General features: G+C 62.2%; 48 protein-coding genes and 1 pseudogene. 24 read left to right on the top strand and 25 right to left on the bottom strand.

Annotated features, from left to right (window positions below; translation table 11 throughout):
* Positions 1–177: pseudogene (locus GE253_RS26380) on the top strand (ISNCY family transposase); the annotation flags it as partial.
* A gap of 334 nt (positions 178–511) precedes the next feature.
* Here the strand turns inward: GE253_RS26380 and GE253_RS23585 are convergent.
* The 8 genes from GE253_RS23585 to GE253_RS23620 all read right to left on the bottom strand — a co-directional run bounded on the left by GE253_RS23585 (position 512) and on the right by GE253_RS23620 (position 9,400).
* Positions 512–1,402 (bottom strand): crotonase/enoyl-CoA hydratase family protein, encoded by an 891-nt coding sequence (locus GE253_RS23585; protein ID WP_153206614.1) that lies wholly within the window; start codon positions 1,400–1,402, stop codon positions 512–514.
* A 216-nt stretch (positions 1,403–1,618) separates the two neighbouring features.
* Positions 1,619–2,410 (bottom strand): enoyl-CoA hydratase/isomerase family protein, encoded by a 792-nt coding sequence (locus tag GE253_RS23590; RefSeq protein WP_153206615.1) that lies wholly within the window; start codon positions 2,408–2,410, stop codon positions 1,619–1,621.
* Between the two features lie 281 nt (positions 2,411–2,691).
* Positions 2,692–3,765 carry a MaoC family dehydratase N-terminal domain-containing protein gene (locus tag GE253_RS23595; protein ID WP_153206616.1) on the bottom strand — a complete coding sequence of 358 codons (1,074 nt, stop codon included), beginning with the start codon at positions 3,763–3,765 and terminating at the stop codon, positions 2,692–2,694.
* A gap of 23 nt (positions 3,766–3,788) precedes the next feature.
* Entirely contained in the window at positions 3,789–4,763 is a 975-nt protein-coding gene (locus GE253_RS23600) for an acyl-CoA dehydrogenase family protein (protein WP_153206617.1), read from the bottom strand.
* Complete coding sequence (locus GE253_RS23605; RefSeq protein ID WP_153206618.1) at positions 4,760–5,911, bottom strand: acyl-CoA dehydrogenase family protein; 1,152 nt, start codon at positions 5,909–5,911, stop codon at positions 4,760–4,762. Before GE253_RS23605 ends, GE253_RS23600 begins: the two co-directional genes overlap by 4 nt.
* Before the next feature lie 154 nt (positions 5,912–6,065).
* Complete coding sequence (locus GE253_RS23610; RefSeq protein ID WP_173012803.1) at positions 6,066–6,974, bottom strand: DUF2889 domain-containing protein; 909 nt, start codon at positions 6,972–6,974, stop codon at positions 6,066–6,068.
* A 180-nt stretch (positions 6,975–7,154) separates the two neighbouring features.
* On the bottom strand, positions 7,155–8,396 hold the full coding sequence (locus tag GE253_RS23615; RefSeq protein ID WP_153206620.1) for an amidohydrolase family protein: 1,242 nt from the start codon (positions 8,394–8,396) through the stop codon (positions 7,155–7,157).
* Positions 8,397–8,464: 68 nt separating this feature from the next.
* The gene (locus tag GE253_RS23620; RefSeq protein ID WP_153206621.1) at positions 8,465–9,400 is read right to left on the bottom strand and encodes a LysR substrate-binding domain-containing protein; all 936 of its coding nucleotides are present in this window, start codon (positions 9,398–9,400) and stop codon (positions 8,465–8,467) included.
* A 146-nt stretch (positions 9,401–9,546) separates the two neighbouring features.
* Here GE253_RS23620 and GE253_RS23625 point away from each other — a divergent pair, with 146 nt between their 5' ends.
* A complete protein-coding gene (locus GE253_RS23625; RefSeq protein WP_153206622.1) occupies positions 9,547–10,023 on the top strand; it encodes a nuclear transport factor 2 family protein in 477 nt (158 codons plus the stop codon).
* A gap of 33 nt (positions 10,024–10,056) precedes the next feature.
* On the opposite strand, the gene GE253_RS23630 is transcribed toward GE253_RS23625, so the two are convergent.
* Complete coding sequence (locus GE253_RS23630; protein ID WP_153206623.1) at positions 10,057–10,857, bottom strand: enoyl-CoA hydratase; 801 nt, start codon at positions 10,855–10,857, stop codon at positions 10,057–10,059.
* A 257-nt stretch (positions 10,858–11,114) separates the two neighbouring features.
* On the opposite strand from GE253_RS23630, the gene GE253_RS23635 reads away from it, so the two are divergent.
* The 6 genes from GE253_RS23635 to GE253_RS23660 all read left to right on the top strand — a co-directional run bounded on the left by GE253_RS23635 (position 11,115) and on the right by GE253_RS23660 (position 16,605).
* Positions 11,115–12,536 carry an aromatic ring-hydroxylating dioxygenase subunit alpha gene (locus tag GE253_RS23635; RefSeq protein ID WP_173012804.1) on the top strand — a complete coding sequence of 474 codons (1,422 nt, stop codon included), beginning with the start codon at positions 11,115–11,117 and terminating at the stop codon, positions 12,534–12,536.
* Between the two features lie 30 nt (positions 12,537–12,566).
* Positions 12,567–12,905: a Rieske 2Fe-2S domain-containing protein gene (locus tag GE253_RS23640; RefSeq protein WP_153206625.1), complete on the top strand. Its 339-nt coding sequence runs from the start codon at positions 12,567–12,569 to the stop codon at positions 12,903–12,905.
* 216 nt (positions 12,906–13,121) lie between these two features.
* Entirely contained in the window at positions 13,122–13,523 is a 402-nt protein-coding gene (locus tag GE253_RS23645; protein ID WP_153206626.1) for a nuclear transport factor 2 family protein, read from the top strand.
* A 38-nt stretch (positions 13,524–13,561) separates the two neighbouring features.
* Positions 13,562–13,948 carry an EthD domain-containing protein gene (locus tag GE253_RS23650; RefSeq protein ID WP_153206627.1) on the top strand — a complete coding sequence of 129 codons (387 nt, stop codon included), beginning with the start codon at positions 13,562–13,564 and terminating at the stop codon, positions 13,946–13,948.
* 3 nt (positions 13,949–13,951) lie between these two features.
* A complete protein-coding gene (locus GE253_RS23655; protein WP_153206628.1) occupies positions 13,952–15,577 on the top strand; it encodes an AMP-binding protein in 1,626 nt (541 codons plus the stop codon).
* Between the two features lie 41 nt (positions 15,578–15,618).
* Positions 15,619–16,605 carry a zinc-binding alcohol dehydrogenase family protein gene (locus GE253_RS23660; protein ID WP_153206629.1) on the top strand — a complete coding sequence of 329 codons (987 nt, stop codon included), beginning with the start codon at positions 15,619–15,621 and terminating at the stop codon, positions 16,603–16,605.
* Positions 16,606–16,777: 172 nt separating this feature from the next.
* Here GE253_RS23660 and GE253_RS23665 read toward each other — a convergent pair whose 3' ends face one another.
* The 9 genes from GE253_RS23665 to GE253_RS23705 form a co-directional block, all read right to left on the bottom strand.
* The gene (locus GE253_RS23665) at positions 16,778–17,842 is read right to left on the bottom strand and encodes an acyl-CoA dehydrogenase family protein (protein ID WP_153206630.1); all 1,065 of its coding nucleotides are present in this window, start codon (positions 17,840–17,842) and stop codon (positions 16,778–16,780) included.
* Entirely contained in the window at positions 17,839–19,029 is a 1,191-nt protein-coding gene (locus GE253_RS23670) for an acyl-CoA dehydrogenase family protein (protein WP_153206631.1), read from the bottom strand. The genes GE253_RS23665 and GE253_RS23670 overlap by 4 nt, the downstream gene beginning before the upstream one ends.
* A gap of 17 nt (positions 19,030–19,046) precedes the next feature.
* Positions 19,047–19,847, bottom strand: a complete 801-nt coding sequence (locus tag GE253_RS23675; protein WP_153206632.1) for a crotonase/enoyl-CoA hydratase family protein — start codon at positions 19,845–19,847, stop codon at positions 19,047–19,049.
* Complete coding sequence (locus GE253_RS23680; protein WP_153206633.1) at positions 19,844–20,608, bottom strand: SDR family NAD(P)-dependent oxidoreductase; 765 nt, start codon at positions 20,606–20,608, stop codon at positions 19,844–19,846. The genes GE253_RS23675 and GE253_RS23680 overlap by 4 nt, the downstream gene beginning before the upstream one ends.
* 14 nt (positions 20,609–20,622) lie before the next feature.
* The gene (locus GE253_RS23685) at positions 20,623–21,801 is read right to left on the bottom strand and encodes a thiolase family protein (protein ID WP_153206634.1); all 1,179 of its coding nucleotides are present in this window, start codon (positions 21,799–21,801) and stop codon (positions 20,623–20,625) included.
* Between the two features lie 58 nt (positions 21,802–21,859).
* A complete protein-coding gene (locus tag GE253_RS23690; RefSeq protein WP_153206635.1) occupies positions 21,860–23,020 on the bottom strand; it encodes an NADH:flavin oxidoreductase in 1,161 nt (386 codons plus the stop codon).
* Positions 23,021–23,192: 172 nt separating this feature from the next.
* Positions 23,193–24,746 (bottom strand): long-chain-fatty-acid--CoA ligase, encoded by a 1,554-nt coding sequence (locus GE253_RS23695; RefSeq protein ID WP_153206636.1) that lies wholly within the window; start codon positions 24,744–24,746, stop codon positions 23,193–23,195.
* Positions 24,747–24,749: 3 nt separating this feature from the next.
* On the bottom strand, positions 24,750–25,508 hold the full coding sequence (locus tag GE253_RS23700) for a crotonase/enoyl-CoA hydratase family protein (RefSeq protein ID WP_153206637.1): 759 nt from the start codon (positions 25,506–25,508) through the stop codon (positions 24,750–24,752).
* Positions 25,509–25,539: 31 nt separating this feature from the next.
* Positions 25,540–26,703: an acyl-CoA dehydrogenase family protein gene (locus GE253_RS23705; protein ID WP_348770940.1), complete on the bottom strand. Its 1,164-nt coding sequence runs from the start codon at positions 26,701–26,703 to the stop codon at positions 25,540–25,542.
* 245 nt (positions 26,704–26,948) lie between these two features.
* Here GE253_RS23705 and GE253_RS23710 point away from each other — a divergent pair, with 245 nt between their 5' ends.
* On the top strand, positions 26,949–28,661 hold the full coding sequence (locus tag GE253_RS23710; RefSeq protein WP_211101565.1) for an FAD-dependent oxidoreductase: 1,713 nt from the start codon (positions 26,949–26,951) through the stop codon (positions 28,659–28,661).
* A gap of 78 nt (positions 28,662–28,739) precedes the next feature.
* Here the strand turns inward: GE253_RS23710 and GE253_RS23715 are convergent, their stop codons facing one another.
* Positions 28,740–29,489 (bottom strand): SDR family oxidoreductase, encoded by a 750-nt coding sequence (locus GE253_RS23715; protein ID WP_153206639.1) that lies wholly within the window; start codon positions 29,487–29,489, stop codon positions 28,740–28,742.
* Positions 29,490–29,506: 17 nt separating this feature from the next.
* Positions 29,507–30,403: an SDR family NAD(P)-dependent oxidoreductase gene (locus GE253_RS23720; RefSeq protein ID WP_211101566.1), complete on the bottom strand. Its 897-nt coding sequence runs from the start codon at positions 30,401–30,403 to the stop codon at positions 29,507–29,509.
* A 69-nt stretch (positions 30,404–30,472) separates the two neighbouring features.
* On the opposite strand from GE253_RS23720, the gene GE253_RS23725 reads away from it, so the two are divergent.
* Genes GE253_RS23725 through GE253_RS23740 form a run of 4 tightly spaced genes read left to right on the top strand, consistent with a single transcriptional unit; the run spans position 30,473 to position 34,849 of the window.
* Positions 30,473–31,246 carry an enoyl-CoA hydratase/isomerase family protein gene (locus GE253_RS23725; protein WP_153206641.1) on the top strand — a complete coding sequence of 258 codons (774 nt, stop codon included), beginning with the start codon at positions 30,473–30,475 and terminating at the stop codon, positions 31,244–31,246.
* A 49-nt stretch (positions 31,247–31,295) separates the two neighbouring features.
* Positions 31,296–33,269, top strand: a complete 1,974-nt coding sequence (locus GE253_RS26705; RefSeq protein ID WP_153206642.1) for an FAD-dependent oxidoreductase — start codon at positions 31,296–31,298, stop codon at positions 33,267–33,269.
* Between the two features lie 14 nt (positions 33,270–33,283).
* Positions 33,284–34,075, top strand: coding sequence for an SDR family oxidoreductase (locus GE253_RS23735; protein ID WP_153206643.1), 792 nt, complete (start codon positions 33,284–33,286; stop codon positions 34,073–34,075).
* A gap of 12 nt (positions 34,076–34,087) precedes the next feature.
* The gene (locus tag GE253_RS23740) at positions 34,088–34,849 is read left to right on the top strand and encodes an SDR family oxidoreductase (protein WP_211101567.1); all 762 of its coding nucleotides are present in this window, start codon (positions 34,088–34,090) and stop codon (positions 34,847–34,849) included.
* A 76-nt stretch (positions 34,850–34,925) separates the two neighbouring features.
* On the opposite strand, the gene GE253_RS23745 is transcribed toward GE253_RS23740, so the two are convergent.
* Positions 34,926–35,720 (bottom strand): enoyl-CoA hydratase-related protein, encoded by a 795-nt coding sequence (locus tag GE253_RS23745; protein WP_153206644.1) that lies wholly within the window; start codon positions 35,718–35,720, stop codon positions 34,926–34,928.
* A gap of 285 nt (positions 35,721–36,005) precedes the next feature.
* On the opposite strand from GE253_RS23745, the gene GE253_RS23750 reads away from it, so the two are divergent.
* Positions 36,006–38,438: a TonB-dependent receptor gene (locus GE253_RS23750; protein WP_153206645.1), complete on the top strand. Its 2,433-nt coding sequence runs from the start codon at positions 36,006–36,008 to the stop codon at positions 38,436–38,438.
* Between the two features lie 57 nt (positions 38,439–38,495).
* Here the strand turns inward: GE253_RS23750 and GE253_RS23755 are convergent, their stop codons facing one another.
* Together GE253_RS23755 and GE253_RS23760 are read right to left on the bottom strand one after the other, a co-directional pair.
* Complete coding sequence (locus GE253_RS23755; protein ID WP_153206646.1) at positions 38,496–39,716, bottom strand: acyl-CoA dehydrogenase family protein; 1,221 nt, start codon at positions 39,714–39,716, stop codon at positions 38,496–38,498.
* A gap of 17 nt (positions 39,717–39,733) precedes the next feature.
* Complete coding sequence (locus tag GE253_RS23760) at positions 39,734–40,651, bottom strand: phosphotransferase family protein (RefSeq protein WP_211101568.1); 918 nt, start codon at positions 40,649–40,651, stop codon at positions 39,734–39,736.
* A gap of 728 nt (positions 40,652–41,379) precedes the next feature.
* Between GE253_RS23760 and GE253_RS23765 the strand changes: the two genes are divergently transcribed.
* The 4 genes from GE253_RS23765 (at position 41,380) to GE253_RS23780 (ending at position 45,039) form a co-directional block, all read left to right on the top strand.
* Entirely contained in the window at positions 41,380–42,597 is a 1,218-nt protein-coding gene (locus GE253_RS23765; RefSeq protein ID WP_173012805.1) for an MFS transporter, read from the top strand.
* 91 nt (positions 42,598–42,688) lie between these two features.
* A complete protein-coding gene (locus GE253_RS23770; RefSeq protein ID WP_153206649.1) occupies positions 42,689–43,102 on the top strand; it encodes an OB-fold domain-containing protein in 414 nt (137 codons plus the stop codon).
* A 33-nt stretch (positions 43,103–43,135) separates the two neighbouring features.
* Complete coding sequence (locus tag GE253_RS23775) at positions 43,136–44,302, top strand: lipid-transfer protein (RefSeq protein ID WP_211101569.1); 1,167 nt, start codon at positions 43,136–43,138, stop codon at positions 44,300–44,302.
* Positions 44,299–45,039, top strand: a complete 741-nt coding sequence (locus tag GE253_RS23780; RefSeq protein WP_211101570.1) for a nitroreductase — start codon at positions 44,299–44,301, stop codon at positions 45,037–45,039. The genes GE253_RS23775 and GE253_RS23780 overlap by 4 nt, the downstream gene beginning before the upstream one ends.
* 64 nt (positions 45,040–45,103) lie before the next feature.
* Here GE253_RS23780 and GE253_RS23785 read toward each other — a convergent pair whose 3' ends face one another.
* A complete protein-coding gene (locus GE253_RS23785) occupies positions 45,104–48,595 on the bottom strand; it encodes an indolepyruvate ferredoxin oxidoreductase family protein (RefSeq protein ID WP_153206651.1) in 3,492 nt (1,163 codons plus the stop codon).
* A 250-nt stretch (positions 48,596–48,845) separates the two neighbouring features.
* Between GE253_RS23785 and GE253_RS23790 the strand changes: the two genes are divergently transcribed.
* Complete coding sequence (locus GE253_RS23790; protein WP_153206652.1) at positions 48,846–49,613, top strand: glucose 1-dehydrogenase; 768 nt, start codon at positions 48,846–48,848, stop codon at positions 49,611–49,613.
* Positions 49,614–49,635: 22 nt separating this feature from the next.
* Positions 49,636–50,718: a CaiB/BaiF CoA-transferase family protein gene (locus GE253_RS23795; protein WP_153206653.1), complete on the top strand. Its 1,083-nt coding sequence runs from the start codon at positions 49,636–49,638 to the stop codon at positions 50,716–50,718.
* 82 nt (positions 50,719–50,800) lie between these two features.
* Here GE253_RS23795 and GE253_RS23800 read toward each other — a convergent pair whose 3' ends face one another.
* Positions 50,801–51,619, bottom strand: a complete 819-nt coding sequence (locus GE253_RS23800; RefSeq protein WP_153206654.1) for an IclR family transcriptional regulator C-terminal domain-containing protein — start codon at positions 51,617–51,619, stop codon at positions 50,801–50,803.
* Positions 51,620–52,129: 510 nt separating this feature from the next.
* On the opposite strand from GE253_RS23800, the gene gloB reads away from it, so the two are divergent.
* From gloB to GE253_RS23820, 4 genes are all read left to right on the top strand, one after another.
* Complete coding sequence (gene gloB, locus GE253_RS23805) at positions 52,130–52,885, top strand: hydroxyacylglutathione hydrolase (protein WP_153206655.1); 756 nt, start codon at positions 52,130–52,132, stop codon at positions 52,883–52,885.
* A 311-nt stretch (positions 52,886–53,196) separates the two neighbouring features.
* Positions 53,197–54,219 carry an AraC family transcriptional regulator gene (locus GE253_RS23810; RefSeq protein ID WP_153206656.1) on the top strand — a complete coding sequence of 341 codons (1,023 nt, stop codon included), beginning with the start codon at positions 53,197–53,199 and terminating at the stop codon, positions 54,217–54,219.
* Between the two features lie 123 nt (positions 54,220–54,342).
* Positions 54,343–54,807 (top strand): VOC family protein, encoded by a 465-nt coding sequence (locus tag GE253_RS23815; protein WP_153206657.1) that lies wholly within the window; start codon positions 54,343–54,345, stop codon positions 54,805–54,807.
* On the top strand, positions 54,807–56,189 hold the full coding sequence (locus GE253_RS23820) for an FAD-binding oxidoreductase (protein WP_153206658.1): 1,383 nt from the start codon (positions 54,807–54,809) through the stop codon (positions 56,187–56,189). The genes GE253_RS23815 and GE253_RS23820 overlap by 1 nt, the downstream gene beginning before the upstream one ends.
* The last annotated feature ends 161 nt before the right edge of the window (positions 56,190–56,350 follow it).

Here is a 56,350-nt window from a genome sequence, read left to right on the forward strand (position 1 = left end):
TGTGCCCTGCCCTACACGATTTTTGACAAGAACCAGCGCGTGACGCAGGCCGAGATCGTGGAGAACAAGCGGTTGTCGGAGGTCCTGGCTTATGTGAAGCAGATGCAGGACGCGATGCCGGCACCGACGGTCAAGAGCATCAGCGAACGCAACCACTACGAAAAGCGCGGAGGCAAGCGGCGCGGTCGGCCCGGAGCGGCGGACAAACATGCTTCGGCCAAGGCAAAACCGGCAAATGTTGGGGTGGGCCGGTCCACTGCGCCCACGGCTCCGTTACCCGGTCCACCCCAACACTGACATTTCTACTTTGTTCAGAACACCGACAATTCAATTCTGTTGAAACAGTGAATCTGCCCCCTTGTCATCCAAGGCGCCGTAAACCTGCTTGAGCGCTACCGCCGCTCTCCACCTCGGCTTTCTTGACCCACTCGTTCAGCGTATGTGCTGAACAGCCGATCCTCGTCCAACAGTCGCCAAATCGGTCCATTATAAACGACCCACCGGCCGGGCCCTACTCAGCTTGAAAACCCGGCTCCGTCCACCATGGAAACGGGTCAGGCATGTCGGTCGATACGCGGCCCCCGAAGGCCGGCAAGCGCTTTTCGAGAAAGGCCGCCACCCCCTCGTGTGCATCCGGACCCGGTCCCATTGATTGCACAAGCCAGCTATCAAGGCGATGCGCTTCCATTGGATGCGATGCACCCAACATGCGCCACAGCATCTGGCGGGTCAGCGCAACGGAAACAGGCGCGGCATTCTCCACGATCTCCCGGGCGATCTCCCGTGCTGCGGCCAGAAGCTCCCCAGGCGGGTGGACCGACCGCACCAGCCCGCGCTCCAGTGCCTCTGTGGCTGGAACCAACCTGCCGGACAGACACCATTCCAAGGCGGTGGAGATGCCTACAATCCGTGGCAGGAACCAGCCCGACGCCGATTCCGGCACGATCCCGCGACGAGCGAATACATAGCCAAAACGCGCCGTCGTGGCCGCCAGCCGGAGATCGGCGGCAAGCGGAATAGTCGCCCCTGCCCCCACCGCCGCACCGTTGATGGCCGCAATTACCGGTTTCAGGGAATTGAAGATGCGCAGGGCAACCAGCCCTCCCGCATCGCGGACATTTCCATCCGGCTCGACATCGGGGCGCAACGCACCTTCCCGCTGCGCGTAATCAAACGTGGCCGCACCGGCTGTGATATCGGCTCCGGCACAGAAAGCGCGCTCCCCGGTACCCGTGAGGATCACGACCCTGACCGTATCATCGGCGTCAGTCGCGTCGAATGCCTGCAACAACTCCCGCACCATGATGGGGTTGATGCTGTTCATGCTCTGGGGGCGGTTCAGCGTTACAGTGGCTATCCCGCAACCAACTTCATAACAGATGGTTTGGTACTCACCGGTCATGACTCGCCTCCCCGTTGCTGACCAACACTCAGACCTCGTAGCAGAACAGGCTCATGGTGACGGATTTCACCAGTTCGACCCGCTGATTGAACGAACCGGGTATTCTCCGACGTCAGGAAATGGCCCTCACCCAGCGTCGTCTTGCGGCGGGGAAAACAGGTCAACAGCTTCTGCTCGGTGCGCAAGCTGTCAGCAACACGCACGGGCACTGGTGGTTCAACAGCCCTTGAAACTGGGCTTGCGTTTGGCATTGAAGGCGGCGACGCCTTCGTGCATGTCATGGCTGTGACTGTGCAGGGTGCTGGCCAGCAGTTCCAGCCTCAAGGCGGTATCCAGAGGCTGTTCCAGCCCATCATCCACCAGCATTTTGACCTGCTTCAGGGCAAGCGGACTTTTGGACGACAGCTTGTCTACAAGCCCATCGACAGCCGCTTCCAGAGCACCATCTTCCACAACCTCGTTCACGAGGCCACATGTGACGAGTTCCGCTGCCGACCGTAGTTCCCCAGTGAACAGGAGGTACTTGGCCCGTGTCGGTCCGATCTTTCGGGGAAGGCGTATCGAAGCGCCGCCACCCGGCAGAAGCCCGTAATTGGCGTGGCCATCGCCAATTTTCGCGCTTGCCACGGCGATCACCAGATCGCAACAAAGCAGCAGTTCGGTGCCACCACCGGTCGAAACACCGTTCACCGCACAGATGACCGGCTTGGGGAACTTCTCCAGCCGCGCCATCAGCGCCATCAACTGGTTCTGAAAATTGGCGCTCTCGTGTTCGCTATTTTCTTGCAGCAGGTCGCCTAGAAATTTGAGGTCGGCACCAGCGCAAAACGCGCGGCCGGTGCCGGTTACGGCAACTGTGACTATCTCAGGATTCTCTTCGGCGAGATCCAGCGCTGCATCAAATTCGCGGGCCAGCCCGGGATTGATTGTATTCAACGCGTCCGGGCGGTTCAGGCGAATCCATGCCCCCCGACCGCGTTGTTCGTAGACAATATCTACAAATTCCATCGCGTATCCCTCCGGTTCGTTTCCTATGAATGACTTGATGTTTTGTTATATTCGGTCCCGACACAGACGGCGTGCTCCCCAGTCCCCCCTGAGGATGACGCCCCTGCCCCGTATCATCGGCGTCAGCCGCGTCGAACGCCTGCAACAACTCCCGCACCCTGACGGGGTTGTGCTGCTCATGCTCTGGGACGGTTCAGTGTCACAGTGGCTATCCCGCAACCAACCTCATAGCGGATGGTCCGGTAATTGCCAGCCATGTCCTCCCCGTTCTCCCTCGAGGCTCAAACCTTGTAGCAGAACAGGCTCATGGTGACGGATTTCACCAATTCACCCCGCTGATTGAACAGGGTGTTCTCCGACGTCAGGAAATGGCCCTCGCCCAGCTTCGTCTTGCGGCGGGGAGAGCAAGTCAGCAGCTTCTGCTCCGTGCGCAAACTGTCGCCGACGCGAAGGGGTGCATAGAATTCGAAACCGGCTTGGGTGACAACCGCCTCGGGACAATCGGGCGGCGGGAAGGGGCAGCCACCGATAATGATGCCTTCGCGCAACGCCTGCAATAACGGCATCCCGGTCAGGCCTTGCTTGACGGCCTCCGGCGCCACGGCTCCTGGCTTGCGATGGCCCAATCCGACATTGAGCGAGGAGTCTGCACCATAGAACATGCCAACGGGTGGGGAGACGATACCGCCATAAGGTGACGCCGCAGCGAAATCGGCATCCCAATAAAGCGGATTCCAGTCCTCCAGCGCCTCGCACCACAGATGGATATCGCCGCTGGTCAGGGGCAGCTTCGGTTCCCGGTTGCCTTCCCGCACGATGCCGAGCATGGCGCGGGCGAAGTCCGGCATATCATCATTGGGTGGGACCAGATCCGCCACCGGCCGCTGGCGGGAAATGGCCGGCAGCACACCAGTGCGCGACGGCATCTCCAGGACCGCCGTGGCAGCCGCCGCACTGGGGCTGTTGGCGTGCGCCACGTTGATCCCTTCCAGGTCGACCAGATAGGCCCCGTCTGCCCCGCGATATTTACGCGCCACCTTACCGGTCACCAGCAGGATGTCGTCGCGCAGGGATTGCGCCGTCATCCGGAAGGTCAGGCGGCGCAGGACGCTGCCCGGCCCAGACCAGTCAGTGATCAGGCGGCTGAACAGGCCCGCCAGATGTGTCGTGGAGATGAACGCATCCTTGGCGCCCACCGCCCGGGCGTACCGGCTGTCGTGATGGACGAAATCATAAAGCCCCGTCGCCCGGACAAAGGCGACCAGACGCAGAAGGCTCAGTTCATAGGTGAAGGATGGCAGTTCCTGGCCTTCCTCAACATCTTCCCAGCATAGCGAATGATACGCGTCACTCATGTCACACCCCGTATAGATGGCCTTCAGGCGGCGCCGTCGCAAAGATGGTCACGAATGAAATCGGCGCTGGTCGCACTGCCGGCCAGGATACGCAGACGACCAAGCTGGCCCGCCCAGAAACTTTCCGATCCGAATGCCAACTGCCACTGCTTCAAGCGGCGGGAGTAGAGCTGCAGGTCGAATTCCTCCGTGGCGCCGATGGCACCATGAACAGCATGGGCGATGCCATTGACAAGATGCGTCGCCTCATTGGCGCGGGCCTTGGCTGCCGCGACACCGGCCACATTGAAACCATGGCCGGACATGGCCGTGCGGGCGGCGACCTGAACGGAAATGACCTGCTCCGCCATCACCGACAATTGCTGCTGGATGGCCTGGAACTTGCCCAGGGGGCGGCCGAACTGCTGCCGTTCATTGGCATAGCGCAGGGACATGGAAAGTAGACGGGACATGGCCCCTGCCATCTGTGCCGCCGCCAGTCCGGCGGCGGCCAGCCCAAGATCGAACCCGTCGGCCGGCAGATCGCAAAGCCGGTCACCGATCTGGATGCCTGTCGCCCCACCAGCCCGAAAAGGATCCTCCCCCACGCCAACCAGCCGGACCAGCGCGATCCGTTCGCCGTCATTCACCAGGGCGTGCGTCGCCGCCGCTCCATTGGGCAGAATGGGCGACGGCGGCGCCAGAATGATGGCGGCATCGTCAGGCGCCTGTTGGCCGTTGGCGGCCAGCAGGGCCCGGGCCACCATGGTCTCCGCATAGGGCACCGAAACGGCATGTTCGCCCAGGATCATGACCAGGGGAAACACGCTGGCAAGGGACAGCCCTGCCCCACCGCAATCCTCCGGCACAAGTGCATCCAGGAAGCCGGATGCGGCCAGCGCCGACCATACCGGTTCAAGCGCCGGTGCCGCCTCGAAGGTCCGCGTCCGCTCGGGCGTGGCGATGTCGGCCACCAGCCGGCGGAAGCTGTCGGTCAGGACGCTGTTATCATCATTCATCGCAGACCCAGCCCCCGGGCGATCATGCCCCGCAGAATTTCACGCGTGCCGCCGCGCAGAGAGAAGACATGATTGAGTTGCATGAGATAGGCCAGCGTCCGCATCAGCTCCGGATCACAGGCGGTATCCAGGCGCGTCGCCACGGCATCGGCAATTTCGCCGGGGATGGCCTGCTCCAGCTCCGTTCCCATATCCTTAAACAAGGCCGCTTCCGTCAGCGGTGATTGGCCTTGCGCCAACAGGCCGGTCATGGAAACCGACATGGCGCGAAGTGGGGCCAGCCGTGCCAGCAGCTTGCCCAGCCGCTCCTCATCGGCGCGCGACGGCGAGGCCCGCAAGGTGGCCGCCCACAGGTCAAGAAGAACAAGGCTTGAATAGATGCGCTCCGGCCCGCTGCGCTCAAATGCCAGCTCGGCATTGACCTGCGCCCAGCCATTGCCTTCCTGTCCGACCAAGGCATCGTCGGGCAGCAGCACATTGTCGAAGAACACTTCGTTGAAATCCGTGTCACCGGTCCCCAGCCGGATGGGGCGGACAGTCACACCGGGCAGTGACAGGTCAATCAGGAACTGGGACAAGCCCTTCTGCCGGTCCTCCGGCGTGCCGCTGGTCCGCACCAGTCCGATCATGTAATGGGATTTATGGGCATAGGTGGTCCAGATCTTCTGGCCATTGAGGCGCCAACCATCCGCTTCCCGCACAGCGCGGGTCCGCACACTGGCCAGGTCGGAACCGGCATTGGGCTCGCTCATGCCGATGCAGAAGAAGATTTCCGCGCGGCAGATGCGGGGCAGAAACGCCTGACGCTGCGCCTCGGTACCATAATGCAGCAGCAACGGCGCACTTTGCCGGTCGCCGATCCAATGGGCGGCGATGGGGGCCCCTGCGGCCAGCAGTTCCTCCACCAGGACAAAGCGCGCAAAGGCGTCCAGTCCAGCCCCGCCATAGTGTTTCGGCATGGTCAGGCCGACCCAACCGCGTTCGGCCAACGCGCGGCTGAAATCCGCATCGAAGCCAGACCATGTCCGCGCCCGTCGGCTGGCCGGCATCCCCGCCAGCCGATCGGCCAGGAAAGCCTTGATCTGGGGGCGAAGGGCTTCCGCCGCTTCGGGAATGCGGGTCGCCGGAAAGGAATCAACGGTCAGCAAAGTCGAACGTCCTCTTTTCGCAGCAGATCATCCAACCATGGCCGCCGGACTTGGACGATCCGCCGCCGACAGGTTGCTGTACAGTGATAGTAGCGGGTGGTTTGTCCTTGAGCTGCAACGCCCCCAGCCTGGAACGGCAGGATGGAAGCGCAGGTCAGGCGGCCGTCTGCTGCGCCCGCAGGCTTCCGGCCAAGGTGTCGACATCCTGCAGGGCACGCAGCATGTCGTTCAGGTGCGTACATCCCCTGGTCCCCGGCAGCGTGACGGGAACCAGCTTGCGGAAGGTGGAAACCGGCTGTCCGATCAGATGACGGGCGGTGGCTGGCGCCGCCAGACAGCTTGTGAATGGCAGCACGGCCGCTTGCACATCAATGGACAGCAATATCAGCGTCTCCGGGTCGATGGTGGCCCGCAGACCATATTCATGGAACAGGATGCGCGTATCCGTGCTGCCCCGCTTCACAGCACTGTCCTGAAACCAGGAATCCACCTGCAGCAGGCCGTCCTGCTGCCAGAGATCAAGGCGACGGACCCGCCATTGATTGGGACCGCGCACATCCGCCAGCCGATGCCACCCCCACGGATCGGCCCCTTCGAAGGCGATGGGGGCGACCGGATGGTTGGCAATTGCCTCATTGGTCCGCCCGTCGGCTGTCAGCGCCGGCGAGCCGGCCTGGAAGCTGATGCAGACCCCCTCCACACTGCGGTCCATGACGGGTGACTGGCCCAAGGCCCTGTCATAATAGGCCGGACCACCCGGCACCCAGTCATACCAGCCGGCGGGGGCCATGAATACGGCCCCCGCCATGTCATCCAGCAACCGATACAGCCGCGTCGAGCCGGCACCTTCCTCCGGCATCGCCGCTGCCATCGCCCGGCGCATCTCGCCACCCGGCCGCAAGCCGACCAAGCCGGCCATGGCGTCCTGCCGCCGGCTCGCCTCAATCGAGAGAAGGCGGCGATCCGGCGACAGCGTGGACAAAAGCCGATCCTGCCCCAGTAGCTGTGGCGTCGCGGCCGCATCATCGGTGAGCAGGTCGCGGGCGATACTGATCACGGTCATGGGACCATCCAGTTCGTCCGGCCAGAAAGACTGGGTCGACACGGTGCGACGCAGGGAACCGGGGCGCCTTGGCGGTGGCGCACCCAGTGTCTGATTGTGAAGGGCCATCCCGACGGTTTCCCCTGCCATGGTCTGCCTCATCATGTCGTCGGTCGTTCCCTCGTGCCTTCCAGCCAATGCTCAGGCCCCCGGATAGTCGCGCGGCACGTCAAACTTGAACATGCGGGCGGCGTTGAGGCCGAGAACCTTACGGCGCGCCCGTTCATCCAGCGGCCCGAAGCTCCGCTCGATCGTCTCGGGGGAGTGGGGCCAGCAGCCTTCGTGATGCGGATAATCGTTGGAGAACATCAGGTTGTTCTCAAGGCCATATTCCATGCAGAGCAGCATGGCCGACCGGTCCTCACCCACCGACGCGGCCCCGGCTAGCCGGAAATAGTCGCTGGGCAGCGCCTTCAGCTTGGGGTGCACCCACATGTGATGGGCACGATAGCCTTCGTCCATGCGATCGAGCAGCCAGGGCAACCAGCCGCCGCCGGCTTCCATGGTCGCAAAGCGCAGGCCGGGGAAGCGTTCGATCACACCGGATGCGCACAGGGCCACGACAGGTTCCAGCGTGGGGGCGATGGAATGGATACAGTAATTGATGACGGCACCCCCATTACCGCGTGCCGTGCGCGGGTCTTGCCCTGTGGAGACATGGAAAGCGATGGCCAGATTGGCGTCCTGGATCGCCGCCCATAACGGATCAAAGACGGGAAGATTGTAATTGATGTCGCCGTACCGGGGTGGCCCGAAGATGGGCTTGTTCGGCAACATGATCACATCATATCCCATCTTCGCCAGCCGCTTCACCTCGGCAACGGCGAGATCGATATCAGCGGTAGAAAGCGCACCGATGGGCTTTGACCGCGCCTTGAAGTCCCGGCAGGTTTCCCAGGCCCAGTCATTCCAGATCCGGCATTGCGCCATGACAAATTCCGGGTCCGACGACGCGAACATCAGCAATGCCGCCCCGTTGGGGAAGATCAGCTCGCCATCGACGCCATCCCTGTCGAGGTCGGCCAGACGGTCGGTCATGGTCCGGGTCTCGTGGATCAGGTAGGCGCCCGCCTTGGTGCGCAGCTCATCCTCGCCCATCACGGCGATCTCGGAAATCGGCGCCGGCGCGGCGCCTTCCTGAATGAGCCAGCGGCGACCATCGCGGTTTTCGATACGCGGCAACCGGTCGACAAACCGCTTGTCGATGCGTTCGCGCATCAAGGTGGGCGGCGGGCTCATATGCGCATCGATCGAGATGATGAAATATTTTCCACGCGCATCCTGGGGGCGCGGGCTTCGTTCCCATCCCGCCGAGCCCGGCGTAACCAGTCGCCAATGATTCTCTTCATTGACATCGGTGAAATCGACAGCGGCGTTCGACATGATCTTCCTCCCATCCTGACGATATCATTGGCACCGGGCCCGATCGGACGCGGGTTGCTGCGACTAAGCTATGGCGCGGCATCATGAGGAGGAATCTCGATTTCTTGCCCCACCGTTGAAGAAAATTGAACGGACGCCGCCATCTCCGCCCGTAGCCATCTGACAAAGGCCCGGGCCATCGACCGGGCATCCCACTCCCGCGCGACCAGACCAAAGGCCGTCGGCACGACACAACCAATGTCGAACGGCCGCATCAGCAAGCCCTGGCGCAGATGGGCGTCGACAAGAACGTTTGCCGCCAGCGCCACACCCAGTCCATTCAGGGCCATTTGACAGAGCGTGACAGGACTGTCGGCAGCATAGGCGGGTTCCGGCACCTCCGCCTCCAGGCCCGCCGCCAGGAATAGCAGGGACCAGGCGTTGCTGGAGGGCACGATGTCGATCAGCGGAACGGTCAGCAAATCCCGAATCTGGCGCAGCTCGTACCGGCTGGCGAATGCCGGTGTGCAGACCGGCGTTACCAGCAGCTCAAACAAAGGTTCAGCACCGTCATGAATAGCTGACGGGCTCATGGGAAGAATGGTGACATCGGTACCCGTCGCGCGCTTGCGCCCCAGGGTCAGCAGTTCGATCCGGATCTTCGGCCAGTCCTTGCGGAAGTTATCAAGGCGCGGCAACAGCCACTGATCAAAAAAAAACGACGGGCCGGCGATGCGCAGTACCGGCGAATGCACATCGTCCCTGGCCGCATGGGTCGCCGCCCGCAGGGCCTGCAAGCCGGGCTTCAACCGCTCAAGATAATCAGAGCCGGCGGGAGACAGTTGCAACGCCCGCTTCCCGCGCACGAACAACTTGACGCCAAGTTCCTCCTCAAGTGCCTGAATGCGGTGGCTGACCGCCGATATCGAGACATTGAGCCGCTCCGACGCCACGCGCAGATTCAGCACCTCAGCCACGCAGACGAATGCCTCTATGCCGCGCAGCGACGGAAGACGCCCGGTCATGCCAAATCCTCCCGGTCATGGCCACTCAGATCATGGATGACGCGGCACCCGGCAAGCGGCTGTGCCGCTTTGGAACAAGGTACCGGCATAGCAAGGATGCAATCGGACCACATGGCCGTCACGGGAAAGGCTTCAGGAGAATGCCGATGATCACCCACCCCTCCCCCCTTACCCACTTGCTGTCGATCGAAGCCATCAAATGCGTCAAGGCCCGCTATTTCCGTGCCATGGATACCAAGGACTGGCCCCTTCTGGCGGATGTCTTCACCCATGATGCCCGATGCGATTATCGGGAGGCGTTCCAATCCCCCGGAGCCACCACCCCGGCAGGCACCGATGATGATATTCTGAATGGCCGCGACATGATCATCGCCTATATCAGAAAGGGCCTGCTGCCCCTCATCTCCGTCCATCATGGGCATATGCCGGAAATCGAAATCCTGGCGGATGGCACGGCCACCGCTATCTGGCCGATGAATGACCTGTTGCGCTTCCATGCCGGACCTTATCGTGAGATGCGGGGATATGGCCACTATCACGAGACCTATCGTCAAGAGGACGGCCGCTGGCGGATCGCCACTTTGAAACTGACGCGTCTCCTGATCGAGATGACACCGGCCTGAAGCTTTCCGGTTCGGGCCAGACGGGAAGCAGGATCATCCCGTCTGGCCGCGCCCCCGCCCGACGATACCCGCCGCCCCGGCCGCCAGCCGCTCCTGGGCGTCCGCCCCCATATGCGAGAGCTGATGCGTGTCGAAATGCGCATCGATGGCCGCGCGAAACCCCTGTATTTCGGCCGTCCGGTTGAGTGATCGTTTCATCAATCGCAGTGCGAAGGGGGAAGATTGGGCGATGCGCTCCGCCAGTGCCAGGGACGCCGCAGCCAGATCTTCCTTGGGCACAACGCGGTTGACCATGCCCATGGCCAAGGCTTCGGTCGCACTCACCCGCCCGCCGCCATAAAGGAATTCCTTGGCGCGGCGCAACCCCATGACCCAGGGATGAACAAGAACCTCGCTCGCGGCGACAGCCGCCGTTCCGACCACGGGATCAGCGAAAAAGGTGTCCTCGGCCGCGACGATCAGATCGCACATGTTGGCGACCATGAAACCGCCGCCGACGCAGGCACCCTGGACCTGCGCGATAACGGGCTTCGGCATATCCCATAGCCGCAAACAATAGTCGCGGTAACGCTGCGCCTCGAACATGTCCCGTGTTTCGGGCGTACCCTGCGGCTGCATGGTATCAGCATCCTTCAGGTCATGCCCGGCGCAGAAATGGTCGCCCGTACCGGCAAGGATGACAACCCGCACCGCCAGGTCGGCCGCCGCCGCATCCAGCGCGCCATTCAAAGCGTCCAGGAAAGCGGCGCTCTGGGCATTGCGCCGCTCCGGTCGGTCATGCGACAGCCGGAGGATGGGGCCAAAACGCTCCACAAGCAGTCCCACCGAGGTCATGCATATCCCCTAAGGCTGAGTGATTAATAGTAACGCCGGCTCCTGTCGGTGACCTGTCCGGGCCGCCGATAATTCCTGTGTGGTAGTCCGTTCCCGGAAGGGGCGCCAGCGAAGCAGCAGCCGGTCAATAGCCTATGCGACGCCAGACAATTCTGGAGCGCAGGCTTGGTGATATTAAGAAACATGGCAAAGACGGCAAGTCGCTCATCCACGAGATGGGACACGATAAGTCTACATGGAGGATGTCTATGGACGGCGTGGCGAATACTGCGGACGGCAGCTATTGGATCAACTACGGCAAGGCGGAACCGGGTAGCAAGCTGATCGATCCGCCGACACTGGACAAGATCGTCGCGGCGGACGGCGAGACGCGCGACGTGCCCTTCCTGACCCCCGGTGATCTGCATCCCGAACCGCGGCTCATCCCCTATGACCGCTATTTCGACCCCAAATATGTCGCCCTGGAGGTTGAGCATATTTGGGACAAGGAATGGCAGATCGCCTGCCGGGAGGAAGATCTTCCAAATATCGGCGACCGCCTCAGCTATGATATCGTCAACAAATCCTATCTGGTGGTGCGTACCGGGGAGAATCAGTTCCGGGCCTTCCACAATAGCTGCCCCCACCGTGCGCGCAAACTCTGCGACCATAAGGGCAGCGGCACCGGCATCCAGTGCGGTTTTCACGGCTGGATGTTCGGCCTGGACGGTAAGCTGGAATGGGTACCGTTCGAGCAGGAATTTCCCCATGTGACGGCAAAGGACAGCAGCCTCAAGGAGATCAAGGTCGAAAGCTGGGGCGGTAATGTCTTCATCAACCCCGATCCCAATGCCGCACCGCTGAAGGAAGCGCTCGGCCCCCTGCTCAGCCATTTCGAGAAATGGCCGCAGGAGGAGCGCTACACCGCGATGCGGGTTCTGGTGAAGGTCCGCTGCAACTGGAAAGCCGCCCAGGAAGCCTTCATGGAGGGCTACCATGTGGTGGAGACCCATGCCGACGGGATGCCGATGTTTGGTTCCGTGGCCACCCGCATCGACATCTGGAGCGAAGGTAAGGGCTATGTCAGCCGGCTTTGCACCCCCGGCATGACCACAGATCCCTATGTTTCCCACAAGGTATCACCGCACCAGGGGCTGATCCTGTACTGCAACGCCCAGGAATTGCCGCTGCCCCCGGATGACCGTGGTCAGACGCCGGAAGATGCGCGCAAATACGCGGCCCAGGCCAAGCGTGACCAGCTACAGAAATTGACGGGCCGCGACTATTCGAACGAAACCGTCAGCTATATGATCGACATGGCCAAGTACTTCATGTTTCCCAACCACCATCCGTGGTGGGGTGAGGGCTTGCCGTGGTGGTACAATTTCAAGCCGCTGGGCGACGATCCAAACCATTCCGAGATGGAGATCCGCATCCTGCTGCCCATCCCTGCCGATGGCAAGCGTCCGCCGGTGCCGGAGCCGATCCGCGTCGATTTCGACGAGAAGGCAGCAGACAACCCGGCGCTGGGCGCCACCGGTCACATTATCGACCAGGATCTGGCCAACATGAATGCCGTGCAACTCGGCTTCAAGGCGGCGCCGCCTGAACAGGCTTTCCTGACAACCTCTGTCTATCAGGAGGCCAAGATCAGACGCTTCCATGAAATTTACGATGCGAAACTCGGCCTGAATCTCTGAGGCAGCCAACGGCAGCAGGTGCACGACACAATGGTTTATGTTCCGGTCATTCCCGGTGACGACGCACCTGAGGGAAAACTTGTTCCGATTGAAATTGATGGCCGTGCGATCGTCATCTATCGTGAAGACGGAAACCTCTTTGCGATAGATGACCGTTGCAGCCATGCCGGCGCCAGGCTGTCAGGTGGCAAAGCGCGCAATGGCACGATCATGTGCCCGCTGCACGGCGCCCGCTTCAATCTCGCCACTGGCCATTGCTTAAGCAAGGTCCAGGGCTTCGCGCCGGTGGCTGTCCATGCCATCCGGGAACGGGATGGCATGATTGAGGTTTGCCTGAACGGTGGAAATATGGGTGCGGAATCCAATTGACCTGTCTGCTTGCCTGTACCGGCAGCAATCCTTTACCGCGCTCATCTTTGCCTTGCACACATTTGTCGCCAAGTGATGCACTGGCTGTTGATCGGTTCAAACAGAGCCCTTTGCAGCGCGGAACACACAACAAATTATAAATACTTCGAACAATTCTGATGCCCCAGTGAGCACCAGAATATCTCTAAAGACGAAGATCCAGGAGAGGAAAGCAACATGACGAAGACCCTGACGCCCCGCCAGATCGTCGATCAGGCCTATGAAGCGCTGCTGAAGAATGGGGATGTGGATGGTTTCCTCGCCCATTTTGACGAGAACTCGGTCTTGGTCGAGGCTCCATCCCTGCCTTATGGCGGAACCTTCAAGGGCCGGGACACCATCAAGGCCGCCATTGGTGGCGTGTTCCAGTATTACAGCGCCTTGACGCTTACTACAGAGGCGATAACAGAGGGTGACGGGTGGGTGATCGCCTACGGTACCTTCTCCGCGACGACGGCGCGCACGGGCAAGACAGTGACGATGCCTCTGGCCGAAGTCTGGAAGTTCAATGGCGACAAGGTTGCCCTGCTGCATCCGGTCTATAGCGACACCAAGGCCGTCATCGACGCCCTCGCCTGACGCTGCGCCATCGGGACAAAAAAGCTGGAGCGACCGTCATGATGAAGATCATTTACTTCCTTAAACGCAAAACCGGCATCTCCCCCGCGCAGTTTCGGGAGCATTATGAAAATAGTCATGTGCTGCTGGCCAAGAAATATATCGGGCATCTTCTGACCGATTATGTTCGGAACTACCCGACCTTTGCCTTGCTGAACCCCAGCAATTTGAAGGACGACACCCCGCCATCGCCCTATGATATCGGCTATGACTGCATCACGGAGATGTTCGTTTCCGGTCCGGAGGCGATTGCGGAGATAACACGCATTTTCAACGATCCGATCGTCAATCCCATCCTGGTGGAAGACGAGCTCAAGTTCCTTGATCGTGATGCCACCGTCATGATCATGGTCGATGAGGTAAATACCGGAACGAAGGTGGGATGATCCATGACCGCGCCTTCTGCCCCCCATGCCTATCGACCAGGCATCCGCGATACGGTCATGCACGCGTTGGCGCGGGCCGTTGAGAGAAATCCTGATGGCGAATTCCTGGCCATCGATGGTGTTGGCATCACATACCGGCAAATCGACCATGATGCCAACGCCATGGCCCGGAAATTCCAGGAACTCGGGGTCGGCAAGGGTGACACTGTCGTCACCCTGTTCGACACCAGCCTGGATGTCTTCGTCTGCTGGTTCGCTATCAACAAGCTCGGCGCCATCTGGGTTCCCATTAACACCGCCTATCGGGGCGAATTCCTGCGCCATCAGGTCAGTGACACCGGGGCCAGGCTGGCGATCTGTGATCCCCAATATCTTGAACGTTTCGAACATATCGCCGACCTTCTGCCCAATCTTCAACTGATCCTCTGCCGGTCGCCAGGACCGTTTCCCATCTGCACCATTCCCATCCATTCACTGGACGAATATCGGGGTACAGACGGGTCAACATTGCCGATCATCGTGCAGCCATCGGATATGGCGACGCTGATTTACACATCCGGAACGACGGGTCCGTCAAAGGGCTGCATGATCAGCCATAATTTCATGTGTATGCAGGGGCGCCAGCATCGGCGCCATGTTCCCCAGGAGCCGGGAGAGACCGGGTGGACCTGTCTTCCCGTCTTTCATTCGGCGGCATTGATCTTCGTCCTTGGCGCCCTGGTGGAGGGATTGCGGGTGGCGGTGGCGTCGAAATTCTCGGTTACCCGTTTTTGGGACGAGATCGAAACCGCCGGCGCCTCCAACACCCTGCTCATGGCCTCCATTTTCCCGCTCGTCGCCCACGCGCCCGATTGCGAAGCGGCGCAACGGTATCACGGCAAATTGAAGATGGTCTTCGGTGTGCCGATCAGCGCCCCGGTCCGGCAAATCTGGAAAAACCGCTTCGGCGTCAAGGTTGTGTCGAGCTGGTCTTATGGACAGACCGAGGGGGTACGCCTCACCTCCGCCTATCCGGACGAAACCCCGCCGGAAGAAAGTGCCGGCCGGCCGACGGATGAGTACGAGATCATGATCGTCGATGCCGATGATCAGCCTGTGCCGGAGGGCACCGTCGGTGAGATCGTTTACCGGCCGCGCGAACCCAATGTGATGTTCGAAGGTTACTGGCGCCGGCCGGAGGATACGGCGAAGGTTTGGCGGAACATGTGGATGCATTCCGGCGATCTCGGCAAGATGATCGGCGGCTATCTCTACTTCTGCGACCGTGCCAAGGATTACCTTCGCTCACGGGGCGAGAACATCTCCAGCTTTGAGGTCGAGCGGACCTTCATGGGCCATCATGCCGTTGCTGAAGCGGCCGTCCACGCAGTGGGGGCACAGAACGGCGAGGACAGCATCAAGGTGACCGCTGTTCTGCGCGAAGGAGCGGTCTTGAACGAGAAAGAGCTCTGCCTTTGGTCGATCGAGAACCTGCCGTATTTCGCCGTGCCCCGCTATTTTGAGTTCCGTCACGAACTGCCCAAAAATCCCACAGGGCGCGTCCTGAAATACCAATTGCGGGACGACGGCGTTACGGCCTCGACCTGGGATCGGGACGCCGCCGGTATCGCGGTCCGCCGAAGCAACTGATCGGTCGGTCATCCGCTATTCGATAGATAAAGGAAGAACCAATGCGCGCATGGCTGATTGAAGCACAGACCGGGTCCAAGGATCTGAAGCTGGTCGAAAGGGAAAAGCCCACGCCGCAGGGATCGGAGATCCTGGTGAAGATGACGGCACCGGGTGTCGTCCCGTTCGACGTGGCCGTCATCAACAATGAGAATGAGGCCAATTTCCCGCCGGCCTCCCTGCCGCTCGTCCCTGGCAACCAGGGGGCCGGCATTGTCGAGGATGCCGGCACATCGAAGTTCAAGGTCGGCGACCGCGTGATGTTCGGCGCCTTTCTCTATGGCTTCATGCGCTCGGGAAGCTGGGCTGAATATTGCACCGTGCTGGCCGATCACGCCTGGGTGATTCCGGCCAGCGTCTCCGACGGTGCCGCTGCACAGGCGGCCGTCGCCTATCCGACGGCATATCGCGCCCTGATGGAGGCCGGCTTCGCACCGGGCAAGACCGTGCTGGCCACCGGTATCGGTGGCTCCGTCGGCAATGCCGCCTATCAACTGGCCAGGGCGCTGGGCGCTGCCAAGGTCATCTCAACGACCGGTTCGACGCAGAAGGCTGAACAGGCGGCCCAGGCCGGTTTTGACAATGTGATCGACCTGTCCAAGCAGTCAATGCAGGAAGGCGTGCACGCCCTCAATGGTGGCGAAGGCGTGGACATCGTCATCGACTCCATCGGCGGGCAGGTGCTGGCCGAAACGCTGAAGTGCATCCGACGCTATAGCAAGATCATCACCCTGGGTTTTGCCGCCGGCCGCCAATCGACGATCACGCTGGCTGATCTCATCCTGTACCGCGGCAGCGTTCAGGGCTATGGCGTCTATACCTGCTCCCCGGAAGAATGGGCCGACGCCTGGACCGTGTTCACCTCACTTGCCGATGCCGGCAAGGTCAAGCCCCTGTTCGACCGTAGCTTCCCGTTCGAGGAAGCGGCCGCCGCCCTGGAATATGTGGCCAAGGCCCGTCCGTTCGGTGGCGTGGCGCTCCATCTCTGAGCACTGAAAGCCAAAAGGCCCTGAGTTGCTGATCCTTGCGGTTATCAGCAACTCAGGGCCTTTCTATTTGGAGCGTGAATCCGCTCGCTAAACAAGGACTTAGAGCCGGGTGCGTTTCCGTTTAAACGCACCCGGCTCTAAAACCAGTTCGCGTTGTTAAACGGATGGACTTTCACTCACGCCGCAGGGCGCGAGCGATGACGCTGGATGAAATCCGATCCCGCACCAATTCCGGCGCCCCGTTCAGGATATCGCTCATCAAGGCGCGTTTGAGGAACAGGTGGCAGTCGAACTCCCAGGTGAAGCCGATACCACCATGCATCTGCACGCTGTCCTCGGTGATGGCATGGAAGGCATCCGTCGCCAACAGGCGGGCCTGCGCCGCCAGGTCGCTCCAGGCACCGTCCCGCAGGGCATAGGCCTGGCTCGCATGGACGGCCAGTGCGCGTGCCAGCTCAAGGGTAACCTTGTGATCGGCGGCCCGGTGCTTCAGCGCCTGGAACGAGCCGATCGGACGGCCGAACTGCTGGCGGGTGCCCATATAGGTGACCGTCTCATCCAGCGACCGACGGGCAGCACCCAAGCTATCCCAGGCCATCGCCAGATCCTTATGGGCACGGACCAGCGGAATAGCGACCCCACCGGTCACCTGGAGCCGCTCGCAGGGGGCGTCATGGAGCGCCAGTTCCGCAAAGCTGCGGCTGCGATCCCAGGTCTCGACCGGCGTGGCCGTGACCCCCTCGCGCCCCAGATCGACAATGCCGCAGCTTTCCTCGGCGGCCGTCGGCAGCAGCAACAGATGGGTGGCGGCCAGCCCGCCCTCCAAAAGCGGAAAGGTCGTATCAATACGGGGCCCGAGCGATCCGCATTCGGCGACCACGATATGGGCACTACCCTCTATCAGCCTGTCGCGCAGGGCGGCACCGGCGACGCTGTCGTCAAGCGATATGACATCAAGGGCGGCCATTGTATCGGCCAGGGTGGCCGGCGCCAGGGCGCGGCCCATCTCCTCATAGATCGGCGCCAATGCGGTGAAGCTCTGGCCCAGCCCGCCCAATTCCTCTGGCGCTGTCAGCAGATGCCATCCCAGTTCCACCATGTCGCGGACAAGAGCGCGGCCATCTGCCTCCCCCTCCCCCCAAGGCGCCCGGCGGTCAACCTTGTCCGTCAGCAACCGGCGCGCGGCATCGCGGAGTTCTTCCTGATCAATTGTATTCATAGCATCTACCCCGCTCATGCGAGCTTCTCCCGCGGCATCATCAGGACCCGTTCGGAGACGATGTTGCGCTGGATCTCGTTGCTGCCGCCGGCGATGTTGTATTGGTAGCTGTTCATGAAATCGAACATCCAATTGCCCGTTTCATAACCAGCACCCAGGACGTACCGGGTGTCCCGCTGAGCGGCCATGCCGCGCAGCCGCAGGCCGAGCGCGGTGAAATCCCGCGACAGGCGGGCATAGGCCAGCTTGATGATCGAGGCATCGCCCACAGCCTCCCGCCCAGCCATCCGGTTGGCCATCAGCGTGGCGATCATGGCGCGCAGCGCCTCGATCCGGGACGCGATATCAACGACACGGCGGCGCACCTCGACATCCAGGCGGTCAATTTCGTGCCCGTTCGCCGTTGCCGCTTCCACCAACCGCCAGAGCGACAGGGCCAGCCGCTCGGTCAGTTCCACCAGAGTCAGCCCGCGTTCCGATGACAAGGTGACCTGGGCCACCTTCCAGCCCTCGTTCTCTTCACCGACCCGGTTCTCAACGGGGATTTCGACCTCATCCAGGAAGATTTCGGCGAATTCCTCATCCCCGGTGATCTGCTTGATCGGTCGGGCCTGCACACCCTTGGACTTCATGTCCATCAGCAGGAAGGTGATGCCGACCTGCTTGGGACCACTGTTATCGGTGCGCACCAGCAACAGGCACTGGTCGGCAAACTGGCCCAGCGTGGACCAGATCTTCTGTCCTGACACGATATAGCGGTCGCCCTTGCGCTCCGCCCGGGTGCGCAGGGAGGCCAGATCGGAACCGGCATTGGGCTCCGAAAAGCCCTGGCACCAGATTTCGCCCTTCAGGATCGCCGGCAGGTGCCGGGCACGTTGTTCAGGCGTACCGCATTCCATCAGCGTCATGGCCGCATGATAAAGCGAGACGAAGAACAAGCTCATGCGGGGCGCATCGGCCCGCGCAATCTCTTCGAATATCGCCACCTGCTCGGCCAGAGACCGGCCGCCGCCGGGCCATTCGGGTGCCCAATGCGGGGTGGCATAGCCACCTTTAACAAGCCGGGAGAGCCATTCGCGCTGCGAGGCGAGGAACCCTTCAATATTGTCGCCCGCCTGCTGCGTCCGCCAATCCTTCGGCACATTCTCGGCCAGCCACGCGCGCAGTTCCACCCGCAGGTCGGTCACTTTCCGATCTTCACGCATTCCATGCCTCCCGCTGTTCAAGTACCGGTGAAAACCGGTGTGCGCTTATCGAAGAAGGCATCGACGGCCTCGTGGTGATCGCGGGTGGCATGGCACAGGGCCTGGGCTGCCGCCGACGCTTCCAACACCGCCGACAGGCTGGCCATCCGGCCCTCGCGGATCAGGCGCTTGGTCATGCGCACCGCGTGCGGCGGATTGGCGGCAATACGGCCGGCCAGAGCCCGCACCTCCGCCATCAACTCGCCCGCCGGCACGACGCGGGAGACAAGGCCACAGGCCAGGGCTTCCCGCGCATCCAGCATATCACCGGTGAAGGCCATCTCACTGGCCTTGGAGAAGCCGACAATGCGCGGCAGCAGCCAGGCGCCGCCGTCGCCCGGCACGATGCCCAACTTGACGAAGCTCTCGGCGAACTTCGCATTCTCCGCCGCGATACGGATGTCACACATGCAGGCAAGATCGCAGCCCGCCCCAATCGCCGGACCATTGACGGCCGCGATGACCGGCACCTCGATAGCCTCGAACAGCAGCGGCAACCGCTGGATGCCATTGCGATAATTGCGGCGGGTGTTGGCCGCCACCGGATCGTTCAGGCCGCCGCCAGCGCGCATGGCATTCAGATTGCCGCCCGTGGAGAAGGCGGTGCCGGCCCCCGTCAGGATCACGACCCGGACATTGAGGTCATGGTCCGCCGCCTCGATGGCGGCGCACAGGGCATCAATGGTCGGCTGATCGGAGATGGGGTTGCGCAATCCCGGCTGATTGAGGGTCAGGGTGACGATGCCACCCTCCTCCTCGCGCAGGATCAGGTCGTTCATCGCGGGGGCATCCGGATGGCACCATCCAGGCGGATGGTCTCGCCGTTCAGCATCGGGTTTTCGATGATCTGGGTCGCCAACATGGCGAATTCCTCCGGCCGGCCGAGACGGCGGGGATGCGGCACGGCAGAGGCCAGGGAGGCCCGCACCTCTTCCGACACCCGGGCCAGGATGGGCGTATCGAAGGTTCCCGGCGCGATGGTGCAGACGCGGATCTGCCGCCCCGCCAGATCGCGGGCCGCAACGATGGTCATACCGACAATGCCCGCCTTGGCGGACGCATAGGGGATCTGGCCGATCTGTCCTTCAAAGGCGGCGACCGACGCCGTCATGATCACCACCCCGCGCTCGCCATCCACCAGCTCGGCCTTGGCCATGCGGGCGGCCCCCAGGCGCAAGACATTGAAGCTGCCCACCAGATTGACGCGGACCACCATCTCGTAATGTTCCAGGGAGCCTGGATTACCCTCCTTGTCGACCACCCGGATCGGGCCGCCGCGGCCGGCGCAATGCACCACGGCCCGCAAAGGGCCCATTTCCTCGGCCGCGTCGAACACGGCATTCATCTGGTCCGTGTTCGTCACATCGGCCGCGACAAAACGGGTGCCGCCACCGATCTCCCCGGCCACGACCTCGCCATTGGACGCCGGCAGGTCGGCGATTACCACCTTGGCACCCTGCGCCACCAGCCGCTCGGCGGTGGCACGGCCCAATCCCGACGCGCCACCGGTGACAACAGCGACAATTCCTTCGACATTCATGATGTTATTCCCGTTCAGAGACGTTCGATGATCGTGGCATTGGCCTGACCGCCGGCCTCGCACATGGTCTGCAGACCAAAGCGTCCGCCGCTCTCCTCCAGCCCATGAAGCAAGGCCGACATCAGGCGCGTGCCCGAAGCACCCAGCGGGTGACCCAGGGCGATGGCGCCGCCACGGGGGTTGAGCCGGTCCGGATCGGCCTTGATGTCCTTCAACCAGGCCAGGGGGACGGGCGCGAAGGCTTCGTTGACCTCGAACTGATCGATATCGCCGACAGCCAGGCCCGCCTTGCGCAATATCCGCTGCGTCGCGGGGATCGGGGCGGTCAGCATCAGCAGCGGATCGTCAGCAATGACGTCAAAGGCCACGAAACGGGCGCGCGGGCGCAGACCCAGACGGGTCGCCGTGGCCTCGGACATGATCAGCGCCGCCGATGCGCCGTCGGTAATCTGCGATGAGTTGCCGGCCGTGATGCTCCAGCGGATTTCCGGGAAGCGTTCGGACAATTGCTCATTCCGGAACGACACCTCCAGTTGGGCCAGACCTTCCGGCGTGGTGGTGGGCCGGATGGTTTCATCCTGGCTGACCAGGGCGGCGGGCGTCTGGATGGGGATGATCTCGCGGGCCAGCAGACCCGCTTGCCGGGCCTTGTCCGCCAGACGGTGCGAACGCGCCGAATAGGCATCCAGTTCCACGCGGCTGATATTCCAGCGCGCCGCGATCAGCTCGGCCGAGATGCCCTGCCCGACCATGCCGGGATAGCGTTGTTCGAAGGCGACGCCGTGCGGGTCCTTGCCCATCCGGGCACTGCCCATGGGCACGCGGCTCATGGATTCAATACCGCCGGCGATCACGACATCATAGGCGCCAGCCTTGATACCCTGGGCCGCGAAATGGACCGCCTGCTGGCTGGACCCGCAGCGCCGCTCCACCATCGTGCAGGGGACGTGCTGCGGATATCCGGCTGCCAGCCAAGCGGTGCGCCCGACGGGTACCGCCTGCTCGCCGGCCTGGCTGACGCAGCCCATGATCAGATCGTCGACAATGCCAGGGTCCAGCTTGTTTCGCTCAACCAGCCCCACCAGCACCTGCATCAGCAGATCGGCCGGATGAACCTCGGAGAGCGCTCCGCCAGGCTTCCCGCGCCCCATCGGCGAGCGGACGATGTCAACGATAACAGGCGTGTTCTGCATGGAAGAGATCCTGATGGTCAAAGTAGGGGAATTGCGGGATCGCTGGCGTTTGCACGGGTCAGGCCAACGTCTTCACGTCCTGCTGGTCATAGGGGCGGGGCAGTTGGCCGCTGCGGAACTTGTTGCCCCATGCGGGGTCGCCGATCATGGCGCGGCCCACCGCGACCAGATCGAACTCCTTGTTCGCAAAACGCTGCAGCAGCGGCGTATAGTCGATGGCAGCGACGTCGGACGTGCCCTTGTCGTACATGCCCTGGCTGGCACCGATACCGCCCACCGCCACCGACATCTTGCCGGTCACCCGGCGGGCCCATCCGGCCAGATTCATCGGTGAACCATCGAAGGCGGCACGGTTATAGTAGCGTACGCTGGCGTCGAACACATCGACACCGGCATCGGCCAGCGGCATCAGCACTTCGGCCAGTTCCGCCGGGTTGTCCGCCAGCGTCGCGCGGAAATCCTGCTGCTTCCACTGGGAAAACCGGAAGAAGATCGGCAGGTCATCGCCCACGGCCGCCCGGATCCGCCGCACGATCTCGGCGGGAAAGGCGCTGCGTCGCGTCCGGTCACCGCCCCAGCGGTCGTCGCGGCGGTTGGTCTGTTCCCACAGGAAATTGTCCAGCAGATAGCCGTGCCCGCCATGCAGGGCGATGCCGTCGAACCCGACCGCGGCGGCATTGCGGGCACAGCGGACGAATGCCTCGATGACCTCTTCGATCTCGGCCTCGGTCATCGGCTCACCGATCACGGGATCGGCCGGGATGCTTTGGGGATCAATGGAGGTCATGCCCAGCGGCCCCCAGATGCCCGACGGGCTGAGCGTCGGCGCCGACGGATAAGGACCGGTCCCACGCTTGCGCATGACACCTTGATGCCAAAGCTGTGGAATGATCCGCCCGCCGACGGCGTGAACCTCATCGACAACATGGCGCCAGCCGGCCAGCGACGCCTCTCCGGCCAGGAAGGGAACGTTGCATTCCTGCAGGCCGGCATCCCCCAGGGCCGACGGATGATCGACCGCCACCCCTTCGGTCAGGATCAGCCCGGCGCCACCTTCCGCGCGGCGGCGGTAATAGGTGGCGACACCGTCATGGGGAACGCCGTCGGGACAGAAGCCCCGCGTCATCGGCGCCATGACGATCCGGTTGCTGATGGTCAGACCACGCAGGGTCAAGGGCTCGAACAGCAGTTCGCGTGACAAGCTGTTATCGTTCGTCATGATATCCGTTTCAGCCGGTCGAGTTTCGATGAGACGACGGCGCTAAACCACCTTCTGATTTGAATTTGCTCTATTTTGAGCAAGGCGCCAGTACTCCCGGCAGTCAGGCAATCGACCTTGCGATCAGGGGCAAGAACAAAGGGGATAAGGGTCGCAAACGCCGCTGATCAGCTCAATTGACGCGCCGTTCCAGCCCTTGCCAGAAGGGTTCCCGCAAGACGCGGCGCAGGATTTTGTTGCCGGCGTTGCGCGGCAGGGCGTCGACGATCGTCAGTTGCTTCGGCACCTTGAAGCGGGCAATTCTGCCATCGGCCCAGGCCGCGATGGACGCCAGCGTCGGCGTGCAGCCGGGGCGTGGCACCACGACGGCCATCACCTCCTCACCCCATTTTGCGGATGGCACACCGATGATGGCCACATCCGCAATTTCCGGGTGTCCATAGAGGACGTTCTCGACCTCCGCCGGATAGACATTCTCGCCACCGGAGACGATCATGTCCTTGGCCCGGTCCAGCACATAGAGATAGCCATCCCTATCCAGCCGGCCGATATCGCCGGTGCGCAACCAGCCGCCTTGCATCATGACCTCGGCATTGGCATCGGGCCGCCGCCAGTATCCCGGCATCACGGCCGCCGACCGCACCACGATCTCCCCGATCTCCTCCGGCGGCAGCAACGCGCCGCCGCTGTCCATGATCGCCACTTCTGCACCGGGCATGGCACGTCCGGCCGAGCGCAAACGGCTGGTCGCGCCTGACCTGTGGTCGTCCGGGTCCAGCGCCACCACACCGCCGGCGGCTTCGGTCATGCCGTACATCTGGACGAAGTCGCATTTGAACAGGGCCAGGGCGTCGCGCAACTGGCCCTCTGGGATAGGGGAGGCCCCATAGGTGATGACGCGCAGATGGCTGAAACAGGTCGCCGCCGCCCGGGGATGGTCCATCACCTGCTGCATGGCCGCCGGGGCCAGCAGCATATGGCTCGCCTTCTCCGTCTCGATCAACCGCAGAACCTGATCCGGGTTGAATTCCCTGGTCAGTACCACCCGTGCCCCGGCATAGAAGCCGAACAGGGCATAGGCCGTGCCGGCGATATGGGCCACCGGCAGCACACCCAGAACGATGGAGGCGGCGTCGGGAAACCACGAAAGCCCGGCACGATATCCCGGCGCCCGCAGGGCCAGCAAATTGCGATGGGTAAGCATCGCCCCTTTGGGCCTGCCTGTCGTCCCGGACGTATAGACCTGGAAGATGACGTCGTCCGGTTCGGGCAGTGCCAAGGAGGGCACCGCCGGCCCTGTTTCCACCGCCAGCAACTCGGCCGGCGGCAGGTTGTTGTCACTGGCCAGCCCGGCCGCGATTTCCGTAAACGCGTCATCTGTCAGCAGACGGACAGCCCCGGAATCCTGCAGGATGAAGGACCATTCGTCCGCCGCCAGACGCCAGTTGAGCGGCACAAGCACAATCCCGAGCCGGGCCGCCGCGAAAAGCAGAACGAAATAGAGATCGCTGTTCTTGCCCAGATAGGCAATGCGGTCGTCCCGCCCCAGCCCTTGCGCCGCGAAGCGGCCAGCCAGCGCGGTGGCGGCCTGCAACAGCCCGGCATAGCTTGTGTCGCGCCCCTCGAAGCGCAGGGCGATGGCATCGGGCTGCCGCGACGCATGGAAGGTCAGGACCTGCCAGAGGCTGGTCAGCCGATCATGATCAATCCCGTCGCCGTCGCCCATCGCCTATCTCCCGCGCCAGACCGGTGCGCGCTTCTCGGCGAAGGCGGCGGCCCCCTCGCGCGCATCTTCCGACGCGAAGACGGGAGCCGTCAGCGCAAACTGGCGCTCGAACATCTCCGCTTCCGGCCATTCCAGGCTCTCATGCAGCACCTGACGGCTGACCGCCACGGCCATGGGGCCATTGCCGGCGATGATCCGCGCCATGGCGATGGCTGCCGTCAAAGCCTCCCCCGTGGGCACGATCCGGTTGACCAGGCCATGGGTCGCCAGGACCGAAACCGGCATGATCTCGCCGGTCAGCACCAGTTCCGACGCGATCTTGATCGGCAATTGCCGGGGAAGGCGCACCAGTCCACCGGCATTGGCCACCAGACCCCGTTTCACCTCGGTCAGGCCGAAGCGGGCGCCCTCCCCGGCGATGACGATATCGCAGGCCAGGGTGATCTCGAAGCCACCGGCAAGGGCGAACCCTTCCACGGCCGCGATGAACGGCTTGGCCAGTTTCGCCTGAGTAACGCCGGCGAAGCCGGTTCCCGGCAGACGGACCACTTCCTTGCGCAGGAAGGCTTTCAGATCCATGCCCGCACAGAAATTGCCCCCGGCGCCGGTGATGACCGCCACCCGGATATCCTCATCCTCGTTGACGCGGCAGACCGCATCATTGACGGCCAGGGCCGTTTCGCCATCAATGGCGTTGCGCGCCTCCGGACGGTTCACCGTGATGACGGCCACGCCGTCATTCAGCTCGAAATCTACTGCCATTTTGCGTTTCCGGTTTGAAGTTCGTTCGGGTTCAGAGGGAGCGCGCGATGAGCAGCTTCATGATTTCGCTGGTTCCGCCATAGATGCGGTAGGCGCGCGCGTCCTTGTACATTTCGGCGATCGGGTATTCGAGCATGTAGCCGTACCCGCCGAACATCTGCAGGCACTCGTCAATGACGAAGGCCTGTGCCTCGGTCACGAACAGCTTCGCCATGGAAGCCGTCGCAGCATCCAGTTTTCCCTGCACCAATTGTTCGGTGCAGTGATAGAGGAAGGTCTTGGCCACCGTCGCTTGCGTCTTGCATTCCGCCAGCTTGAACTGGGTATTCTGCATACTGAGCAGCGGCTTGCCGAAGACCTTGCGTTCCTTGACATAGTCGATGGTCGCCTCCAGGGCGGCCTCCATCATGCCCATGGCCTGCCAGGCGATGACCAGCCGCTCCTTGGGCAGCATCTCCATCAGCATCCGGAAGCCCTGGCCTTCGACCCCACCCAGCAAATTGTCAGCCGGCACCCGCATATCGGTGAAAAACAGCTCGGCAGTGTCCCGGCCTTCCTGACCCAGCTTGTCCAAGAGACGGCCCCGCTGGAAGCCCTCCGTCTTATCCACCTCCACCACGAACAGCGAAATCCCGCGGGCACCGGCGGTGGCGTCGGTCTTCGCCGCCACAACCACCAGCGAGCAATGGCGGCCGTTGGAGATAAAGGTCTTCTGACCATTGATGACATAATGGTCGCCGTCGCGCCGCGCCGTCGTCTTCATGCCCTGCAGGTCGGAGCCGGCACCGGGTTCCGTCATGGCCACGGCCAGTAACGTTTCGCCACTGACCGCGCCCGGCAGCCAGCGTTGCTTCTGCTCTTCCGTGGCGTAATGGTAGATATAGGGGGCGACAACCGTGGTGTGCAGCGGGATGGCGAAATTCAGCGCCTGCTTGACCCCCAGCCGTTCCATCAGGATGGCGTCATAGCGGAAGTCAGCACCCGATCCACCATAGTCGGCAGGCACCGAAACGCCGAGCAACCCGGCATCTCCCGCCAGCCGCCAGGTCTCCAGATCGACCCAACCCTGCTCCCGCCACCGGGCGCGGGCGGTCTTGTCGGCATGGGTATCGAGGAAGCGATCCGTCGCCTCCTGGAACATTCTCAGTTCCTCCTCGTCCATGAAGGCCGGGCGCGGCAGGTCAAGCGCAGACACGTCAGGTACTCCCATGAGATCGATTGACCACATCGACTTTCGATCAGTGTTTTCAATTCTCAAAGGACCAAGGTGAGGCGGTCAAAAGCCCATTCGGGTACAGACAACCCCTTGACGTCAGCATTTTGCAGCCACCTTGTCCCCAACCGCACAGCGTCAGTACGCGGGCGGCAATCGCCCAGGCCCTGATCGCCATTGCCGCCCGCAGCCATTATGATGGCCGCAAAATCGCAGGGAGGAATCAGGTGCAATCAACGTCCGAAATCTATGATGTCATCATCGCGGGGTCGGGATCGGCCGGCATGATGGCCGCCGTTAGGGCCAATGAATTAGGCCTGAAGGTGCTGGTGCTTGAAAAGGCGCACAAGATCGGCGGCACCTCTGCCACCTCCGGCGGCGTCATCTGGATCCCCAATCACGGCCTGGGCACGGCTGACAGCCGCGAGGAAGCGCTGCGTTACATCAACAGCGTTGTCACCGGGCCGGTCCGGCAGGACCGGATCGAAGCCTTAGTTGACACCGGACCGCAGATGATCCGCTATCTGCGGGAGATCGGCATGAATCCCGTCTTCATGCCCTGGCCGGATTATTTTCCGGAAAAGCCGGGTGCCCGCGCCGACCGCTCCGTCGTCTTCCCGCTTTTCGATGGTCGTCGCCTGGGCGACCTGTTTCCCCTGATCCGCGAGCAGTTCACCCGTTTCAAACTGATGAACCGCTATTCGATGGATTTCTACGAGGCCAACACCATCTCCACCCGTGGGCCCGGCTGGATCGGGACAGTGCTGCGGGTCATGGCGCGCTACTGGCTGGATTTCAGCACCCGCCGGCTGACACGACGGGACCGCTGGTTCAGCCTGGGCGCCTCGCTGATCGGGCCACTCGTCCAAAGGCTGGCCGAGCGCAAGGTCGACATCCGTCTGGGTACGGCCGTCAAGAAGCTCGTCTGGGAAGAGGGACGGGTGACGGGCGTGGAGGCCCAACGGTTCGGACGCACCGAGACCATCCGTGCCCGGCACGGCGTCATTGTCTGCGCCGGCGGCTTTGAATGGAACCAGGCGCTGCGGGAGCGCTTTTTCACCGTCCCCGGCAATACAAGGTTGAGCAGCACGCCCGAGGAAGCCAATCGCGGTGAGGTGCTGGAAGCAGGTATGGCCATCGGGGCCGCCACGGAGTTCACGGAGACCGGCTGGTGGGTTCCGACCATGTCGGTCCCGCTGCCCACCGCTTCGAATTTCGAGGAGATCCATCAGGCTGTTTTCGATGTCGGCCGCCCCCACAGCGTCTGCGTCAACCGCAACGGCGACCGTTTTGTGGACGAAGCCTGCGGCTATGACCGGTTCGGCAACGCCATGATGGAAGATCAGGTGAAGACGGGGGCCAACACCCCCTGCTGGCTCGTCTTCGACGCCACCTTCCGCTACAAGTTCCCTGCCGGCGGCATCATGCCGACCGCGATCATGCCGGATCGCAAGATCCCGGTCGACTGGTGGGACCATTATATCTTCAAGGCGGATACCATCACCGAATTGGCCCGCAAAATCGAAGTCGCGCCGGCAAAGCTGGAAGCCGTCGTCAGCCGGATGAATGAATATGCCCAAACCGGCGTGGATACGGAATTCGGACGGGGCGGCAACATCTATGACCGCAATTTCGGCGACCTGAACCTGAAGCCCAATCCCTGCCTGGGTCCGATCGGCAAGGCGCCCTTCTATGCCATTCCCGTCGGCCTGGGCGACCTGGGCACAAAGGGCGGCCTGAAGGCGGATGCGAAGGGCCGCGTGCTTGATCAGGCCGGCAACGTGATCCCCGGCCTCTATGCGGCGGGCAATGCCTCCGGCTCTCCCTTCGGCAACGCCTATCCCGGTGCCGGCGGGACGATCGGTCCCGCCATGGTGTTCGGCTATATTGCGGCAAACGACATTGCCGCGCAGGCCAAGAACCCAAAGCCCATCCGGTAAACAGCACTCTCTCTGCCGGATCCCGTCCCCCATGCCGTCATCGTCGGCGCCGGGGGACGGGATGTCTTTAGGGCCCCACTACAGCGTATAACCACCATCGACGATCAGCGTCTGACCCGTAAGGTATCGCGCACGCTCTGATGCGAAGAAAGCGACAGCCTCACCGATGTCATCGGCGGTCCCGAAATCCCGCAGGGGAATGGATTTGCGGAAGCCGGCCCAGAATTCCGGCGTGAACTTCTCCACCATATAGCGTTCCCCAAGGCCAGACGCCATGGCCCCCGGTGCGACCGTATTGCAGCGAATTCCGTGGCGCCCCTCCTCCTTGGCGACCCCGCGCGACAATGTCTCGATGGCTGCTTTCGGAACAGCGGAAAGCGCATCGCCGACAATGTAACGGGTATTGGCCATGGAGGTGACTGCCACGAAATTCCCCTTCTTCTGCTGCCGGAAGACCGGGATCAACGCCGCCAGCACGTGGGTGAAACCCAGAACTTCGGTCTCAATCACCCGGCGCCACTCGTCGCTGGTGATTTCACTGATATAGGGCTGCTCAATGTCGCAGCCCGAGGCGAAGATCGCGGTGCCGATCTGACCGCATTGCTGTGAAACCAACGCCACCGCTGCCTGGACCGAGGCCGGGTCGGAGACATCGCATTCCACCGGGAAGCCGGTGGATCCGGGAAGCAGGTCGCGCGCCAGATCGGCCGCCTTGTCGCGTGCACGGCGATATCCAATGGCGACCGTCTGCCAATCACGCCCCAGGGCGCGGACACAGCCCGCCCCCAGACCGCCGGTCCCGCCGAAAACAATAGCCACGTCACCCATGGTACGACCTTTCCCTATCAGGTGCGGATGGTGCAGCCGCCATCAACAAACAGCTCGCTGCCAGTGGTGAAACTGGATGCATCGGAGGCCAGCCAGAGCGCGGCTTGCGCGACCTCCGAGGCCTTGCCCATCCGGCCCATCGGGTGAATCCGGGAAAAGACCGCATAGGCCTTTTCGCGCGGCATCCCCGTTTCCGCCAGCACGCGATCCAGCATGTCTGTTTCCGTGCCCCCCGGAATGACCGAATTGACGCGGATCGGCAGGCCAGCGGCGGCACATTCCAACGCCAGAACGCGGCTAAATGCGTTCAGTGCCGCCTTGGATACGCTGTAGGCGGCAAAGCCGGGAACGACGCGCACACCGAATGCCGATGAGATATTGATGATGCTGCCGGGCGCGCCACCTTGTTTCATCAACGGCAGGGCGGCGCGGCAGCCATGAAAGGCACCGTCGAGATTGATGGACATGTGCAGGCGCCAATCATCCTCGCTGACCGCCTCGGTCGTCGCCCCCACCGTTATCCCGGCGCAATTCACCAGCACATTGAGCGCACCCCAGCGGACGTTGATCGCCGCAATCGCCGCGTCCCACTGATCACGCCGGGTCACATCAATCGCAACCCCCATGGCCTCCTGTGGAAGGCTGGCGGCGACCACTTCTGCTTCCGGCAAATTCCGGGCGGCAACAACCACCTTCGCCCCTTCCTGGGCGAACTGCATGGCGATGGCGCGCCCCATGCCCTTCGCAGCACCGGTCACCAACGCGACTTTTCCTGCAAGCACCGACATCTTTCCCCTCCCTTTATTCATGCCGGATCGGCATTTGGTGGACAGAATGCCGGTGCCAGCCCCCCTCCGATCTATGAAAATTGGCCCTTTGCGACCGGACGCATGAGGGAGTTCAGCCGGGGACAAGCCCCTCTCTTTGCCGGATGCCAGTCAAGGCGTATGGATCAGTGAACATCGACATGCGGGATATCATCCATGACCTCTCCCTATTCGACCTTGCGTCTGGAGATTGAGGACGGCATTGCCGAGATACATTTGGCCCGTCCTGATTTACTGAACCGCTTCGACATGCCCGCGCATAAGGAATTCGCCGCCGCGCTGCGGACTGTCCGTGATAAGGGGGCCGCGGTTCGGGTGCTGATCCTGGCAGCGGATGGCCGGGCCTTCTCGGCCGGCGGCGATTTCGATGAAATCCTTGAAGCCCACGCCCAGGCGGCCGTGCGCGACGAGATGGTCACTTACGCGCGGGAGGTGTTCTATGGCATCGCCGGGCTTGAAATCCCGGTGATTGCCGCCGTACAGGGTGCTGCCATCGGCCTTGGCGCCACCATCGCCACCCTTTGCGACATTGTCGTCGCCTGGCGGGAGGCGAAGATCGCGGACACCCATGTGAATGTCGGCATCGTCGCCGGCGATGGTGGCATCGTCAGCTGGTCCCAATCCATCGGCGTCAACCGGGCAAAACGTTACCTGCTGACCGGCGACATCATGACCGGTGAGAAGGCCTATCAATATGGGCTTGTCACCGAACTGGTCGAGTTGCCGGCCAACGCGCTGCCCCGCGCCCGCGAGCTGGCGGGGAAGATCCGGGCCATGGCGCCAATGGGGGTCAATGGCACAAAGCGTGCCTTCGCCCGTATCACGGCCGCCCGTGCCGCCGAAGCCTTTGAGTTCGGGCTGGCGCAGGAAATGGAGTCGATCGCCGCTCCGGAACTGCCAGCCCTGATCGACGCTCTGCGCAAACGCTGAACCGGAACCGGCCATCAAGAGCCGCGATGCCGAAACCAGGGAGGAATCAGTGACCTACACACACGTCCATACCCCCATCAAGCTGGGCAATGTCGTTCTGAAGAACCGGATCATCCGCCCGGCCCATGGCACCATCCTGGGCAAGCGGCAGATGAACGACACCCTGATCGCCTATCACGAGGCGCGGGCGCGCGGCGGTGCCGGCTGTTCCATCATCGAGGTCGGATCGGTGCATCCGACCAGCCCGCTCGCCATCGATCTTTGGGATGCCACGCTGGAAGACGGCTATCGCAAATTATCAGCGGTCGGCCGCAAGTACGACATGCGGATCTTTCAGCAGCTCTGGCACGCCGGTCATCACGGGATGCCGCGCGACGGCTCGCCGCCCTGGGGGGTTTCGCCCACGCCCAGCGTCGAGGTCGGCATCGTACCGGTACAGATGACCCGGTCGATGATCGCTGAAATCATTGAGTCCTATGCAACCGCTGCCCAGCGCATGGAAGCCTGGGGCCTGGATGGTGTGGATGTGCATTGCGCCCACGGCTATTTGCCGGCGCAGTTCCTGTCGGCCAACACCAATCTGCGTGATGATGAATATGGCGGCGGCACCATCCAGGAGCGCGCACGCTTCGTCATTGAGTTGATGGAGGCCGTCCGCAGCGCCGTGTCGAAGGATTTTGTTGTCGGCGTCCGTCTGGCCCCGGACCTCACCGTTAACGGTGTCGACGAGGCGCAGAATCTCGCCGTGGCCCTGATGCTGGAGGAGCGGGGACTGATCGATTACGTCAACGTCTCCATCGGCAATTATAACAGCTACACCAAGATGGTGGGCGGGATGCACGAGCCGATGGGCTATGAATTGCCCACCAGCGTGCCGATCACACGCGCCGTCAAATCGCCCACCATGGTCATCGGCCGCTTCCGCACGCTGGAGGAATGTGATCAGGTCATCCGGTCCGGTGATGCCGATATGGTGGGGCTGGTCCGGGCCATGATCGCCGATCCGGATCTGGTCACCAAAAGCCTGGCCGGCAAAGCAGAGCAGGTGCGCCCCTGCATCAGCTGCAACCAGAGCTGCGTCGCCCAGGTCGTCACCGAGCACGGGCACATGGAATGCGCGGTCAATCCCGGCACGGGGCATGAGCTTTATCGCGGCGATCACATGCTGCATCCAGCATCTGCGGCCAAAAAGGTGCTGGTGGTCGGCGGCGGCCCAGCGGGGATGGAAGCGGCCCGCGTGGCAGCACTACGCGGGCACAAGGTGACCCTGGCCGAGGCCAGCCCGCTGCTGGGCGGCACGTTGCGGGCGGCGGCGAAGGCGCCCACCCGTCACGGCATGATTGATATCGCCAGTTGGCTGGAGATGGAGATTTTCAGGCTGGGGGTCGATGTCCGGCTGTCGACCTATATGGATATCGACGACGTCATCGCCAGCGACGCTGAGGCGGTGATCGTGGCCACCGGTTCCATGCCGCGCATGGACGGCATCCAGCACTCCCACCCCGGCCAGCCGATCCGCAACTTCGAACGCCGCAACGTGATCTCGGCCTTCGACCTGTTCATGCAGCGCCCCGCCGATCTGGGCAAGACGGCCGTTGTCATCGATGATGTCGGTCATTACGAGGCGTTGGGCGCCTGCGAATATCTGCTGGAACAGGGACTGTCTGTTACCTATGTCACCCGCCTGCGGATGATCGCGCAGCAGGTGCAGGGCGCGCTGATGGTGGAGCCCTTCCTGACGCGGATGCGCGGCAAGCCGTTCCAGTATCTGATCCGCCACCGTGCCGTCGCGGTCGAGGAAGGCGCGGTGCTGGTCAGCCCGACCCATTTCACCGACGATGCCGACCTGCACCGGCTACCGGCGGATACGGTGGTCTTCGTCTCGGCCAATGCGCCCAACCGGGATATTTATGAGGCGCTGCGGGAGCGCAACCGTCCCGTTCATGTGGTCGGTGACGCCAACTCCCCCCGGTTCCTGCCGGTCGCAATCCGCGAGGGCCACATGGCCGGCGCCTCGGTATGAGGAGGGAATGGAACATGCCGATCCTGCAGGACAAGGTGGCTGTCATTCTGGGTGCCTCCGCTGAATCGGGAACCGGTTGGGCGGTGGCGGAGCGGTTCGCGGCGGAAGGTGCCAAGGTCGTGGTCGCCGCCCGACGTGAGGCCCCCCTGGCGACATTGGCACGGCGCACGGGGGGAATTGCCATGTCCTGTGATGCCGCACGAGAGGCGGACGTTCAGGCTCTGGCTGCACGCACCGTCGACGCCTTTGGCCGGATCGACATCGCCGTGAACGCCGCCGCTCTGCCCCTGGGCGGCACAATCGCCAACATGTCCATGGAGGACATGCGCCTGTCGATGGATGTGAATTTCTTTGGAAATTTATACTTCGTCCGGCACATGGCCGAGGCGATGACGCAAGGTGGCTCCATCATCCTGTTCTCCTCCATGGCCGCCACCCATCCATTGCAGCATGTCTATGGCTATGCGTGCGCCAAGGCTGCAACCGATTGCCTGGTCCGATACGCCGCCATGGAGTATGGGGAACGCGGCATCAAGGTAAACTCAATTCTTCCCGGCGCCATCCGTTCCGAGATGTCGTCACCCCTGTGGCAGGTGGATGGGATGGAGCGCAGCTATGCCGCTGAAGTACCGCTGGGCCGCATCGGCTTGCCGGCAGACTTCGCGGAGGCCGCCCTGTGGCTGGCAGGACCATCCTTCGTCACCGGCCTTAATCTTCCCGTGAGCGGGGGCAACCAACTCACCCGGTTTCCCACGCTTGCGGAACGACCCGCCTTGACGGGAACCGACCCCACAAATGGCGACTGAACGGATATCAGCATGATGGAACAGACAGCAAAGCCTGACACCGACATCCTTTCGCTGGCGGGGAAAAAAGCGTTGGTGGTCGGCGGCTCCAGCGGCATCGGCAACGGCATTGCCCAGCTTTTCCGCCACCAGGGTGCCGCGGTGCAGGTCTGGGGCACCCGGGCGGGTGCGCAGGACTATGCCGGCGAGAAAGGGTCCGACCTGACGGGCCTGGACTATTTGCGGGTGGATGTCGCCGACCCGCTTTCCATCGACAGCGCAACGGCGAACATCGATGGGCTTGACATTCTGGTGCTGGCGCAGGGGATGGTGCAATATCGCCGCAAGGAGTTTGAAATCGAGACCTTCCGCAAGGTCATCGACATCAACCTGAACAGCGTGATGCATTGCTGCACCCGCCTCTATCCAACGCTCAAGGCGCGGCAGGGAACGATCATCATCATCAGTTCCATCGGGGCCTACAAATCCGTGATCGGCAACCCTGCCTATGCCGCCTCCAAGGCGGCAGCGGTCGCCCTGACGCGAACGCTCGGCGATGCCTGGGGGCGTGAAGGGGTGCGGGTCAACGGCATCGCGCCCGGTATGATCGCCACGAAGATGACGGCCGTGACGACCGACCATCCCGACCGCCTGCAAGCTGCGCTGACCACGATCTCGCTGGGGCGTCTGGGCCTGCCGCAGGACATTGCCAATGCCGCGCTTTTCCTGGTGTCGCCGCTGGCCACCTATATCACGGGCCAGACCCTGATCGTGGATGGCGGCCGCAGTCTTTAGGCCTGTACTCCCCGTTGCAGACCGGAACCGGGCCACCGATCTGCAACGGGGTGATATTGGCTGTCCTTTCAAACGCCTATCGGCCCGTGAATTTTGCGGGACGCTTTTCCCGGAACGCGGCCACCCCCTCGGCGAAATCAGCGCTGGCGCCGGCCAATCGCTGGGCTTCGCGTTCATAGACAAGGGTTTCGGACAGGGTCTGCTCGCTGGCCTTGCGCACGCCCTGGCGGATCAGGGCATAGGCAAGGGTCGGCCCACGCGCCAGCTTCTCGGTGATCGCTGCAACCCGGGTCGCCAGATCCGCGTCGGCGACGACATCATGGACCAGCCCCCAATCAAGGGCCGTCTTCGCCGGTATGCGCTCTCCCAGCATCATCATCGACAGCGCGCGGGAACGCCCGATCAGGCGCGGCAGCAACCACATGCTGCCAGCGTCGGGGACGAGACCGACATTGATGAACGCCTGCAGGAAATAGGCGGATTCCGCCGCAATGACGATATCGGCCGAGAGCGCGATGCTGCATCCGGCACCGACCACCGGCCCGTGGATGGCCGAGACGATCGGCAGCGGCAGCGCGAACATCCGCTCGATCAGCGGATTGTAATATTGCTCCAGCACCTCCCCGCCATCGAAATCGGGACTGCCGACCGGCGAATTGCCGGCGGACAGGTCGGCACCGCTGGAAAAGCCCCGCCCCTCACCGGTGATCAACAATACCCGCGCCTCGCGGTTCTGCCGCAGCGCGTCCAGCGCCGTGATCATCTCCCGCAGAAGCGGGCGACTTAGAGCATTCAGCGCGTCCGGTCGGGCCAGTGTCAGGCGGGCGACGCCGGCTTCGACAACCAGCTTGATATTTTGAAAGGCGCTCATCCGGATATCTCTCATGATGGAAGGGGGGCGTTTGATGTCCCGCACCGGTCAGCGGTCCGACGGCAAGACAAATGGGTGCAGTTCAATCCCCACTATCCTGCGATTTGACAATCCGGCAACGCCGCTACTTGTCTGCCCACGCAATACATGCGCGCAGACAAATTAACCTACCTGCCAGGACAACATCCCCCTTGAGCAGAGGGTCTATTTTCCCTGCGCTTCATCTTGACGGCCAACGCTGCTGAACGAAGCGAGTCCAAAAATCATAATGAACAGGAGGAAAAAATGCGCTCGAAGTTACGTGGAATTTTTTTATGCGGCGTCGCCATCGCATCTATGGATTTCGGCGTCGCAGCAGCTCAGGACCAGCGCACCCCGACGCCGACGCCAGCACCGGCACCGGAATGGCAGGAAATCGTCGTAACAGCGCGCCGCCGGGCGGAGGCGCTCCAGGATGTTCCCGTCGCCGTGGTGGCTTTCACCCCGGAGCAGATCGAGGACCGGCAGCTTCGCTCAGAAGCCGACCTGCAGCGCTCAATCCCCGGTCTGACCATTCGGGAAACCGAAGGATCAAACCAGATCGCCTTTTCTATCCGAGGCCAGACCATTGATGCCTTCAGTGGCTCCGCCCTGGCGGTCGTGCCCTATGTCAATGAAGTCCAGGCGAACGGCAATTCCGCTTCCAACTACTATGACATGGAATCGGTGCAGGTGCTGAAGGGGCCGCAAGGCACGCTGTTCGGGCGCAATGCAACGGGTGGCGCCGTGCTGTTCCAGACCACACGGCCAAGCAACGACCAGGAAGGCAGCGTATCGGCCGCCTATGGCAATTACGACTATGTCGATCTGAAGGGGGTTCTCAACGTCCCCGTCATCGCCGACAAGCTCCTGCTGCGTGTCGCCGCCAATTATGCCAACCGCGACGGCTATCAGCACAATATCTTCAACGGCGGCAACAATCTCAACCCCCGCCTCGGCAAGCTGGACCGCAAGAGCGGTCGTGTCTCCATGACCTTTAATCCTAGCGAGAACCTGACGAACACCACAGTGGTCGAATACACCCGCTCGGGCGGCAACTCGACAAGCGTGGTGCCGTGGAGCGTGAACATGCCGGGATCAACCGATGCCGCTACCGGCCTGCCGCTGGCAAGTTCCGCCGCCTTCCTTTTCAGTCCCGCCCTTGACACGGTGTTTGGGCCAGGAGCCTGGGCGTCCTTTGTTGCGGCACATCCGGGTGTCAATCCGGGTGGTTACCCCGCCGCCATCGCACGCCAAAAACAATTGGGGGCCTATACGGTCGATCTCACGGATCTGCAAAGCGGTAAGACATTCTTCAGTGGGCGCAATCACTTTCTGACAAACGCCACTACTTATGATGTTTCCGACGATATCAGCATCAAGAACATCTTCGGCTGGAGCCGGTCGCGGTCACACTACAATGTCTCGGAACTGGGTTCGCCCTTCCTGGCTATCTGCACTTGCAATATTGTATCCAAGGATTTCGGCAATCTGGAGACGACGCGGTCCATCTCCAATGAAACCCAGGTGCAGGGCAAGGCGGCTGGCGGGGATCTGGAATATATCCTGGGAGCTTATTACTACGACTCAAGTTCTCTGACTCATTGGCCGCAAACCTATTTCGAGCTGGCGCCGGTGCTGCCGCCCACTGGCACCACCTCCTCGTTCCGGACACGCAGCCGGTCCAAGGCGCTGTTCGTCCAGACCACTTATGACCTCACGTCCATCGGCCTGGAGGATGTCAGCATCACCGGTGGCTTCCGCCATACCTGGGAGCGGGTACGGCTCAGCCATCTGCCGGACGGCAATGTCTATGGTAACTATCCGACCAACGACCTGTCGGTGAAGTTCGACAAGCCGAGTTGGACCGTTGGTGCCGACTACAAGGTCACCGACGATGCCATGCTGTATATCACCCATCGCGGCAGTTGGCGGAGCGGCGGCCTCAATGGTTCGGCACCATTGCGGCCGTTTGATGCTTCCGGCGCCGGCGCCCTGTTCAAGCCGGAGACGGCCAAGGATGTCGAAGTAGGCCTGAAATGGAGCGGTGCCGTCGCCGACCGGCCGGCCCGCTTCAATGTGGCCGCCTACAAGCAGTGGGTGAAGAATGTGCAGCGCACGGAGTTCCCCATTGTCGATCTGGACGGACCGGGGCCGGCCCAAGCAAACTCGGTTGCGGTCACGGTCAATGTGCCAGAGGCCCAGGTGAAGGGGTTCGAGGTCGAGGCCTCCATCCTGTTGACCGACGCGTTGGAGGTCGGCGGCAATCTGGCCTATACAGATGCGGCCTATACCCGCAACCGCTCGATCGTGTTCGGTAATCTGTTCGTCTATGATTCCTACGCCGACACGCCCAAAACCGCCGGCACGGCCTATGTGCAGCTCAAACTGCCACTCGACGGGCGGCTGGGCGACCTGTCGATCCGCGGTGACGTCTATTCACAAAGCGGGCAATATTTCAGCAACCACTATAACAGCCTGACACCCGACACGCGGGTGCCGGCCTATACGCTGCTGAACATGCGCGTGTCCTGGTCCGACTTGCTGGGCACGGATATGACCTTGAGCGCCTTTGCTACCAATCTGACAAACAAGGATTATTATGTCGGCGGGTTGGCGCAGGGCGCTTCGCTGGGCGTGAATGCCGCGGCACCGGGGCGGCCGCGCATGTATGGCATGGAGCTGCAGTACCGGTTCTGATCGCCAAGATATGCAGAGGCCCTGTCTATCCACGGATCGACAGGGCCTCTGCAAGCCTTATGATGGATAGCGCTTCTGTTCCAGCAGAGCGATGGTCCGGGCATGGACCTCGTCGGGCCCATCCGCAATCCGCAGGGCACGCACACGGGCGAACAGGGCGGCCGTCCCGGCGTCGCTGTCCAGCCCGCCGGCGCCAAAGGCCTGGATGGCATTGTCAATGATGCGCAGGGCGGCACGCGGGCCCGCCACCTTGATCATGGCGATCTCCAGCCGGGCCACCTTGTTGCCAACCTTGTCCATCATGTCGGCGGCCTTCAGCGTCAGCAGGCGCGCCATTTCAATATCGATCCGCGCGTCGGCGATGCGCTGCTCCCAGACCGAATGGTCGATCAGCCGCTTGCCGAAGGTCGACCGGCTCATCAGCCGGCGGATCATCTTCTCCAGCGCCACCTCGGCCAGACCGATGATCCGCATACAATGATGAATGCGGCCCGGCCCCAGGCGGCCCTGGGAGATTTCAAATCCCCTGCCCTCGCCCAGGATCATGTTCTCCGCCGGCACACGAACATTGTCGAAACTCACCTCGCAATGACCGTGCGGCGCGTCGTCATAGCCGAAATTGGTCATGTTGCGGCCGATGGTGACGCCCGGTGTGCCCATCGGCACCAGGATTTGCGAGGCCTGGCGATGACGCGGGGCGTCGGGATTGCTGCGCCCCATGACGATCATCACCTTGCAACGCGGGTCCGCCACACCCGAAATCCACCATTTGCGGCCATTGATGACATAATCATCGCCGTCGCGCCGGATTTCCGTCTGCATATTTGTCGCGTCGGAGGAGGCGACGTCGGGCTCCGTCATCGCATAGGCCGAGCGGATGTCACCCGCCATCAGCGGCTTCAGCCACAGTTCCTGCTGGGCCTCAGTGCCGTACCGATGCAGGATTTCCATATTGCCCGTATCGGGGGCGGAGCAATTGAACACTTCCGACGCCCAGACGACGCGGCCCATCTCCTCGGCCAGCGGCGCATATTCCAGGTTGCTCAGCCCCGCACCGTGATAATCGCCGTGATCATGGTCGGTCGGCGTCATGAACAGGTTCCACAGGCCTTCGGCACGGGCCCTGGCCTTGAGTTCCTGCAGGATATCGGGCTGTTTCCAGCGTTCCCGGTCCAGTTGGGCATAGTAGGTCGGAACGGCGGGCACCACATGCGCCGCCATGAAGGTCCGCACCCGGTCCAGCCATTCACGCTGTTTGGTGGAAAGGTCGAAATCCATTTGCTGCTCCAGATTGTTCAGGCCCGCGCGATGATCCGACGGGCATTGTCCAGCAAGGCGACTGCTGCCCCATGCAGCCGGTCGCCCGTTGCCTTGTCCGCGAGGCCCGCCTGGGCACGGGCATGTGTTCCTTCGAAAAGGATGCCGAGCTTGTAACAGGCGAGTACCTCGAACCAGGGCAGAGCCGAAAGATCGCGGCCCGAGCGGTCGGCATAGCGCCGGACCATCTCCGCCCGGCTGGGAAACCCGTCCAGACGGTCGACCCGCATGGTGTAGGGCATCCGCACACCGGCGTCGGGCCAACTGATCAGCACCCGGCTGAGATCGACCAGCGGGTCACCCAGCGTTGCCATTTCCCAATCGACAATGGCCAGCAGGGTGCCATCGTCGGCATAGATCATGTTGCCGATGTGGAAATCACCATGAATGATGCCCGCCTTCATGGAGGACGGCTTGTTATCGTCCAGCCAATGCCCGACGGCTTCGACATTGCCCAGGGCCGCCGGCCCTTCCCATCCCGCGAACTGCGAGAAGCCGGCCAGTTCGGAGGCCCAGCGGCCGGTCTGCCGGTCGAGGAAACCTTCCAGCTTGCCAAAATTCTGCAGATTGACGGCGACCGGATCGATATCGCCCAGCGCGGCCAGACCGTCCATCAGTTCCAGGCCCATCCGATGTCTGACGGCGGCATCGTCGGCCGCCGGGGCACTGAGCGCCACCGTCGGATTGAAGCCGTCCACGGGCTCCATCAGATAGAAGACCGCGCCCAGCACAGAGACGTCCGTGCAGCCGGCGATCAAAGCGGGATGGGGCACCTTGCTGCCCGTCAAGCCGCCCAGCAACTCAATCTCCCGCGCTATCACCCGGTTGCTCGTGGTACGGGGATTGGCCGGCGGGTGGCGCAGAACATAGTCCCGTCCGTCCCGGCAAAAGCGCATCAGGATGTTCTGGGTTCCCCCCGTAAGCAGTCGGACGTGCTGGATCGGTCCTTGCCCGATCCTCTGGCCATCCATCCAGGCCGAAAGCGCACCAAGTTCAAAAGGAAGATCGGCTGACATGTTCGTCGACCATGAAAGTTGCCCAGACATCGGTTGCACACCGAAGCGGTGACGGGCGCAATGCCTGCCTGGACCTTTGCAGGCACAGCCAAACGTCAAACCGGCAACAGTCAAATCGTGCCTTGGCAGGCGTCAACCGCGCTACGGCCAGGGACATGATCCATTGCCGTGCCAGTCGCTTCCCATTGGATGGATTACTTTAGACTGCTGCTCAGCAACGGCGGATCCGCATGACCAGGAGAAACGGGTGGGAGCCAATAATGAGAGCATCCATGTCCAGGGAAATCCCCATCGTCGCCGACAAAAGCTGAGCGGGCTCCGGTCTCCTCACGCTGGCAACGCTCTCACGGCGGACGTCGGACGCAGAGATCCGTCGGGAAGAATTCTCCCGCCCATGGTGATGGGCGCGATGGCATGGCTCAGCAGTGTTGGCTACTACAGCATGGCCTTGTGGCGAGACAATGACCCATCAAGTGGGAAATGATCCTCCAATCCACACCTTGAGGGCACAGGCGTTCTGCGGTGACAGGCATAAACGATTGCCTTGCTGGCCGCATCGATTGGGCCGCACTGCTTTACAATGGTAACGAACAATGGGAGGAAGCCCCGTGTCGGAGACCAGCGAACGGCATGATCACAAACGCCGTCAACGAACCATCGCCGCCTGTTTTGTTGCCCAGAATATTGGCATGGGCTTGGCCTTCGGATCCTTCGGCCCCTTATTGACGGCAAACGAAGCCCATTTCGGGGTGGATCGGGCACAGGCCTCCTTCGGCATGAGCGCCCTGATATCCGCGCTTGGCATCTTCTCCGCCCTGCTGGGGGGGCTGATGGGTAAACTGCCGGTCCGCGCCATGATGATGGCCGGTGCCATCCTCAACGGTATCGGCTATGCGGGATTAAGTCTCGGGGCCGACTATGGCGTTGCGATTGCGATGTTTGCCCTGATCGGCGCCGGCACCAGCCTGATCGCCGTGCTGGGGCCGGTCACACTGGCGACCCGGTGGGTGGCCGTGGGCCGTGGCAAAGTGTTGAGCATTATCAATCTGCCACTGGTGCTTTTTGCCACGCCCTTCCTGGTGGCGCTGCTGTTGCCGGCGTGGGGCCGGGAGGCGATCTATCACGGCTTCGCCACCGCCTCCTTCGCGCTGTTGCTGCCGCTGCTGCTGGTCAGTGAAAGACCGACGGAGAGCGACAGCCAGGCGGCCGCCGGCAGAATGGCCACACCGACAATCCGTTTCTTCCGTCGTGGCGATTTCTGGCTGCTGGCCTTGGGCATCGGCATTCTGGCCGGTATCGGCACCGCCTATACCGTCCACGCCGTTCCCTATGCCGTCAGCCGCGATCTGTCACAGGCGCAGGCCGCCGGCTTGCTGTCCCTTTATGCGGGTGCCGGTATCTTCGGAACGCTGCTGTTCGGATGGCTGTCGGACAAGCTGGGCGCGTCCATGGCCCTGGTGCTGGCCGCGTTTACCCAGACCATCATGTGGCTGCTGCTGGTGCTGGCGCCCACGGCCATCTTCCCCATCATTGCCGCCATCCTGGGCATCGTGACCGTTCCATTGGTGACCCTGCATGGGGCGGTCCTTGCCGCTTTGTTCGGCCCCGCTGGCGTCAGCAAGGCGATGGGCTACAGCTACGCGATCAAACTGCCTTTCATCTTCGGCGTCACACCACTGATCGGCTGGCTGTTCATGCTGGATGGCCATTATCAGCCGGCCTTCCTGGGATGCGCCGCCGCCTTGCTGGCGGCGACACTGCTTTTCCTGGTCGTCGTCAGATGGGCCAAGGCCCGCCCTGTCGCCACAGCATCGCTGAACCGGTAGACCAGAAGACAGAAACGCCCCAAGCAATTACCTCGCCCGCATCTGCCGCCCACTTTGATGGGGCCGGCAGCCGTTTGAAGGAACCTGACCCATGTCCTACAATGTCGAGAACGACCGGGGACACAATGCCCCCTGCTCCAACCGCGATTTCGATTTCTTCTATCGGGGCCTGGTGGATCAGCGCCTGCTTGTTCAGAAATGTTCCGACTGCGGAACATTGCGCAGCCTGCCCAGCCCCTGCTGCCCTCATTGCCGTTCATTTGACTGGCAGGAATATCCCCTGTCCGGCAAAGGCGTGATCCACAGCTATGTCATCCATTATCACCCCCCGCTGCCGGGCTTCACCTCCCCGCATCCTGTCGTGCTGGCGGATATGGAGGAAGGGGTACGGATATTGGCCGCGATGGACGGAACGCCACCAGAGAGCGTGACGATTGGCACGGCCGTGACGACTGAATTTGTGCGCCGCGGCGACGTGGCCGGCCTGCGCTTCCGCCTTGTGTGATTAGCGCCCGGCATAGCCCCAAGGATCATGAATATGAATAATTTCAGCAGCAAGACCGCCATCGCCGGTTATGGCGCCACCGAATTCTCGAAGAACTCCGGCCGCAGCGAACTGCGCCTGGCGGTGGAAGCGACACTGGCCGCGCTGGCGGATGCCGGTATCGACCCTGGCGAGGTGGACGGCATGTCCAGCTTCGTCATGGACAATAACAGCGAGCAGGAGATCTTCCGGGCCATCGGGGGCAAGGATCTGAAATTCTTCTCCCGTATCGGCCAGGGAGGGGGCGCCTCCTGTGCGCCGCTGCAGCAGGCCGCCATGGCCATTGCCTGCGGCGTCGCCAAGGTCGTGGTCTGTTACCGCGCCATGAATGAACGGTCGGAGTACCGGTTCGGAACGCCCATGCATTCGCTGCCGCCAACCAGCGACAATGTCATCTTCGCCTATCATGGGGCCGCCGGCCTGATGACGCCGGCCGCGATGATCGCCCTGATGATGCGCCGGTACATGCATGAAACCGGGGCAACCAGCCTGGATTTCGCCAATTATGCCGTCACGGCGCGCAAATTCGCCGCCACCAACCCCAATGCCTTCTTCTATGGCAAGCCGATCACGATTGCCGACCATCAGGCCTCGCGCATGATCGCCGACCCGTTGCGGTTGCTCGATTGCTGCCAGGAAAGCGATGGCGGGGTTGCCATCGTCGTCACCAGTGCAGAGCGGGCGCGCGATCTGCGTCAGAAGCCGGTCTATATCCGGGCGGCGGCGCAAGGGTCTCCCGGCGGCTCGGTCTCGCTCGGCGGCTTCTACCGTGACGATATCTCTCCGCGCGACGAGAGCGCTGCGGCCGCGCGCCAGCTTTACGCACAGTCGGGTCTGGGTCCGAAGGACATCCAGGCCGCCATCCTCTACGATCATTTCGGCCCCTCCATCCTGCCCAGCCTGGAAGCCTATGGCTTCTGCGCGCGGGGCGAAGCCAAGGACTTCATCAAGAACGGCAATATCGAGATCGGCGGCACCCTGCCCCTCAACATGCATGGCGGGCAGCTCGGCGAAGCCTATATCCATGGGGTGAATGGGATTACCGAAGCGGTCCGGCAACTGCGCGGCCAGGCGGTCAATCAGGTTCCCGGTGTGAAGACCATGTTGGTGACCGGCGGCAGTGGTCTGCCCACCAGCGCCGCAATTCTCGGAGTGGAATGATGGAGCAAATTGATCGCAAGCCGCTGGATGATGACGAGGCGCTCAGCCCGGAGGCCGCAGTGCTCTCCCGGCTGCTGGCGGGACGCTACAGTTGCCGCGCCTACCGCCCGGAGCCCGTGCCGCGTGACACGATCCGGCAGATGCTGGCACTGGCCCAGATGTCGGCGTCCTGGTGCAATTCACAGCCCTGGCAGGTCATCGTCACGGAGGGTGAGGGAACGGAACGGTTCCGCGCCCGCCTGTTCGACCGTGCCTGTCAGGAGATGACGCAAGGGGCCGCCGCGATGCAGCCCGACCTGGCCTTCCCCAGCGCCTATCGCGGTGTCTACAAGGAACGCCAGCGGGAGGTCGGCTGGCAACTCTATGAAAGCGTCGGCATTGCCTATGGCGACCGCCCGGCATCGGCCAAGCAGGCACTGGAGAATTTCCGTCTGTTCGGCGCACCCCACGCCCTGATCCTCACATCCGAACGCGATCTGGGCACCTATGGGACCATCGATACCGGCCTGTATGTGGGAACCCTGCTGCTGGCGGCACAGAGCCTGGGGATCGGCATGATCCCCCAGGCGGCACTGGCCGCCCACGCCCCGCTGATCCACGATCATTTCGGCATCCCGGAGAACCGTCTGGTCGTGCTAGGTGCTTCTTTCGGTTATCCGGCGGCGGAGCACCCGGCAAACAGCTTCCGCTCCCGCCGGTCGACCCTGGATGACGCCGTCACCTGGGTGGACAGATAGGGCGCCCCAGGCATCGCACCCAAATAAAAACCCCGCCCCGGTTCGACCGGGGCGGGGTTTTTTATCAGGCCCGCTGGGTCACGCTGTCCACGGGAGCCTTGGCCGGCGGGCCTTTGGCAAAGGCGTCCAGCAACAGCTTCCGGTTCGCCAGATATTGCTCATAGGCCGCGTGTTTCACCGGACCATAGCCGCGCACGTCGCTGGCCGCCCCGGCCAGTTCGATGGCAGCGTGGAGACGGCCCTGATCCAACTGCGCCACCACCTGCCGCATCATCACCTGATAGTCGGCAATCAACTGCCGCTCCATCCGGCGTTCGGCCGTATAGCCAAACAGGTCAAAGGGTGTGCCCCGCAGCCCCTTCAGGCGGGCGAGCAGCCGGAAAACGGGCAAAACCCAGGCCCCGAAGGCCCGCTTGCGCGGCCGCCCCGATGCATCACGGCCCGGCAGCATGGGCGGTGCCAGATGGAACTTGACCTTGAAATCGCCATCGAACTGCTCCCGCAGCCGCTCCCAGAACTTTGGATCGGTGTGCAGCCGGGCCACCTCATACTCATCCTTGTAGGTCATGAGCTTGGCAAGCGTCTGCACGATCTCCCGCAACAGCAACCCGCTGTCCGCCACCTTTCTGGCGGCGATGGCCGTTTCCATTTCCCGGACAAAATCCAGATATTGCTGGGCATAGGCTTCGCTCTGATAGGCTGTCAGCAGCGTCATCCGCGTCTGGATCAGCGACCGCAGCGTTTCTTCCGCCGGCTTGCTCACCGGGCTGATGACCTTGGCCAGTTCTTCCGGCGCATGGGCCGCCAGACGGCCAAGGGCGAAGGTGCGCAGATTGCCCTTCACAAAGGTGCCGTTCAGTTCGATTGCCTGCACGATCGAGGCGATGGTGACCGGCAACAGGCCCTTCTGCGCGGCATATCCCATCATCAGGACATTGGTGGCAATGCTGTCACCGATCAGCGCCGTGGCCAGCGATGACGCCCGCAGCTTGTGCATCGGGCCACCGGCCAACGCCGTTTCGATGGCGGCCGGCAGACTGTCCTCACCCAAATCGACGGCACGGTTGGTCTGGAACTCGCCCGTGGGGGTGACATCCAGATTGACAATGGCCGTGGTGATGCCTGGATTGATCGTCTTCAGCAGATCCTGACCGGACCCAACAACGGCATCGCAGGCCAGGATCAGGTCGCTGGAACCAACGCCGAGGCGGGTGGAATACAGGCTCTGCGGCGTTTGCCCGACACGGATATGGGCGGTGACCGCCCCACCCTTCTGCGCCATCCCCGTCATGTCGAGGACGGTGCAACCCTTGCCCTCCAGGTGTGCAGCCATGCCCAGCAAGGCCCCAATGGTCAGGACACCGGTGCCGCCGATGCCACCGACCAGCATGTTATAGCCGTCACGGCCCAACGGCGCGACCGGCGGTGCCGGTAATTTTGCGATCAACGCGTCCAGCCGGGCGGGGTCGGCAACGGCCCGCATGGCGATCTTCGCCCCTTCGACGGTGACGAAGGACGGGCAGAAGCCCTTGACGCAACTGAAATCCTTATTGCAGGTCGATTGATCAATCTTGCGCTTGCGCCCAAGTTCCGTTTCCAGCGGCAGGATCGATACGCAATTGGATTGGACAGAACAATCCCCGCATCCTTCACAGACATCCTGGTTAATGAACACTCGCTTGTCGGGGTCGGGATAGTTTCCCCGCTTGCGCCGGCGTCGCTTTTCGGTGGCGCAGGTCTGTTCATAGACGATCGCGGACGTCGCCTCCTGCTCCCGCATCATGCGTTGAACATTGTCCAAGTCGTCACGGTGATGGACGGTGACGCCGGTGGGCAGCGCGGCGCCGGCATATTTCTCCGGCGCGTCGGAGACAAGGGCGACCGGCGACACACCTTCAGAGACGAGCTGGCGCACCATATCGACCGGGCTGATATGCATCTCGACCGGCTGCCCGCCGGTCATCGCCACCGCATCATTGTATAACAGCTTGAAGGTCATGCGGGCCTTGGCCGCCACGGCCGCCCGGATCGCCAGCAGGCCGGAATGGGAATAGGTGCCGTCGCCCATGTTCTGGAACATATGTTCCCGTTCCACCAGCGGCCCCACGGATACCCAGGGCATACCGTCACCACCCATCGGCATGGGCAGCATGGTGCGGCGCTCCGGCATCACATAGGCGGCAAGCCCCTGACAGCCGACCGCGCTCATCGCGTAGCTGCCGTCGGGAACCTTCGTGCTGGTATTGTGGGGACAGCCCGAACAGTAGAAGGGGGTACGGACCTTGCCCCCGCCGAAGGCCAGGGAGCGTTTTTCCAGGTCCAGAAAGCGGTCCTGGATGCGATGCAACTCACCATCGCCCATGCCGATCTGATCCAGCACCGTGCGCAAGGCCCGGCGGATCAGGGCCGGGCTCAGCTCACCGACCGATGGCAGCAGCGCAGCACCGGCCACGTCATGCTTGCCCAACAGGGCCGGCCGGCTATCCGCCGGAAGATCATAGAGATAGCGGGCAAACTGATCCTCCATGACCGGCCGCTTCTCCTCCACCAGCAGCAGGGCGCGATGCCCCCGGGCAAAGGCGACGGCCCCCTCCCGCTCCAGCGGCCAGATCATGCCGGGCTTATAGAGGCGGATGCCAAGGGTGTGGCAGCGTTCCTCGCTCAGGCCCAGATCGGCCAGGGCCTGCCGCAAGTCCAGATAGGCCTTGCCGGCCGCGACAATGCCCAATGTCCGATGCGGTGCATCCAGCACCACCCGGTCCAGCGGATTGGCGCAAACGAAAGCCTGCGCTGCGGGAAGGCGGTGATTGACGGTCAGCGCCTCCAGCTCCAGGGGCGACTTGGTGTTGCGGACATTCAGCCCCCCCACCGGCATCAGGATGTTCGGCTGGATGAAGGAGCGGAATATGTCCGGCAGTTCCACGGACGCGGTCAGGTCGAGCGTATCGGTGACGCATTTCAGCCCGACATAGAGGCCGCTGAACCGCGACAAGACCCAGCCGTAAAGACCGAACTCAATAATCTCTGCCGTCGTGGACGGATATAGAACCGGCAGAAAGCCGGCGATCAACGTATGTTCGGATTGATGCGCGCTGGCCGAGGATTTGCCGCCATGATCGTCACCCGCGACGGCCAGAAAGCCGCCGGTGGCGGACGCCCCTTCCAGGTTGCCAAGCTTCAGCGCCTCGCAGGCGCGATCAACGCCCAGTCCCTTGCCATACCAAAGGCCGAAGACCCCCTGATACTCGGACTTGCCGAACCAGGCCAGTTCCTGGGTGCCTCGTATCGCCGTCGCCGCCAGTTCCTCATTCAGACCGGGGGCGAAGCGGATGTCATGTTCATCCAGATGCTTCTGCGCCGCCCAGAGAGCGGCGTCATAGACCCCCAGTGGTGAGCCGCGATAACCGGAGATATAACCCGCCGTCTTCAGACCGGCGGCCCGATCCCGACGCGCCTGGTCGATCGGCAGCCGGACAAGCGCCTGGTTGGAGGACAGGAAGACGCGGCCGCTGCGTCGGGTGTATTTGTCGTCCAGACTGGTGGCTGTCTTGGTCATTCCGCTCGCTCATTCCAACGATCACGTGATCGGGCCGGACCGATCAGCATAGCTCCCTGTATGCACCCTGCCTCTTGTCCGTGGTTGATTGCGAACTTGTACGCGACCGCCATTCCGGTCGTGTCATTGCGGCTGGAGAACAGCCGTGTTGCCGTCGCTGGACACAGCGATTTTCCGGCCCAGGCCTATAGTCGTGCCGCAGATCCACACCGGCCACGGCGATGCCGGGGCACAACAATGGTGATCAACGATGAAGAATTACGGTTTGGGGGGAAAGGTGGCGCTCGTCACCGGTGCCGGCCGCGGCATGGGACGCGCCATCGCCGAAGGCTTCGCCCAGCAGGGTGCCAAGGTCATTGTCGCGGAAGTCGACACGGCCTCCGGACAGGAAGTGGAGGCGGCCATCCGTCAGGCAGGCGGTGACGCCCGCTTTGTTCACTGCGACGTGTCCAATGCTGCCTCGGTGGACGCCCTGATGGCGGCGACGCTGGAAACCTATGGCCGGCTGGACTGTGCGTGCAACAATGCCGCCATCGACAAGGAAGCGAGCCTGTTTGCAGACGTTTCCGACGAGATGGCCGACATGCTCTATGGCGTCAATTTCCGTGGCGTCTTCCTGTGCATGAAGCGGCAGATCAAGCAGATGCTGACGCAGGGTGGCGGCACCATCGTCAACATCACCTCCATCAGCGCTCAGCGCCCGCATCTGACCGGCAGCGTCTATAGCGGGACCAAGGCCGGCGTCGTGGCCATGACCAAGGGCGCGGCGATGACCTATGGCGACAAGGGCGTCAGGATCAACATGGTCGCTCCCGGCGGCATTGATACACCCATGCTGGCCGAAAATGTCGCCCGGGTCGGGCTGGACAGCCGCGCATTGGCGAAGATGTTGAGCGTGAACGGCCGGCTGGGCACGCCGGAGGAAATCGCCGAAGCGGTTCTGTGGCTCAGCTCCGACCTGTCAACTTTCTGTTTCGGGCATGTGCTGGCCGTCGATGGCGGCTATCTTTCCCGCTGACCGGAAATCGAGGATTGTGAAAATGGCAAAAGGCCCGCTGACCGGCGTGAAGGTTCTGGAATTTGGCGGTATCGGACCCGGCCCCTTCGCCGGCATGATGCTGTCCGATATGGGTGCCGATGTGGTGGAGATCGCGCGCAAGGGCGCGCCACCGCCGCCCGCGTACCGACCCGATGCGCGCGGCCGCCGCCGCATCACTCTGGATCTGAAGACGCCGGAGGCTGTGGAAACCTGCCTGCGACTTGCCGAGAAGGCGGATATCACCTTTGAAGGCAACCGGCCCGGCGTGATGGAACGGCTGGGCCTGGGACCGGATGTCATGCTGGCACGCAATCCGGCGCTGGTTTATGGCCGCATGACCGGTTGGGGGCAATTTGGTCCCTACGCCCATACGGCAGGCCATGACATCAACTATCTGGCGTTGACGGGCGCGCTCCATGCCATTGGTCCGGCTGATCGGCCGGTGGCCCCGCTCAACATCGCCGCCGACTATGGTGGCGGGGCCATGTTCCTGGTTACCGGGATATTGGCAGCCCTGCTGCACGCCCGCGCCACCGGCCAGGGTCAGGTTGTTGATGCCGGCATGACCGATGGTGCATCCTATCTGATGTCCTTGTTCTATGGGCTTCATGCCGGCGGCAAATGGCAGGACAAGCGCGAGGCCAACCTGCTCGACGGGGCCGCCCCCTTTTACGGCACCTTCCAGTGCTCGGATGGAAAATGGGTCTCCATCGGCTCGATCGAGCCGCAATTCTATGCGTTGCTGCTGGAAAAGACCGGGGCCGGTGATACGCTGACCCAGCCGCAGATGTCCTTCAAGGACTGGCCGCAGATGCGCCAGGCTTTGCGCGATATTTTTATCACCCGCACGCGCGACGAATGGTGTGCGGTCATGGAGGGCACGGATGTCTGCTTCGCGCCGGTGTTGTCCCTGGCCGAGGCCCCCAAGCATCCCCACAATGTGGCGCGTGAGACGTTCGTTGAATCGGCCGGTGTGGTGCAACCGGCACCGGCACCGCGGTTTTCCCGCACGCCCGGCGCCATCCAGTGGCCCCCCTCCCCCGACATATATGAAGCAGAGGATGTGATCGCTTCCTGGGGCTGATGGCCGGTGAACCGCCTGCATCCCTTCCCGGCGCCAGCCATCAGACGGTCGGGCATCGGGTGCAGGCGCTGCCGGGATGATTTCAGTGGATTCTGGATGCCGCCCAATTGACAAGCTGCGTAAGGGCTTCGCCCACCATCGCCACCCGCTCTTCTGTCTGCGAGCCGCTGAACATGATGGCTGACAGACCATAGCGGGTGACCGATTGCGCATCGCGCAGAGCCACCGCCACGGTGGTCACGCCATGCGCGAAATTATCCCGATCAACCGCATAACCCTTCTGCCCGCACTCCAGAACCTGCGCCCGATATTCTTCGAACGTCAGTGGCTGCTGCCAGCGCAAACGCTCGAAATCCGCCTTCAATTCATCTTCCGGCATACAAAGTTCCGCAGCAAAGGCACGCCCTACAGCGCCGACCAGCATGGGCAAGCGCTGCCCCAATGTCATCTGGATGCGCATCAAACTATGGCCTTCGACAAACCCGGCCAGCACCATGCGGCGGCGCGGCAGCAGGCGCCAGAATCCGATCGCCACATTATGGGCTTCGACAAACTGTTCCAGTTTCGGGCGCAGCATCACGAAGGCATTATTGGGGTCAAGCGCCCGTCGCGCCAGGACCGCCGCCCCGCATCCCAGTGAATAACATTTGGTATCTTCATCAAATTCCGCGAATTCCGACGCCTGCAACTGCTTGAGAATTCTGAAGCAGGAACTGGGAGCGATCGACAGCGCCCGGGCGATCGCGTTAACGCCACTCGGCTGGCCGGTTGTGGCCAGGAACGTCAAAATGTCGAGAACGGACCTGACGCTCCCCCCCTTTGCACCTTCCGTCGCATCGCAATTCGATGTCATGGCGTTCTTACCTTTATGATGTTCTTGTTGGTTGAAATCAGCACACATAGCGTCACGATCAGTCCGTATCCAATGGGAAAGTGATTTATCTAATTGAAGTCATTTAGAAATAGGAGTGCCGATCGGGACGCAGACCCAAAACTCTCCCGTTGATATCGGGAGCAATGGATAATTTCGCGCGTAATTTCCCGACCCTGGTGCGCCCATAAAATTTTCCTTCCATTTTTTCCTACAAATTGCGGCCCTCTTCAAGAACCAGGTCCAAAGCGTCCCAGTCGGAACGGCATCCGGCTTCAGCTCTACCGCAATAGCTATCGCATAATCAGCCTGTTACAGGCTTTCACGAGACTCAACACACTTGAGGCTTGATCTGCTCCCATAGGCCAGACTGGGTGCAGGGATGGACCATGTCGGCCATGGCATTCTGCGCGGGCTACGACTGCCGCTGCGCCGCACATGCGGCGTGAAGCCGGGCCGCGGATGCGGCGACGGTGCTTGCGGCAGACGTAAAGGCCAGACCACCGCCTTGGTTTATGGCGTGAATCCGGAGTCGACATCATGTCCCTGACGATCCATCAATTCCCCTGCCTGCAAGATAATTACGCCTTCCTGTGCAAGGATACGCTCACCGGCAAGGTCGCGTGCATCGACAGCCCGGATGCCCAGGCCATCCTGGCCGAAGCCTCGAAGATCGGCTGGGGGATCGACTATATTTTCAATACCCATTGGCATCCTGACCATGCCGGCGGCAATGCCACCATCGTGGCGGCAACCGGTGCAAAGATTATCGGGCCGGAAGAGGTACGCAAAATCTCGGAAATTGATCAGGTCGTGGTCCCCGGCGATATGGTCGCTCTTGGCGCCACATCCTTCAACGTGATCGATGTCGGGGGGCATACCCTGGGCCATGTGGCGTTCCATGCCCCCGATGCGGGCGTTGCCTTTGTCGGGGACGCGCTGTTCCCCCTTGGATGCGGCCGGATCTTCGAGGGCACGGCAGAGCAGATGTGGAACGGTCTGCAGCGCCTGGCCCAATTGCCTCCCGACACGGAAATCTATGCGGCACACGAATATGCCCGTGGCAATGCGGGCTTCGCCATGAGCATCGACGCGTCAGCAGCAACGCGCGCACGGGCGCAGTTGCTGCTGAAGATGGTCGATAATGGTGTTCCAACGGTTCCCTGCCTGCTCAAGGATGAACTCGCCACGAACCCATTTCTACGGGCCCCCTTCCTGAAACCTGAATATGGACCCGCACGAGCGGTGGAGGCATTCGCCGCCGTGCGATCCGCCAAAGACAATTTCAAGGGCTGAGGCGGTTTTCGGTTGGCCGAAAACCGCTCCAGATGAAGCGGGGCCGCCTTGTTCCGCCAAGGTACCCCGCTTCATCATCTTCATGTCTCCACGCAAGAGGCGTAGCCTGCACACAAGAGCACCGTTCCCCCTTGACTCGGCATTTCGCATACTGAATGATCATTCCAGCAAGGATGACAACCTTTCGCCTGGCTAAGGGTGAAAGCTATGGAATTGTCCTTATCCGTTTGCTGTAAGCTGACGGCTGTCGCAAGCAGAGGGAAACCTGCACCGACAAACTTGAAATCAAAAATACAGTGCACAGGGAGGAAATGATGGAACGGCTTTACACAAATGACGGGTACAATTCTTCCGAAGCCTTGAAGGCATATGCTGCGCTGACGAAACGCGAATTCTATGATGGAAATCTAGAGTGCGCCAATGGGGATTTCACGGGTGTCAGGTTCGACAAGGCACTGCATTACCCCATCTCGATAACACATATTTCAACAATCTCGGAACTCTCCTATCGTCGGGCCTATCAGCATATCCGCAAGAACCGGGTCGGCCTGCGGGTGATCTGGTTTGTAATACGCGGATCGGTAAAGATCGTGCGGGCGCAAGGCCAGTGTGAAATAAGGGCCGGTCAGTCCGGCATTCTGGATTCAAACCAGCCGTTCCATGCAACTTTATGCCGGGATGGTGAAGCGTCACATGAATCCTTTCAGGTCATCGTGCCGCCGGACATGTTCTACACCCATCTCCAGGAAGCCGAGAAATTCTTCGAACCGTTCCATCTGGATTCCGCGGATGGCAAGGTTGTCCGGCAGATGCTTGATCTGTTCATCGAGCATGGGGATCAGTTGAGCCAGCGGGCGGCCAAGCCGCTGGTCCAAAGCATGTTGGAAGCCCTGGGCGACCATCTCCGCAGCTGTCGTATCGACATGCCCAAGCGCCAGACCCTGGTGGATCGGCGCCTGACCGATATTGAAAACTACATCATGATGAACATCACGGATCCTGATCTGTGTTTCGACAAGGTGGCTGCCAACTGTGGAATCTCGCCACGTTATCTGTGTTATGTACTGAAGGCTAACAATACGTCCTTCTCCGAACTGCTGTGGCAGAACCGGTTGCCGAAGGCGCGGGACTGGCTGATTGCTCCCCGCACGCGCGAACATCCGATCCATGAGATCGCCTACATGTCGGGCTTCAAGAGTGCGGCACATTTCAGCCGTATGTTCAAGGCGACCTATGGCCTTCCCCCGCGGGAATTCCGCGCGATGCACCTGTCCGAGCAATCCCTGCCCGGCGATAACTCGAATGTCCAGCGGCTGGAGCGCCTGTCCGCATAGGGCTGGACAGAACGGCATCACCGACAGCACAAAGCAAAGGACATTGCGGTCCAGGATAACGGAGGCGGGTTGGATTTCTGATAGATAAGCGATTGGGTTCAATCGCTTATCTAAGGAAACACGATGCCGGGTTCAGCCGATATCGACCCGTTCTGGGTCTGGGGTGAGGATGCCGAAACCCCCCGCGTCCTGCACAGCATGATCCGTGTCCGCAACGTGGATGCTTCCCTGCGTTTCTACTGCGATGGGCTCGGCATGAATTTGCTGGACCGGTACGATTTCGCAGAGGGACGTTTTTCCATCCTGTTCCTGTCCTTTGCCGGCTACCGCGATGGGCCAGCCGCTTTGGAACTGACCTATAATTGGGACAAGGCGGAAGATTATACACACGGCAATGGTTATGGGCACATCGCCATCGGCGTGCCCGATGTCACCGCCATGTGGAACCGGCTGGCCGATTATGGCGGGGTCAAGGGCACCGCCCCGAAGACCTTGCGTGAAGGCGCCCCCCAACTGGCCTTCGTGAAGGATCCCGATGGCTACGCCATCGAACTGATCCAGATCCGGCGTGACACGAAGGCGGTCTGATGACAAGCACCGAAGCCACCCTGCTTTCTGATCTGCACAGCATCGTCGGTGACCGCGGCTTGCTGACCGGAACTGATGTCACCCTTCGTTCCTGTGATCCGTTCCGCGCGGTGCCGCCCGAAGGGCCCGCCATCGTGCGGCCGGCATCCACCGGGGAGCTTTCGCAGATCATGGCGCTCTGCCATGCCCGAGGACAAAGGGTGGTCGTTCATGGCGGCCGGACGGGCGTTGCCGGTGGCGCCTATGCCGGCCCGGCGGAGATCGTCATCTCCCTGGAGCGCATGGCACGCATTGTTGAGATCGATCCCGTCGGCCTGACCGCCACCGTGGAGGCCGGCGCCACCGTCGAGGCCGTGCAGAACGCGGCGATGGAACAGGGGCTGCTTTATCCGATCGATCTGGGGGCGAAGGGCAGCGCCACCATCGGCGGCACCATCGCCACCAATGCCGGTGGCAACCGGGTGATCCGCTGGGGCATGACGCGCCAGAATGTTCTGGGTCTGGAAGCGGTGCTCAGTGACGGCACCATTGTCAGCGCCATGAACCGGTATTTGAAAAACAATACCGGCTATGATGTGAAACAGCTCTTTATCGGCTCGGAGGGAACGCTGGGCGTGGTCTCCCGTGCCGTGCTGAAGCTGGTGGCACAACCCCGTACCCAACTGGTGGCTTTCCTCTCGCTTTCCAGCTTCCAGGCTGTGCTCGACCTGCTGGTGCGCGCCCGCCGCCTGCAGCAACTGTCGGCCTTTGAAGTCATGTGGCAGGATTATTATGCGATGGTCGCCGGGCATGACGCAACGCGACGACCGGTTGATCCCAGCCAGCCTTTCTATGTCCTGCTGGAACTGATGGGCTTCGATGAGGCGGCAGACCAAGCCGCCTTCAACAGCCTGCTGGAAGAGGCGTTCGACGCCGGCCTGATTGTCGATGCCGTCGCCGCCACCTCGCTGAAACAGGTCGGCGAGTTGTGGCGCGTGCGTGAAGGATCGGAAATTCTGGTGCGGGAGATGGCACCCTTCATTTCCTTCGATATCAGCGTCGATATCCGCCGGGCAGACGCGTTCGCCCAGGCCGTCCGCCAAGCCCTGACAACCACGTTCGGGGAGGTGAAGATTGTCACCTTCGGTCATCTGGGCGACAGCAATCTGCATATCGGCGCCCATATCGGCAGCGACACCCTGGCCCGCGCGCACGAAATCGAAGCGACTGTGTATGCTGTTGTCCGGCAGTTCGATGGCGCCCTGACCGCCGAACATGGCATCGGACAGATGAAGCGGGATTTTCTGCCCGACCATGTCGACGCCGGTGCATTGACCTTGATGCGTCGCGTCCGGGACGCCCTGGATGGCACTCGCATCATCAATCACGACGTACTGTTCTGATCGGCCCCGCAGGCCCGGCATCGCCCCACCGCCTTAGGCAGTAAACTCATAAAACTGCTTGGTTTGGAATTGGCGTCGTGATTCAAGGGCTTTGACAAGGAGCCCCTGATGACGCGCCGCCGCTACGAACTTACGGACCACGAATGGTCGATCCTGTCCCC

This window comes from Niveispirillum sp. SYP-B3756 (genome assembly GCF_009495745.1).
Taxonomy (GTDB): domain Bacteria; phylum Pseudomonadota; class Alphaproteobacteria; order Azospirillales; family Azospirillaceae; genus Niveispirillum.

What these genes read in the sequence shown, in the direction of transcription:
- GE253_RS23585 (WP_153206614.1), bottom strand. Translation starts at nt 1,402, where the DNA reads ATGACCGGTGAGTACCAAACCATCTGTTATGAAGTTGGTTGCGGGATA.
- GE253_RS23590 (WP_153206615.1), bottom strand. Translation starts at nt 2,410, where the DNA reads ATGGAATTTGTAGATATTGTCTACGAACAACGCGGTCGGGGGGCATGG.
- GE253_RS23595 (WP_153206616.1), bottom strand. Translation starts at nt 3,765, where the DNA reads ATGAGTGACGCGTATCATTCGCTATGCTGGGAAGATGTTGAGGAAGGC.
- GE253_RS23600 (WP_153206617.1), bottom strand. Translation starts at nt 4,763, where the DNA reads ATGAATGATGATAACAGCGTCCTGACCGACAGCTTCCGCCGGCTGGTG.
- GE253_RS23610 (WP_173012803.1), bottom strand. Translation starts at nt 6,974, where the DNA reads ATGACCGTGATCAGTATCGCCCGCGACCTGCTCACCGATGATGCGGCC.
- GE253_RS23615 (WP_153206620.1), bottom strand. Translation starts at nt 8,396, where the DNA reads ATGTCGAACGCCGCTGTCGATTTCACCGATGTCAATGAAGAGAATCAT.
- GE253_RS23620 (WP_153206621.1), bottom strand. Translation starts at nt 9,400, where the DNA reads ATGACCGGGCGTCTTCCGTCGCTGCGCGGCATAGAGGCATTCGTCTGC.
- GE253_RS23625 (WP_153206622.1), top strand. Translation starts at nt 9,547, where the DNA reads ATGATCACCCACCCCTCCCCCCTTACCCACTTGCTGTCGATCGAAGCC.
- GE253_RS23630 (WP_153206623.1), bottom strand. Translation starts at nt 10,857, where the DNA reads ATGACCTCGGTGGGACTGCTTGTGGAGCGTTTTGGCCCCATCCTCCGG.
- GE253_RS23640 (WP_153206625.1), top strand. Translation starts at nt 12,567, where the DNA reads ATGGTTTATGTTCCGGTCATTCCCGGTGACGACGCACCTGAGGGAAAA.
- GE253_RS23645 (WP_153206626.1), top strand. Translation starts at nt 13,122, where the DNA reads ATGACGAAGACCCTGACGCCCCGCCAGATCGTCGATCAGGCCTATGAA.
- GE253_RS23650 (WP_153206627.1), top strand. Translation starts at nt 13,562, where the DNA reads ATGATGAAGATCATTTACTTCCTTAAACGCAAAACCGGCATCTCCCCC.
- GE253_RS23655 (WP_153206628.1), top strand. Translation starts at nt 13,952, where the DNA reads ATGACCGCGCCTTCTGCCCCCCATGCCTATCGACCAGGCATCCGCGAT.
- GE253_RS23660 (WP_153206629.1), top strand. Translation starts at nt 15,619, where the DNA reads ATGCGCGCATGGCTGATTGAAGCACAGACCGGGTCCAAGGATCTGAAG.
- GE253_RS23665 (WP_153206630.1), bottom strand. Translation starts at nt 17,842, where the DNA reads ATGAGCGGGGTAGATGCTATGAATACAATTGATCAGGAAGAACTCCGC.
- GE253_RS23670 (WP_153206631.1), bottom strand. Translation starts at nt 19,029, where the DNA reads ATGCGTGAAGATCGGAAAGTGACCGACCTGCGGGTGGAACTGCGCGCG.
- GE253_RS23675 (WP_153206632.1), bottom strand. Translation starts at nt 19,847, where the DNA reads ATGAACGACCTGATCCTGCGCGAGGAGGAGGGTGGCATCGTCACCCTG.
- GE253_RS23680 (WP_153206633.1), bottom strand. Translation starts at nt 20,608, where the DNA reads ATGAATGTCGAAGGAATTGTCGCTGTTGTCACCGGTGGCGCGTCGGGA.
- GE253_RS23685 (WP_153206634.1), bottom strand. Translation starts at nt 21,801, where the DNA reads ATGCAGAACACGCCTGTTATCGTTGACATCGTCCGCTCGCCGATGGGG.
- GE253_RS23690 (WP_153206635.1), bottom strand. Translation starts at nt 23,020, where the DNA reads ATGACGAACGATAACAGCTTGTCACGCGAACTGCTGTTCGAGCCCTTG.
- GE253_RS23695 (WP_153206636.1), bottom strand. Translation starts at nt 24,746, where the DNA reads ATGGGCGACGGCGACGGGATTGATCATGATCGGCTGACCAGCCTCTGG.
- GE253_RS23700 (WP_153206637.1), bottom strand. Translation starts at nt 25,508, where the DNA reads ATGGCAGTAGATTTCGAGCTGAATGACGGCGTGGCCGTCATCACGGTG.
- GE253_RS23715 (WP_153206639.1), bottom strand. Translation starts at nt 29,489, where the DNA reads ATGGGTGACGTGGCTATTGTTTTCGGCGGGACCGGCGGTCTGGGGGCG.
- GE253_RS23725 (WP_153206641.1), top strand. Translation starts at nt 30,473, where the DNA reads ATGACCTCTCCCTATTCGACCTTGCGTCTGGAGATTGAGGACGGCATT.
- GE253_RS23735 (WP_153206643.1), top strand. Translation starts at nt 33,284, where the DNA reads ATGCCGATCCTGCAGGACAAGGTGGCTGTCATTCTGGGTGCCTCCGCT.
- GE253_RS23740 (WP_211101567.1), top strand. Translation starts at nt 34,088, where the DNA reads ATGATGGAACAGACAGCAAAGCCTGACACCGACATCCTTTCGCTGGCG.
- GE253_RS23745 (WP_153206644.1), bottom strand. Translation starts at nt 35,720, where the DNA reads ATGAGCGCCTTTCAAAATATCAAGCTGGTTGTCGAAGCCGGCGTCGCC.
- GE253_RS23750 (WP_153206645.1), top strand. Translation starts at nt 36,006, where the DNA reads ATGCGCTCGAAGTTACGTGGAATTTTTTTATGCGGCGTCGCCATCGCA.
- GE253_RS23755 (WP_153206646.1), bottom strand. Translation starts at nt 39,716, where the DNA reads ATGGATTTCGACCTTTCCACCAAACAGCGTGAATGGCTGGACCGGGTG.
- GE253_RS23760 (WP_211101568.1), bottom strand. Translation starts at nt 40,651, where the DNA reads ATGCGCTTTTGCCGGGACGGACGGGACTATGTTCTGCGCCACCCGCCG.
- GE253_RS23770 (WP_153206649.1), top strand. Translation starts at nt 42,689, where the DNA reads ATGTCCTACAATGTCGAGAACGACCGGGGACACAATGCCCCCTGCTCC.
- GE253_RS23775 (WP_211101569.1), top strand. Translation starts at nt 43,136, where the DNA reads ATGAATAATTTCAGCAGCAAGACCGCCATCGCCGGTTATGGCGCCACC.
- GE253_RS23780 (WP_211101570.1), top strand. Translation starts at nt 44,299, where the DNA reads ATGATGGAGCAAATTGATCGCAAGCCGCTGGATGATGACGAGGCGCTC.
- GE253_RS23785 (WP_153206651.1), bottom strand. Translation starts at nt 48,595, where the DNA reads ATGACCAAGACAGCCACCAGTCTGGACGACAAATACACCCGACGCAGC.
- GE253_RS23790 (WP_153206652.1), top strand. Translation starts at nt 48,846, where the DNA reads ATGAAGAATTACGGTTTGGGGGGAAAGGTGGCGCTCGTCACCGGTGCC.
- GE253_RS23795 (WP_153206653.1), top strand. Translation starts at nt 49,636, where the DNA reads ATGGCAAAAGGCCCGCTGACCGGCGTGAAGGTTCTGGAATTTGGCGGT.
- GE253_RS23800 (WP_153206654.1), bottom strand. Translation starts at nt 51,619, where the DNA reads ATGTGTGCTGATTTCAACCAACAAGAACATCATAAAGGTAAGAACGCC.
- gloB (WP_153206655.1), top strand. Translation starts at nt 52,130, where the DNA reads ATGTCCCTGACGATCCATCAATTCCCCTGCCTGCAAGATAATTACGCC.
- GE253_RS23810 (WP_153206656.1), top strand. Translation starts at nt 53,197, where the DNA reads ATGATGGAACGGCTTTACACAAATGACGGGTACAATTCTTCCGAAGCC.
- GE253_RS23815 (WP_153206657.1), top strand. Translation starts at nt 54,343, where the DNA reads ATGCCGGGTTCAGCCGATATCGACCCGTTCTGGGTCTGGGGTGAGGAT.
- GE253_RS23820 (WP_153206658.1), top strand. Translation starts at nt 54,807, where the DNA reads ATGACAAGCACCGAAGCCACCCTGCTTTCTGATCTGCACAGCATCGTC.